The 57,671-nt window shown below is 35.1% G+C and carries 48 protein-coding genes, 2 pseudogenes and 1 riboswitch (2 of these 51 only partly in view); of the genes and pseudogenes, 43 read left to right on the top strand and 7 right to left on the bottom strand.

Annotation, left to right across the window (positions count from 1 at the left end; genetic code table 11):
- The 6 genes from C568_RS0110100 to C568_RS0110075 form a co-directional block, all read left to right on the top strand.
- Nucleotides 1-577 carry the 3' portion of an alpha/beta hydrolase gene (locus C568_RS0110100; RefSeq protein ID WP_018781420.1) on the top strand. It extends 347 nt beyond the left edge of the window, so 577 of the gene's 924 nt are visible here — the last part of the coding sequence; the start codon falls outside the window, past its left edge; it ends in the stop codon at nucleotides 575-577.
- 57 nt (nucleotides 578-634) lie between these two features.
- Nucleotides 635-1,240, top strand: a complete 606-nt coding sequence (locus tag C568_RS0110095) for a pentapeptide repeat-containing protein (protein WP_018781419.1) — start codon at nucleotides 635-637, stop codon at nucleotides 1,238-1,240.
- 78 nt (nucleotides 1,241-1,318) lie between these two features.
- Nucleotides 1,319-1,765 carry a GNAT family N-acetyltransferase gene (locus tag C568_RS0110090; RefSeq protein ID WP_006094493.1) on the top strand — a complete coding sequence of 149 codons (447 nt, stop codon included), beginning with the start codon at nucleotides 1,319-1,321 and terminating at the stop codon, nucleotides 1,763-1,765.
- A gap of 27 nt (nucleotides 1,766-1,792) precedes the next feature.
- Nucleotides 1,793-2,137 (top strand): YunG family protein, encoded by a 345-nt coding sequence (locus C568_RS0110085; RefSeq protein ID WP_018781418.1) that lies wholly within the window; start codon nucleotides 1,793-1,795, stop codon nucleotides 2,135-2,137.
- 111 nt (nucleotides 2,138-2,248) lie between these two features.
- Nucleotides 2,249-3,556 (top strand): bifunctional S-methyl-5'-thioadenosine deaminase/S-adenosylhomocysteine deaminase, encoded by a 1,308-nt coding sequence (locus C568_RS0110080; RefSeq protein WP_006094495.1) that lies wholly within the window; start codon nucleotides 2,249-2,251, stop codon nucleotides 3,554-3,556.
- A gap of 183 nt (nucleotides 3,557-3,739) precedes the next feature.
- Nucleotides 3,740-5,368 carry a peptide ABC transporter substrate-binding protein gene (locus C568_RS0110075; protein ID WP_018781417.1) on the top strand — a complete coding sequence of 543 codons (1,629 nt, stop codon included), beginning with the start codon at nucleotides 3,740-3,742 and terminating at the stop codon, nucleotides 5,366-5,368.
- 174 nt (nucleotides 5,369-5,542) lie between these two features.
- On the opposite strand, the gene C568_RS0110070 is transcribed toward C568_RS0110075, so the two are convergent.
- A complete protein-coding gene (locus tag C568_RS0110070; RefSeq protein WP_018781416.1) occupies nucleotides 5,543-6,073 on the bottom strand; it encodes a GNAT family N-acetyltransferase in 531 nt (176 codons plus the stop codon).
- Between the two features lie 200 nt (nucleotides 6,074-6,273).
- On the opposite strand from C568_RS0110070, the gene C568_RS0110065 reads away from it, so the two are divergent.
- The 3 genes from C568_RS0110065 (at nucleotide 6,274) to C568_RS0110055 (ending at nucleotide 9,015) form a co-directional block, all read left to right on the top strand.
- Complete coding sequence (locus C568_RS0110065; protein ID WP_018781415.1) at nucleotides 6,274-6,972, top strand: response regulator transcription factor; 699 nt, start codon at nucleotides 6,274-6,276, stop codon at nucleotides 6,970-6,972.
- Complete coding sequence (locus C568_RS0110060; RefSeq protein ID WP_179862713.1) at nucleotides 6,938-8,032, top strand: sensor histidine kinase; 1,095 nt, start codon at nucleotides 6,938-6,940, stop codon at nucleotides 8,030-8,032. The genes C568_RS0110065 and C568_RS0110060 overlap by 35 nt, the downstream gene beginning before the upstream one ends.
- A gap of 83 nt (nucleotides 8,033-8,115) precedes the next feature.
- Nucleotides 8,116-9,015 carry a M23 family metallopeptidase gene (locus C568_RS0110055; RefSeq protein WP_018781413.1) on the top strand — a complete coding sequence of 300 codons (900 nt, stop codon included), beginning with the start codon at nucleotides 8,116-8,118 and terminating at the stop codon, nucleotides 9,013-9,015.
- Nucleotides 9,016-9,090: 75 nt separating this feature from the next.
- Here the strand turns inward: C568_RS0110055 and C568_RS0110050 are convergent, their stop codons facing one another.
- Nucleotides 9,091-10,389, bottom strand: coding sequence for an Nramp family divalent metal transporter (locus tag C568_RS0110050; protein WP_006094501.1), 1,299 nt, complete (start codon nucleotides 10,387-10,389; stop codon nucleotides 9,091-9,093).
- Between the two features lie 527 nt (nucleotides 10,390-10,916).
- On the opposite strand from C568_RS0110050, the gene trhO reads away from it, so the two are divergent.
- The gene (gene trhO, locus C568_RS0110045) at nucleotides 10,917-11,891 is read left to right on the top strand and encodes an oxygen-dependent tRNA uridine(34) hydroxylase TrhO (RefSeq protein ID WP_018781412.1); all 975 of its coding nucleotides are present in this window, start codon (nucleotides 10,917-10,919) and stop codon (nucleotides 11,889-11,891) included.
- Nucleotides 11,892-12,010: 119 nt separating this feature from the next.
- Here trhO and C568_RS0110040 read toward each other — a convergent pair whose 3' ends face one another.
- Nucleotides 12,011-12,472 (bottom strand): YfbM family protein, encoded by a 462-nt coding sequence (locus C568_RS0110040; protein ID WP_018781411.1) that lies wholly within the window; start codon nucleotides 12,470-12,472, stop codon nucleotides 12,011-12,013.
- A 319-nt stretch (nucleotides 12,473-12,791) separates the two neighbouring features.
- Nucleotides 12,792-13,328, bottom strand: coding sequence for a GNAT family N-acetyltransferase (locus C568_RS0110035; RefSeq protein ID WP_018781410.1), 537 nt, complete (start codon nucleotides 13,326-13,328; stop codon nucleotides 12,792-12,794).
- Between the two features lie 171 nt (nucleotides 13,329-13,499).
- Between C568_RS0110035 and panE the strand changes: the two genes are divergently transcribed.
- The 3 genes and pseudogenes from panE to C568_RS32785 form a co-directional block, all read left to right on the top strand.
- Nucleotides 13,500-14,414: a 2-dehydropantoate 2-reductase gene (panE, locus tag C568_RS0110030; protein WP_029427113.1), complete on the top strand. Its 915-nt coding sequence runs from the start codon at nucleotides 13,500-13,502 to the stop codon at nucleotides 14,412-14,414.
- 150 nt (nucleotides 14,415-14,564) lie between these two features.
- Complete coding sequence (locus C568_RS0110025) at nucleotides 14,565-14,840, top strand: hypothetical protein (protein ID WP_018765378.1); 276 nt, start codon at nucleotides 14,565-14,567, stop codon at nucleotides 14,838-14,840.
- A 64-nt stretch (nucleotides 14,841-14,904) separates the two neighbouring features.
- Nucleotides 14,905-15,063 (top strand): annotated as a pseudogene (locus C568_RS32785) (phospholipase); the annotation flags it as partial.
- Nucleotides 15,064-15,528: 465 nt separating this feature from the next.
- Here the strand turns inward: C568_RS32785 and C568_RS0110015 are convergent.
- Nucleotides 15,529-17,970 (bottom strand): PAS domain S-box protein, encoded by a 2,442-nt coding sequence (locus tag C568_RS0110015; protein ID WP_018781408.1) that lies wholly within the window; start codon nucleotides 17,968-17,970, stop codon nucleotides 15,529-15,531.
- Nucleotides 17,971-18,348: 378 nt separating this feature from the next.
- Nucleotides 18,349-18,497, top strand: a riboswitch (cyclic di-AMP (ydaO/yuaA leader).
- Nucleotides 18,498-18,638: 141 nt separating this feature from the next.
- Here C568_RS0110015 and C568_RS0110010 point away from each other — a divergent pair.
- The 18 genes from C568_RS0110010 (at nucleotide 18,639) to C568_RS0109920 (ending at nucleotide 41,327) form a co-directional block, all read left to right on the top strand.
- Nucleotides 18,639-20,465, top strand: a complete 1,827-nt coding sequence (locus C568_RS0110010; RefSeq protein ID WP_003196822.1) for an APC family permease — start codon at nucleotides 18,639-18,641, stop codon at nucleotides 20,463-20,465.
- A 662-nt stretch (nucleotides 20,466-21,127) separates the two neighbouring features.
- On the top strand, nucleotides 21,128-22,651 hold the full coding sequence (locus tag C568_RS0110005; RefSeq protein WP_018781407.1) for a sensor histidine kinase: 1,524 nt from the start codon (nucleotides 21,128-21,130) through the stop codon (nucleotides 22,649-22,651).
- Nucleotides 22,614-23,288: a response regulator gene (locus C568_RS0110000; protein ID WP_018781406.1), complete on the top strand. Its 675-nt coding sequence runs from the start codon at nucleotides 22,614-22,616 to the stop codon at nucleotides 23,286-23,288. The genes C568_RS0110005 and C568_RS0110000 overlap by 38 nt, the downstream gene beginning before the upstream one ends.
- A 445-nt stretch (nucleotides 23,289-23,733) precedes the next feature.
- Nucleotides 23,734-24,618 carry a hypothetical protein gene (locus C568_RS0109990; RefSeq protein ID WP_018781404.1) on the top strand — a complete coding sequence of 295 codons (885 nt, stop codon included), beginning with the start codon at nucleotides 23,734-23,736 and terminating at the stop codon, nucleotides 24,616-24,618.
- A gap of 38 nt (nucleotides 24,619-24,656) precedes the next feature.
- On the top strand, nucleotides 24,657-25,757 hold the full coding sequence (locus tag C568_RS0109985) for a hypothetical protein (RefSeq protein WP_029427110.1): 1,101 nt from the start codon (nucleotides 24,657-24,659) through the stop codon (nucleotides 25,755-25,757).
- 961 nt (nucleotides 25,758-26,718) lie between these two features.
- Nucleotides 26,719-27,879 carry a non-hemolytic enterotoxin subunit A gene (gene nheA / locus C568_RS0109980; RefSeq protein ID WP_018781402.1) on the top strand — a complete coding sequence of 387 codons (1,161 nt, stop codon included), beginning with the start codon at nucleotides 26,719-26,721 and terminating at the stop codon, nucleotides 27,877-27,879.
- 53 nt (nucleotides 27,880-27,932) lie between these two features.
- A complete protein-coding gene (nheB, locus tag C568_RS0109975) occupies nucleotides 27,933-29,141 on the top strand; it encodes a non-hemolytic enterotoxin subunit B (protein ID WP_018781401.1) in 1,209 nt (402 codons plus the stop codon).
- Nucleotides 29,142-29,337: 196 nt separating this feature from the next.
- A complete protein-coding gene (gene nheC, locus C568_RS0109970; protein ID WP_029427109.1) occupies nucleotides 29,338-30,423 on the top strand; it encodes a non-hemolytic enterotoxin subunit C in 1,086 nt (361 codons plus the stop codon).
- Nucleotides 30,424-30,705: 282 nt separating this feature from the next.
- Nucleotides 30,706-31,644, top strand: coding sequence for a sugar-binding transcriptional regulator (locus C568_RS0109965; RefSeq protein WP_018781399.1), 939 nt, complete (start codon nucleotides 30,706-30,708; stop codon nucleotides 31,642-31,644).
- 404 nt (nucleotides 31,645-32,048) lie between these two features.
- Nucleotides 32,049-32,720: a deoxyribose-phosphate aldolase gene (gene deoC, locus C568_RS0109960; RefSeq protein WP_018765387.1), complete on the top strand. Its 672-nt coding sequence runs from the start codon at nucleotides 32,049-32,051 to the stop codon at nucleotides 32,718-32,720.
- Nucleotides 32,721-32,831: 111 nt separating this feature from the next.
- Entirely contained in the window at nucleotides 32,832-34,013 is a 1,182-nt protein-coding gene (locus C568_RS0109955; RefSeq protein WP_003196842.1) for a NupC/NupG family nucleoside CNT transporter, read from the top strand.
- Nucleotides 34,014-34,061: 48 nt separating this feature from the next.
- Nucleotides 34,062-35,363, top strand: coding sequence for a pyrimidine-nucleoside phosphorylase (locus C568_RS0109950; RefSeq protein WP_006094518.1), 1,302 nt, complete (start codon nucleotides 34,062-34,064; stop codon nucleotides 35,361-35,363).
- 38 nt (nucleotides 35,364-35,401) lie between these two features.
- Entirely contained in the window at nucleotides 35,402-35,797 is a 396-nt protein-coding gene (locus tag C568_RS0109945; RefSeq protein ID WP_003206815.1) for a cytidine deaminase, read from the top strand.
- A gap of 334 nt (nucleotides 35,798-36,131) precedes the next feature.
- Nucleotides 36,132-38,483 (top strand): xanthine dehydrogenase family protein molybdopterin-binding subunit, encoded by a 2,352-nt coding sequence (locus C568_RS0109940; RefSeq protein WP_018781398.1) that lies wholly within the window; start codon nucleotides 36,132-36,134, stop codon nucleotides 38,481-38,483.
- Complete coding sequence (locus C568_RS0109935; protein WP_018781397.1) at nucleotides 38,470-39,306, top strand: FAD binding domain-containing protein; 837 nt, start codon at nucleotides 38,470-38,472, stop codon at nucleotides 39,304-39,306. Before C568_RS0109940 ends, C568_RS0109935 begins: the two co-directional genes overlap by 14 nt.
- Complete coding sequence (locus C568_RS0109930; protein ID WP_018781396.1) at nucleotides 39,306-39,773, top strand: (2Fe-2S)-binding protein; 468 nt, start codon at nucleotides 39,306-39,308, stop codon at nucleotides 39,771-39,773. The genes C568_RS0109935 and C568_RS0109930 overlap by 1 nt, the downstream gene beginning before the upstream one ends.
- The gene (locus C568_RS0109925; protein WP_018781395.1) at nucleotides 39,773-40,723 is read left to right on the top strand and encodes an XdhC family protein; all 951 of its coding nucleotides are present in this window, start codon (nucleotides 39,773-39,775) and stop codon (nucleotides 40,721-40,723) included. The genes C568_RS0109930 and C568_RS0109925 overlap by 1 nt, the downstream gene beginning before the upstream one ends.
- 1 nt (nucleotide 40,724) lies before the next feature.
- Complete coding sequence (locus tag C568_RS0109920) at nucleotides 40,725-41,327, top strand: nucleotidyltransferase family protein (RefSeq protein WP_078211539.1); 603 nt, start codon at nucleotides 40,725-40,727, stop codon at nucleotides 41,325-41,327.
- A 133-nt stretch (nucleotides 41,328-41,460) separates the two neighbouring features.
- Here C568_RS0109920 and C568_RS34170 read toward each other — a convergent pair.
- Nucleotides 41,461-41,690: pseudogene (locus tag C568_RS34170) on the bottom strand (DUF896 domain-containing protein).
- 583 nt (nucleotides 41,691-42,273) lie between these two features.
- Here C568_RS34170 and C568_RS0109910 point away from each other — a divergent pair.
- Both C568_RS0109910 and C568_RS0109905 read left to right on the top strand, forming a co-directional pair.
- Nucleotides 42,274-43,170 carry a LysR family transcriptional regulator gene (locus C568_RS0109910; RefSeq protein ID WP_006094525.1) on the top strand — a complete coding sequence of 299 codons (897 nt, stop codon included), beginning with the start codon at nucleotides 42,274-42,276 and terminating at the stop codon, nucleotides 43,168-43,170.
- Nucleotides 43,171-43,218: 48 nt separating this feature from the next.
- Entirely contained in the window at nucleotides 43,219-44,067 is an 849-nt protein-coding gene (locus C568_RS0109905; RefSeq protein WP_003196864.1) for a YitT family protein, read from the top strand.
- Between the two features lie 174 nt (nucleotides 44,068-44,241).
- Here C568_RS0109905 and C568_RS0109900 read toward each other — a convergent pair whose 3' ends face one another.
- Complete coding sequence (locus C568_RS0109900) at nucleotides 44,242-45,474, bottom strand: ATP-grasp domain-containing protein (RefSeq protein ID WP_018781392.1); 1,233 nt, start codon at nucleotides 45,472-45,474, stop codon at nucleotides 44,242-44,244.
- Nucleotides 45,475-45,671: 197 nt separating this feature from the next.
- Here C568_RS0109900 and C568_RS0109895 point away from each other — a divergent pair, with 197 nt between their 5' ends.
- From C568_RS0109895 to C568_RS0109850, 10 genes are all read left to right on the top strand, one after another.
- Nucleotides 45,672-46,712 (top strand): YheC/YheD family endospore coat-associated protein, encoded by a 1,041-nt coding sequence (locus C568_RS0109895; protein ID WP_018781391.1) that lies wholly within the window; start codon nucleotides 45,672-45,674, stop codon nucleotides 46,710-46,712.
- 54 nt (nucleotides 46,713-46,766) lie between these two features.
- Nucleotides 46,767-46,925 (top strand): hypothetical protein, encoded by a 159-nt coding sequence (locus tag C568_RS35290; protein WP_231398694.1) that lies wholly within the window; start codon nucleotides 46,767-46,769, stop codon nucleotides 46,923-46,925.
- A gap of 426 nt (nucleotides 46,926-47,351) precedes the next feature.
- A complete protein-coding gene (gene topB, locus C568_RS0109890) occupies nucleotides 47,352-49,496 on the top strand; it encodes a DNA topoisomerase III (protein ID WP_006094529.1) in 2,145 nt (714 codons plus the stop codon).
- A gap of 968 nt (nucleotides 49,497-50,464) precedes the next feature.
- Nucleotides 50,465-53,404 carry a formate dehydrogenase subunit alpha gene (gene fdhF, locus C568_RS0109880; protein ID WP_018781390.1) on the top strand — a complete coding sequence of 980 codons (2,940 nt, stop codon included), beginning with the start codon at nucleotides 50,465-50,467 and terminating at the stop codon, nucleotides 53,402-53,404.
- A gap of 15 nt (nucleotides 53,405-53,419) precedes the next feature.
- Nucleotides 53,420-53,902 carry a DUF1641 domain-containing protein gene (locus tag C568_RS0109875; RefSeq protein ID WP_006094531.1) on the top strand — a complete coding sequence of 161 codons (483 nt, stop codon included), beginning with the start codon at nucleotides 53,420-53,422 and terminating at the stop codon, nucleotides 53,900-53,902.
- A gap of 179 nt (nucleotides 53,903-54,081) precedes the next feature.
- On the top strand, nucleotides 54,082-54,426 hold the full coding sequence (locus C568_RS0109870) for a DUF2294 domain-containing protein (protein ID WP_000041501.1): 345 nt from the start codon (nucleotides 54,082-54,084) through the stop codon (nucleotides 54,424-54,426).
- 16 nt (nucleotides 54,427-54,442) lie between these two features.
- Nucleotides 54,443-55,240, top strand: a complete 798-nt coding sequence (fdhD, locus tag C568_RS0109865) for a formate dehydrogenase accessory sulfurtransferase FdhD (RefSeq protein WP_018765399.1) — start codon at nucleotides 54,443-54,445, stop codon at nucleotides 55,238-55,240.
- Between the two features lie 44 nt (nucleotides 55,241-55,284).
- A complete protein-coding gene (moaA, locus tag C568_RS0109860; RefSeq protein WP_018781389.1) occupies nucleotides 55,285-56,301 on the top strand; it encodes a GTP 3',8-cyclase MoaA in 1,017 nt (338 codons plus the stop codon).
- A gap of 215 nt (nucleotides 56,302-56,516) precedes the next feature.
- Entirely contained in the window at nucleotides 56,517-57,311 is a 795-nt protein-coding gene (locus C568_RS0109855; protein ID WP_029427105.1) for a formate/nitrite transporter family protein, read from the top strand.
- 63 nt (nucleotides 57,312-57,374) lie between these two features.
- Nucleotides 57,375-57,671, top strand: partial view of a molybdopterin-synthase adenylyltransferase MoeB gene (locus C568_RS0109850; protein WP_018781388.1) — the beginning only. It continues 720 nt past the right edge of the window; the window shows 297 of its 1,017 coding nt (coding positions 1-297); its start codon is at nucleotides 57,375-57,377; its stop codon lies beyond the right edge, outside the window.

The following is a 57,671-nucleotide window of genomic DNA, read 5'->3' as shown; positions in this document are numbered from 1 at the left end:
TTTCTTATCTAGACGTGCTGTACAACTTCGTGGTGACCTATATGATGGATTCCTTATTTCTGGGACAGGTGGAAACCCTGGATTTTTAGGTGTACTAGGTTATAAAGTGGCAACGATTGAAATGAAGCTTCGCGGCACAAAAACGAAAAGTCCAATGTTGAACTTTTTGTCATTTGGAAACTTTAATTCCAATTTTAAACCGAATCGGACAAAGTTTGATTGGCTTTCTTCAGATACAAATCAAGTTGATAGATACATAGAAGATCCGTTATGTGGTTTTATTTGTTCAACGAGTTTTTACCGTGAATTATTTAGTGGTATGCTGGAAGTGAATAGACCAGAAGAATATAAAAAAACGCCGAAAGACCTTCCTATACATATTTTTTCCGGAGATCGTGATCCAGTGGGAGATATGGGGAAAGGCGTAAAAGAAGTATACGATATGTATAAAAATTGCGGTGTGAAAGATGTAACACTTCGCCTATATGAAAATGGAAGGCACGAAATGTTCCATGAAGTAAATAGGGATGAAGTATTTCAAGATTTGATTTCTTGGTTAGATGAACATATTATATAAAAAGAAACCTCACTTTTGTTGTAGTGAGGTTTCTTTTTGGGAATTTGGAGGGAAAGCATGAGTGAATTTGTAAATAACGAGTATATAGAAATAGATTTTCGTGATGTTGCTATAAAAGAAGAGGAATTAAAAAATTGTACATTTATAAAGTGTCGTTTTAGAGGTGTAGATGCATCAGAAATTGTAACGGAAAATTGTAATTTCATAGAATGTGACTTCACAGGCGCTCTTTTTAATGCTTCAATTCACCAGGGAAGTACGTTTGCAAATTGTAAATTTTCTGGAGCAAATTTATTTGTTTCTAAGTTTGAGGAATGTAAAATGACGGGTTCTGATTTTGAAGAGGCGAATTTAGATGGAATAACGATTGTATTTGGCGATTGGTCATATACAAATTTAAGATTTGCGAATTTAAGTAAACAAAAATTAAAGGGTATTCGCTTAGTTGAAGCGGATCTTTGTGAATGTAATTTAGAAAAAGCTGATTTACGTGATGTTGATTTAACAGGTGCACAATTAGGAAAAGCGAAGCTTATAGGTGCAGATTTAAGAGGAGCTGTAGTGGATAGAATTGACTTTAGAGCATTTGATTTACAGAATGTAAGATTGGATATAACGCAGGCGGTTGCTGTGGCGAGGTGTTATGGAGCGAAGGTAGATTAAAATGATGAGAGAACTCTTACTATGATAAAGTATCAGTAAGGGTTCTTTTTGTAATTTAAAGGAAAGGGAGAGGGGAAAATGGTAGTGAGGAAAGCATTATTAAACGAGGCAAATGAACTGAGTCATATAGCACTAGCATCAAAGGCAACTTGGGATTACAGCGAAGAATTTATACTAGCATGTAAGGAAGATTTAACGATTACGGAAGAGTATATTAAAAATCATTACGTATATATTTTAGAAAATAAAGGAGTGAAAATTGGTTTTTTTTCATTTCAACGAAAAGAAGAAGATGTTCTCGATTTTTTATATTTACATCCAAATTATAAGGGAAAGGGTTATGGTAACATTCTATGGCAAAGTGTCGTAGAAAAAGCAGTTGAATTAGGAATTAAGAGTTTTACAATTGATAGTGATCCAAATGCGAAAGGCTACTACATGAAAATGGGTGCAAAATTGATTGGAGAGACACCTTCAACAGTTTTTAAAGATCGTGTTCTGCCACTTTTGCAATATGATGTATAAAAATGAGTATACATGGGAGATGCTGAAATGGATGGTTTTGAAATCGCACAAATCTACAAGATTTTAATGAAATCTTGGTCACTTGAAACAAGTTCAAAGTGGACGATAGAAAATCCGGCAAAAGGGCAATGTGGTGTAACAGCACTTGTTATACATGATTTGTTTGGAGGGGAAATAAAAAAGACGCAAGTTGGCGAAGATTGGCACTTTTACAATGCTATAAATGGAAAGCGATATGATTTTACCGCAACACAATTTTTTGAAGAGATAGCTTATATGGATATTCCTTCTAATAGAGAAGAAGCATTTGCAGACACAAATGATAGGCAATATTATGCTTTAAAACAGAAAATGCATATCTTTATGCAATAGAATTTGTTTGAAGTGAAATATCTTTTGACTCTTAATGTCCAATGAGTTACTATAATGGTGGTAACTTTTTAAAGGGAAACATACTTTATAGAGTCGAGAGGGGAAATACTTTTGAAAACAGCTTATGTAAGCGCTACGATTGCAACGCTAAATGAACAGAATGAATTGTTTGAAAACGGATATATCATTGTAGAAGATGATAAGATTATAGAAGTACAAAATGGAGAATTTTCTAATCGAAATCAAGTGGATCAAGTGATAGATTTGAAGGGAAAGTGGCTATTTCCAGGTCTTGTGAATACGCATACACATGTTGTGATGAGTCTTTTACGTGGCATTGGTGATGATATGTTATTACAGCCGTGGCTTGAAACAAGAATTTGGCCTCTTGAAAGTCAATTTACGCCAGAGCTTGCTGTTGCTAGTACAGAACTTGGTTTATTAGAAATGGTAAAAAGCGGTACAACAACATTTTCTGATATGTTTAATCCAATTGGTGTAGATCAGGATGCGATTATGGAAACGGTTCGTAATAGTGGAATGCGAGCAGCGGTTTCAAGAACTTTATTTAGTTTTGGAACGAAAGAGGATGAAAAGAAAGCAATTCAAGATGCTGAAAAATATGTAAAACGATATTACAGTGAAAACGGAATGTTAACAACGATGGTTGCTCCTCATAGTCCATATGCATGCTCTACCGAAATGTTAGAAGAGTGTGCGAGAATCGCGGTGGAAAACCATACGATGGTTCACATCCATCTTTCAGAAACAGAGCGTGAAGTACGCGATATTGAAGCGCGATATGGCAAACGTCCTGTAGAATATGCAGCGAGCTGTGGTTTATTTAAGAGACCGACAGTTATTGCACATGGCGTTGTGTTAAATGAAGATGAGCGCGCATTCTTAGCGGAACATGACGTTCGTGTAGCACACAATCCAAATAGCAATTTAAAATTAGGGTCTGGTATAGCGAATGTTAAGGGAATGTTAGAAGCGGGAATAAAAGTTGGTATTGCAACAGATAGCGTTGCATCTAACAATAATTTAGATATGTTTGAGGAGCTTCGAGTTGCAACTTTATTGCAAAAGGGTATTCATAAAGATGCGACTGCATTACCAGTTGAAACAGCTCTTTCACTCGCAACAAAAGGAGCGGCAGAAGTCATTGGGATGAAACAAACAGGTTCCATTGAAGTAGGAAAGTGTGCTGACTTTATTACAATTGATCCATCCAATAAGCCGCATCTACAGCCAGCAGAAGAAGTGTTGTCACACCTTGTGTATGCAGCAAGTGGAAAAGATGTATCTGATGTTGTAATTAATGGGAAACATATTGTGTGGAATGGTGAATGTAAAACATTAGATGAAGAGCAAATTATTTTTGAGGCAAGTCGTTATAAACGAGGATTGGGGATGTAGTTGAAATAGAGGAATTGATAACGAACGCTTCCCTTTTTAATAAAATACAAGAGGGAAGCGTTTTTTTTGTGAATTTTATGTGAAACGAATAAATATTCAATAGAATATCACGACTTTATACTGGTCCTTCTGTTATAATGTATAACGTTTTATAATATTATTTGAATTTAAGGAGAAAAATTCATGAAGCAGAAAAAGAGCCGCTTACTAGTAATTACACTTGTCACATCTTTGATTTTATCGGCTTGTAGTAGTACAGCGAATAAAGTTAATAAAGAGGATCAAAAACAAGTGTTAAATGTAACAGTATCAGAAGAAATTCCTTCTCTTGATACAGCGAAAGTGATGGATGGTACATCATCACATGTGATGCAAAATATATTTGAAGGGTTGTATGTGCTAGATAATCAAGACAAGCCCGTACCTGGTGTGGCGAAGTCATTTGAGAAAAGTGAGGATGGGAAAAGATATACATTCCATTTGCGTAAAGATGCAAAATGGTCAAATGGGGAATCGGTAACAGCACATGATTTTACTTTTTCGTGGAAACGGACATTGAGTCCTGAAACAGCATCTCAATATGCATACATGCTATTTTATATAAAAAACGCACAAGAAATTAATAAAGGTACATTGGCTACTGATCGACTAGGAGTAAAGGCATTAGATAATTATACGCTAGAAGTACAGTTAGAGCAGCCTGTCCCTTATTTATTGCAATTATTAGCGTTGCCTATTTATTTACCACAGCATGAATCATTTGTGAAAGAACAAGGAGATCGTTATGGATTAGAACCAGATAATCTTATATATAATGGAGCGTTTGTGTTAGAAAAATGGAAGCATGAACAAGAATTTCAATTGAAGAAAAATGATACATATTGGGATAAGCGGAAAGTGAAGCTAGATGAAATAAACTTTCATATTATAAAAGATACAATGACAGCTGTAAATTTATATGAATCTGGTAGTCTTGATCGAGTACCTATTAATTCTACATTTGTAGACCAATATAAAAACAATAAGGAGCTACATGTGTCAAGTGATCCTGCTATAGCTATGCTTCGCTTTAATGAAGGGAATACTTCACTAGCAAATAAAAAACTTCGGCAATCAATTTCTTTAGCAGTAAATAAAGAAGAGCTTATAAATCACTTTATAAACAACGGTGCATCTCCTGCGCATGGCTTGATTCCAACAGGGTATAAGAATGAAGTAACCGGGAAAGATTTTCGAAAGGAAAATGGGAATATTGCTGATTACGATTTAGAAAAAGCAAAAGAACTTTGGGAAGACGCGAAAAAAGAGCTTGGCACGGAAAATGTTACAGTGGAGTTCTTGACATTTGAGCAAGATAATGCAAAACGTATAGCTGAATATATAAAAGGAGATTTAGAAAAGCATTTACAAGGTTTAACAGTGCAGATTAAACAGCAACCATTTAAGCAAAAATTACAACTAGAACAAACAGGGCAATATGATATATCTATGGTAGTATGGGGACCAGATTACAAAGATCCGATAAATTATTTAGAATTATTTACGACAAATAGCCCTAATAATAAGATGGATTACTCAAATTCTAATTATGATGATCTTATAAAGAAAGCAAAATATGATATTGTACTAGATCAACAAAAAAGATGGAAAGCCTTACAAGAGGCAGAACGAATAGTATTGGAAGATGCGGCAGTTGCTCCTCTTTATCATACTGGTTCAGCATATATACAGAAGGAGCGTATAAAGGGCATTGAGAAGCATCAATTTGGCGGTGTATACACGTATAAACATGCTTTTATAGCTGAAAAATAAAAATACTGAGGTGGAAAAGAGCTAATTGCTTGATACAGAAATATTAGCTCTTTTTTAATTGGTTTTTGAATCATTTTAAAACAAATTTAGAAAAAGCTTTTTCAAGGGAAATGTTGTATTTAAGTTTGAAAATTATATTTTAGTTAAAGTAAAGGGATTGTGTTATTCTTTTTATTAAACAGATTTTAGTAAAGAATAAACGTTTGTATCATATGGAATTCCATTTTGATACATATAATTTTGTAGAACTCCTTCTTTTTTAAACCCTAGTTTTGTTAACAATTTATTGGATGATTCATTTTCAAGAAAAACAATCGCTCCAATACGTGTTAAATGAAGTGTATGGAAACCATATGATATAACTTGAGAAACTGCTTCAGTAGCATAGCCATTTCCCCATTGCTCAGGGAAAAGTGCATAACTTATATTTGCTCTTTTATGTTCAGAAGACCAATCGTGAAAACCGATTGTTCCAATAATGCCTTTCGTCCCCTTTCGTTCAATTCCCCATTTTATACCATGTTTTTCATTGTAACTTTCTGCAAAATTTCTAATGATTTGTTTTACCTGATCTATACTTTTTAATGGATTTTGACCATAGTAACGTAATACATCTGTATTAGAAAAGCAATTTAATATACTTTGTGCATCAGATTCTGTAAGTTCTCTCAAAATGAGTCGTTCTGTTTCTAATATCGGAAACATTTTTTCACTCCTTTTTGTATAAAATTTATTTATTATTCTATATTAAAATCAGAAAAAAACAAACTTTTAAAATATTGATCGTGAAATAATTATAATGAGAACTTTAGAAACTGACTAAAAAGAAATGATAATTCTCTTTTGCTACATGTTAATATAATCTTATGGAATATATTTCAAATGATTATGGAAGAGGATGGGTTATGAAACAACAATCTATATTAATCGTAGATGATGACGCAGATATTGTTCAATTAATTGAAGTGCACTTGAAACAAGACGGTTTTAAAGTTTTTAGAGCTTATAATGGGATAGAGGCATTAGATATTTTAGATTCGAATGACATTCAGCTGACTATTCTTGATATTATGATGCCTGCCATGGATGGAATTGAGGTATGCCGAAGAATAAGAGAACGGCATACTATTCCTGTTATGTTCTTAAGTGCAAAAGCGACAGATATAGATAAGGTTATTGGACTAAGCACAGGCGCAGATGATTATATAACGAAACCATTTAGTATGATGGAGCTCGTAGCACGGGTGAAGGCACAATTAAGAAGATATACATATTTCAATCAAGTGCCAAGCGAAGTGCATAAAAACAAAATTAAAATCAGAGGTTTGGAGATAGATGAATTATCTAGAAAAGTGATGTTGTACGAGAAAGCTATTAATCTTACAAAAACGGAATACGATATATTACATCTTATGGCTAAAAATAGAAACCGGGTATTCACATTAGAAGAAATATATGAAAGTATTTGGAGAGAAAGAGCTCATGAAAGCAATAATACTGTCATGGTTCATCTTGCAAGGTTAAGAAATAAGATAGAAGAAAATCCAAAGAAGCCAACAGTTATACAAAATGTTTGGGGAGTCGGTTATAAAATTGAAGACTAAATTATTGCAAGGGATTAGGATGAAATTTTTTCTTGTTTTTATAAGTAGCATTTTATTCTCTACTATTTGCATTATAGTATTTCAAAGTTTGGCTGGAAGTATGCATGAGGATGTTATGAGATTAGAAGAAGAATATTCTTTTATTTACTTTGTTATTTTTCTCATTTTAACTTCGCTCTTTTTTCTACTATTATCAAAGAATATGATGAAAAGATTGGAGCAAATCAATCAGGGTGTGAAACAGATAAGTAAAGGTAATTTGGAAGTACGTATACCCGTTTTGAAAAGTGATGAGATTGGAAAGTTAGCGACCGATATTAATGGGATGGTAAAAAGTTTAAAGGAGTCGATTGAAAAAGAAAAACAATCACAAGAAATGAAAAATGAAATGATTCATAACATCTCTCATGACTTACGAACACCTGTAACATCTTTAATAGGTTATGTTGATTTAGTGGAAAGTAAGCTTTATTCCAATATAGAGGAATGTGATCAGTATGTAGCGGTATTAAAGCGAAAAAGTGATGAGTTAAAAAATCAAATAGATGATTTACTAGAATATTGTCATATAAACTATAAGGAACGTCAGTTACATAAAGAAATAATAGAGGCTAAACCATTAATAGAACAAATTATGATTGATTTTGTACCGCAATTAGATGAGGAAAAGATGCATTTTGACATTGAGTGTAAACAAACTGTACAAATTGAAGTAGATATAAAATTAATCATAAGGCTAATGCAAAATGTAATCAGTAATAGTATTTTATATGGGAAGTCTGGAAAGAAAATCGTTATTGAAGTGTTAGTTGAAAACGTGAATGCCCAAATAAAAATAAAGAATTATGGACCACGCATTTCAGACGAAGACATTCCGTATGTATTTGAAAAATTTTATCGTGGAGAAAAGTCAAGGAATGCTCATACTGGTGGAAAAGGAATGGGGCTTGCTATCGCTAAAAGTATTGCTCACATCCATGAAGGTGATCTAACAGTGGATAGTAATAAAGAAGAGACAACATTTACTATCATTTTACCAAGATATAAAAGGAAATCGTAAGAAAGTCGTAAGTATTTCTTTCATATGTCGTAAAGTCTGTTCTGTATCATAGCGAATGAAGATATGGAAACGGAGGATATAATATGTGGAAGAAAATTATACTTACTATTTTTGTTGCAATTTTGTTGATAGGTTGGAGCTTAATTTATGTAGCTAGGGGCATTGTATCTATCTTTGCTTGGTGGGGAATACAAGCTTTTAGTTTCTTTTCTATCGTAATTTTTATCATCACAATGACTACAATTATTTGGATTTTGTTTTCTAGAAGACGTATAGATAAAACAATTATTTTTATTTTGATTCTATCTGTAGCTGGAGCTTGGCCAGCAGGATGGTTTGTTGGAATAGGACAAATTGCTTATCCGGCAGATGTTCATTCTGCAACTCCAAAAGCAACGATTCGTCTTCCAATGAATCAAACTGCATTAGTAGGATGGGGAGGAAATCGACTTGAAACGAATTATCACGCCTGGGCACCAAATCAACGTTGGGCATATGATTTTCTCGTTCCACCAGCGGGAATAAAAAGCTCAAAATTAGAAGATTACGGTATATATGGGGCAGAGGTAGTAGCTCCGGCTTCTGGAACAGTTATATCGATTAATACTGATGAACCTGATTTGAAACCAGGAACTGATGATTTTGATTCTATGGCTGGTAATCACATATATTTTCGCTTAGATGAAACAGGAACATACCTTATCCTTGCTCATTTGAAGAGAGGATCGGTACTTGTGAAAGAAGGACAACACATAAACGAAGGAACAGTGGTTGCGAAAGTTGGAAACTCAGGAAATTCCAGTGAGCCACATTTACATATTCATCATCAACGGCAAGATCCATCCAAGACGAGCATGTTTCTTTCGGAAGGCTTACCGTTATATTTTCGGGATATTGATGGGCACGCTATGCCAGAAGGTGGTATTCGTGTGAAAAATGGAAATGCGGTACCAATAGGTGATGTGATTTCACCTTTAACCTAAAATAAATCCCCTTTGTTTAAGCAAAGGGGATTTATCATGGCATCTTATAAAATAAAAATCAAAAACATAATAGCTTTATTGTCCAGTAAATGTTTGATACAGTAAGAAAATATTTAAAGCGATAACTAGAGCCGCGATTAACCAGGCAATTGCGCTTGTAATACGATGATTAACTAGCACGCCCATAATTTTTTTGCTACTTGTAAACATAATAAGAGGTACTAATGCAAACGCGATTCCAAATGATAATACAACTTGACTCATAACAAGAGCGTAAGTTGGATTCACCCCTAAAGCAATAATAACAAGAGGCGGAATCATTGTAATAAAGCGTCTTACATATAAAGGAATATGCATGCGGATAAATCCTTGCATAATAATATCACCAGACATTGTACCGACGGAAGAACTAGATAAACCAGCAGCCAACAATCCAATTCCGAAAAGGCTGGCTGATACAGGTCCAACTAAATTGCTAAATTCATTAAAAGCAACGTCTAAATCTTTAACATGTAATCCGTTTTTGAAGAACAGGGCAGCTGCTACGATTAGCATACTTGCGTTAATTGCTCCAGCAATCACCATTGCAATAATGATATCAATGAATTCAAAGCGAAAAATCTTTTTGCGCTGTTCATCTGTTGTTCCAACTACGCGGCGCTGCGTTAAAGCAGAATGTAGATAAATTGCATGTGGCATTACTGTTGCACCTAAAATCCCAGCTGCAAGTAAAATACTATCTACACCCTGAAATTTAGGAATAAATAGTCCCGAAAGAAGGGGACTTAGCTCTGGTTTCGCATAAAACATTTGTACACCAAATGCAACAACAACAATAAAGACCATCCCTGTAATAACAGCTTCTAATGGGCGGAAGCCTCTGCGCTGAAATTCAAGAATAATGAATGATCCGATTGCTGTGATTAAAGCAGCAGGTAACATTGGAATGCCAAATAGCAAATATAATCCTAAAGCAGCACCGATAAACTCGGCTAAATCAGTAGCCATAATAACGAGTTCACCCTGTATCCATAAACCAATTGAAACGGGTTTTGGGAAATGTTCGCGAGCAACTTCTGGAAGGTTTTTACCAGTAGCAATCCCGAGTTTCGCTGATAGAGACTGAATTAAAACGGCCATTAAATTGGAAGCGAGAATTACCCAAAGTAGTAAATAACCATATTGTGATCCAGCTGCAATATTTGTAGCGAAGTTCCCTGGATCAATATAAGCAACAGATGCGATGAATGCAGGTCCTAGAAAAGGTAATAATTTTTTTAGTCCCTTAGTTTCACCACTTAAAGCTAGATGAGCAGATTGAACGGTTGTACTTTGAGAAGGGACGTGTTCATCTTTTGTTATATTTTTATTCATAGTAGTTTTCCCCTTTAGTTTCTTAGCATGATGCAATTATTGTATTTATTCTTACTATCTATTTCAATACATTTAGATGTTTTAGTTGATTTTTTTATTTGAACACAAATGTTTCCTTAATGCAAATTATATGACTGTGTACAATAAAAGGTGTACTTGAAATAACTATGTAATAAAAATAAATAAATAGCTAACATACAGTTATAACTTTTGGGATTGTAGGAAAATTAACCTATAATATGGAATGGAAAAGGCTGTTTTTTAATTGTAAAACAGGGATTACAGCATATTAATTGCTGGAAACCAATTTGTATGTTATATAATATATTGGGATTACATCACAACTCTATTGGATTGTGATGTAATCTCGTTTTTCATTTGCGTTAACTTATAGGAAAACATTGTAAATAGGAGAAAGTTATTTGAGCAATAGTTAACATATCTTTTCTTATTCTTATATGTTCCGATATGATCGTTAACTTATACATGATTTTAAAATATCGAATTAGATAGGTGGTAAAAATAAAATGTCAAATACAAAACCATACAGAGTGTTACTGTACTACATGTACACTACAATTGAGAATCCGGAAGAATTTGCTGCTCAGCATTTAGAATTTTGTAATTCACTTGAGTTAAAAGGAAGAATTCTTGTAGCAGAAGAGGGGATTAACGGAACTGCTTCAGGTACTGTTGAACAAACAGAGGAATATATGGAAGCAATGAAGAACGATTCACGTTTTGATGGAATCGTGTTTAAAGTGGATGAAGCTGATGAACATGCGTTCAAAAAAATGCATGTGCGCCCTCGTTCAGAGCTTGTTACACTTCGTTTAGAAGATGATATCAATCCGAAAGAAACAACAGGTAAGTATTTAGAACCAAAAGAGTTTTGTGAAGCAATGAAGGAAGAAAATACAGTTATCATAGATGCAAGAAATGATTATGAATATGAGCTAGGGCATTTTAGAGGCGCGATTAAACCTGATATTAAATCATTCCGCGAACTACCAGATTGGATTGATGAAAATAAGGAAATGTTCGAAGGTAAAAAGATTTTAACATATTGTACAGGTGGTATTCGCTGTGAGAAGTTTTCAGGCTGGTTAGTGCGTGAAGGCTTTGAGGATGTAAGTCAGCTTCACGGCGGAATTGTAACGTACGGAAAAGACCCTGAAGTGCAAGGTGAACTATGGGATGGACAATGTTACGTATTCGATGAGCGTATTGGTGTACCAGTAAACCAAAAAGAACATGTTATTGTTGGGAAAGACCACTTTACAAAAGAACCATGTGAGCGCTATGTAAATTGTGCAAATCCAGAATGTAACAAACAAATCTTATGCTCGGAAGAAAATGAAGAGAAATATTTACGTGCATGTTCACATGAATGCCGTGTACACCCGCGCAATCGTTATGTAAAAGAGCATGAATTAACAGAAGAGCAAGTGGCTATCGCATTAGAAAAAATTGAAGAAGAAAATAAAGTGAAATTAGGATAATCGTTCACTTTCATAAAAAACGGATCTTATCGTCAAAGAGAGGATCCGTTTTTTTATCGTTTTAACCGAGAAGCCCCTCTCCTCTAATAGAAGTGAAGGGGAGGGTAGTTCACTTCTATTTAGATAATGAAAAAAATTACACATTGCTTGTTTGCAGCAGCTTGCTTATATAAATCCTTAATTTCTAAAAAGTAACTATAGGTATATTCTAATATTTCATCCGGGTCATCATCTTCAACAAGTGGATAAAGCTGTTCATCCATTAATTCTTGAAAGTTGTACATGTTGTTGAAATCAGATTCGCTTAAATCTTTTATTGCAGAATAGACCTCTTCGACTTCACTAGTTGTAAGATAAAATGTACCGAGAGAATCGTTATCTATGATGGAATCATTAAGCGGTACGACATGTCCAAGCGGTGGTTCGCCTCCGCCAATCTCACCACATAAAGTAAAATGAAGTAACTGCCATGACTTATCGATATCTAAATCAGATTCTCTAAAATAAATGTCTAACTCGTTATTGTTGATTTTACTTAATTCCTCATCTGTAACTAATAGATACTGTCCAATCATCCCCATAATAGCCAGCTCCTCTAAAGATTTTGAATTTAGTATATCATATTTTATGTAGGTGTTTTTTTGGGATGGAAGAGGATTTTAACTTATTTATAAGATATGAGAAAATATAGATTACTTCTGGTGAATCAAAACAAGGGAAATGTTTAAATAAAAGAGTAGGCCATAAAAATTTGTGGCCTACTCTTTTTATAATCATTCATTTAGATGTTAAAACGTAATTGTTAAAAGGAGGTTTCTGCGTTTTTTCTTCTTGAAATTTTGATTTTTATGGTGGAAGTAAAGCTTTCGTATTATTGATATTCGCTAAAAAGAAGAGAAGCTACTTACTCTTGTTATAATCAGATCTTGTTAAACCATAAACAACAGTATTTTCATACACTCCCCAATACAAACAACTTTGTTTAAATGTTCCCTCATGTTTCAAGCCTAATTTTTGCATGACTTTAGAAGAAGCAGGATTTTTAGTAAAAGCATCAGCATAAATACGATTTAGCTGTAATTCTTCAAATGCATATGTAACGATGACCTGACCGACTTCTGTACAGCCCCAATAGGATTTACCCAGCCAGTATCCTAGTTCTCCTTTATTGTGTTTTTTGTTAATAAAAAGGTAAATACAACCGATGAGCATATTTTGCTCATTAACCATTGCAAAGTGAAAACTGTCTCCCTTATCCATAGCTGTATGAGTAGAGGTAATCCACTCTTCTGCCCAGCCATCTGGATAAGGGTGAGGAATAATTGTAGTAGTTTTCGCAACCTCTTTATCGCCTGCTAATTCTTGAACTCTCGGAGCATCATCTAATTCAAAGGGGCGTATTGTTAATCTTTTAGATAAGAACATTGGATATTGCATTTCTTCTCATCCTTTCTAACTATACAAGTCTTTACTAAGTCTATAATACATAATTTTAAAATAAAACCTTATTAAAAAGTTGAATCTTCTGTTTAATTAATGAGTCAGATGTATAATATAGTTATGTTACAAGGAAGTAAAATTTTCATGTTTGGAAAAGGGGAGTTCTATATGCGTATTTTAGTACTAGGAGCTGGAGGAGTCGGAGGGTATTTTGGAGGCCGTTTAGTAGAAAAAGGGGAAGACGTTACTTTTCTCGTTCGTAGTGGACGAAAACAACAGCTTGAGAAAAATGGTCTTGCTATTCGTAGCATAAATGGAGATTTCTCCTTTATACCACAATTAATCACAAAAACTGAATCCGCAGATCCATTCGATTTAATTTTATTTTCAACAAAAACTTATCATTTAGAAGAAGCAATAAACGATTTGAAGCCATTTGTTGGTGAGAACACAATTATTATACCACTACTAAATGGTATAGCTCATCTATCTGTATTACAACGGGTATTTGGTGAGGATAAAGTTATTGGAGGTTTGTGTTTTATTGAAACAACATTAAACGGTGAGGGAGATGTTGTTCAAACTAGCTCTGCTGACCGACTTGTATTTGGGGAAATTAAACATCTACATACAGAGCGAATATATGAGATTGCCGATGCATTAAAGGGTACAAAAGCAAGTTTTGTTTTGAGTAATCATATCGTGCAAGATATGTGGCATAAATATTTATTTATTACTGTTATGTCAGGTGTGACTACGCTAATGCGCGCACCAATAGGACCAATTCGTGAAAGTGATGGGGGACGGGACTTGATTCGGAATTTATTTGAAGAAGCAGCACAGATTATGAAAGCATCTGGAGCCCCAATTCAGGATAATATTGTTGACGAACATATGAAGACGATCGATAAGATTTCATATGATATGAAATCTTCTATGCAGCGGGATATGGAGAAAGATTCACCTATCGAGGGGGAGTACTTACAAGGATATTTGTTAAAATTAGCAAAACAATTTCATATAGATGCGCCATTGTTAAAAATTATTTATCAAAATTTAAAAGTTTATGAAGAGATGCTGTAAGCGAACATTCCAACAGTCTATAGAGAGATTCGTAGACCTGCTGGTGTGACGGGTTTTCGAGGAGACATTTCCAAGTGAGTTACTGTAAATGAGATATAATTGGCTTGTTGTCTCTTGAAACAAGCTACAGCATAAGGAGAGGTGATTACATTGATTAAATTTGTCCAAGTTATGTTCGGTAAACCTTGCAAAAAAGGTGATACGTTCCAAATTAAATTTGCACGTTTTGTTTATTGGAGTGCAATTGTAGGCTACTTTTTTGCGGTGATTCTTTTTGGGATAGCTTCACTTTTTAATAAAATATTCATTCCATCCCTTGTAGGCTCTTTGTTGTTTCCGTTTATATTTAGATTGGTTTATTATGTGAATTTAAAAATGAATGGTCTCGAAAAAGAAGGTGGATATAAAAAAGTACAAATCAGGTAATTGTATATGAACATTCAATATTTTATCCCGCTATTCGCCGATAGTAAGACTCTCACCTTAAAGTTCAACGAAAGGTTGGTTTATAAAAGCGGCTGTGTCACAAGACTCTGCTGATAAATGGCGTGCTGAGGTAACACCAGTAACAGGAAAACGCTTAATAGAAGCGCAACGTATTACAGCTGGATATATCCATTTATGGTTTGATACGTACGTGAATCAATAAGAATTGAACTACCCCCACCTTCACTTCGTTTAGAGGAGGGAGTCTTCTCGGTTAAAATGATAAACTTACACATGACACAACTTAATAGAAAGAGAGGAGCTCTTACCAGAAAGGCCCTCTCTTTCTATTAAGTTCATTCGATCAATTTGTGTATTACAATCATGTTTGGTATACCAATTGTCTGTACAACAAGGATGTCTTTATTAAGATACGGCAACGATTCTAGGAATAATCCACCATATCTAAGAATTTTCCCATTTATGTTTCGAATTTGCTGGTATTTTTACACTATCATCAGCTTCTAATAGATATTGTTCTTCATTTTTTTAAATTAAATTATCCATAATATTTAAAATGAAAAAATTTCTTCTTCTAAACTATAGAAAAGAAACTTTTTACTTTTGAGATGTTTTTATTTTTAAATTTCTGGTGATACGGTGGTACCTAAAAAGATAAATAAGAATATTAGTTTTCGAGAGTAGATATAGGAAGATTTACATTGATTGTCGTTCCTTTACCTACCTCACTTTCAATAAGTATCTTTCCTTGGTGCTTTTCGATCATTTTATAACAGATCATTAATCCTAAACCGATACCATCTTCTTTAATACTATAAAATGGCTCTCCTAGATAAGGTATACGATCTTTTTCAATTCCGCATCCGTAATCAGTAAATCGAATGTTTACCTGGTTTTTATCAGGTATATATTCGATTTGAATCAAGACTTCCCCTCCCATTGCTGTCGCTTCAATCGCATTTTTTAAGATATTTATAAAAACTTGCTTTAATTGATTTCCTTCACAAAGGATGAATGAAGTATCAGATGTAAACTCAGTTGTAATTTGTATGTTGTTCATCATTGCTTGAGGCTGAAGTATCATTACAACTTGTTTCATTAATACATTAAGATCATTTGTTTTAATTTCTAACGCCTGAGGCTTTGCTAGTGCCATAAATTCATTTGTAATACTTTCTATTCGCTCAATCTCTGATAACACGATATCTATATAATGTTCATTTTTCTTATTTTCCGATGATTTTAGTAAATGCATGAATCCTTTCATTGCTGTTAAAGGATTGTTAATTTCATGGGCAATTGCAGTGGCTAATTGACCAACTACAGCAAGTTTCTCTGATTTTCGTAATAATTCCTCTGTTTTTAACCGCTCAGTGATATCTCGAGAGATACTCAAGAAAACGTTTTTGCCATTCAAGTTAAAAACACGGACACCAAACTCAGTTGTTATTGTTTTTCCTGTTGGAAAAACAAATTCATCTTGCAAAGTGAAAGAAGTTTGCCCTTCTCTAATTTTTTTTATTACTCTTTTGACCATTGGAGAATCTGGCGGAACGGTACTAGGAAATGGCATTGAGAGAAGCTTCTCTCTACTATATCCAAATCTTTTACACCCAACAGGATTTACCTCTATAAATCCTGTTGGAAATTGATCCTCATTCAGCTCTACTACATATACTGCGTCAGTTGCTTGTTCGATTAGTGCACGGTATTTCATTTCACTGTCTTTTAATTGTTGATGTAATCGATGGAGTTCTCTTTCTGCTTGTTTCCTTTCAGAAATGTCTCTACAAATTCCTGATAAAGCAATTACATTGCCCCTTAAATCTAGAATGGGTGAAACCGTCAAGCTTACATCAATTAGAGTTTTATCTTTTCTTTGTCTAACTGTTTCTAACCTAGTAATAACAGGGTCTTGTATATTGGTATTTTTAATATTTTTTATAAATTCTAAAGTTTCATTCATTAAAAAATCAGGTATGCAAGGTAATTTTTTTCCCAAGATTTCTTTTTCTGACCATCCAAATATCTTTTCATAAGCTTTATTGGCTTGTATCATATGTCCATCTAAATCAAATATAGTGATAGCATCTACGTTATGATTAATAAATGATTCCAGCCGATCTTTCGTCACCTTTAGTTCATCTTCCGCATTTTTTCTTTTCGTTATATCAACAGTAGAACCAACTACCTCAATAACTGTTCCTTCTCGTTTAACAGGCCTAAGAGAGAAAAGTATAATAGTCTCATCATTGGGCCATGGCAGTTCGAAACTGACTTCTTCACCATCCCATGCCTGTTGATAATATTTTAGTAGTCGAGGAAGTAAATGAAATGAAATAATGGAAGAATCTATGGTAAGTAAACTTCTTCCTACCACTTGTTCTGAGTGAAACCCATGTTGATAAAATAACTGCCCATCACACATAGTATGAATAAAATTTCCATTTACTTTTTTAAATTTAAAAATACCTCCTTGCAATTCATGTACGGTATCCCTTAATTCTTGCTTGGATTCTAGTAATGTTTCATTCGCTTTAGTTAAATTTTGTGTTAAACAATATAATTTTTGATAGGACTCCATAAGAAAAATACAGATCAATAGTCCAGAAGATATAAATAATGTACCTTGAATGTCAAAAAGTATAAGAGGTATAGAAGGAAAAAAGAATCCGAATACCAAATGGATCATAGCTATATAAACAGCTAGATAGAGAAAGACTCTCTTAAAGGGATGAAGCTTCTTGAGATAAGTTTCAAAAATAGTATATATAGTAGCTATTCCTAAAGAAACAATCAAAGATGGTCCCCAATTACCACCAAGATAGAAAATGCGCATAATTATAATAAATGTTATTGTAATCCAACCGGCCGTACGACCAAAATAAATGTACGAAATTATAAGAGGAGCCATTCGGAGATCATAAAACAATCCCATGTGCTTAAAATTAAAGACCATCAGAATAGCAGCTATGATACCGGCAACTACTCCTCCGTATAGCCGGTTTAATTTAGAATTAATATTCAAAATCAACACTCGAATGAATATAGCTGAGCTAACTAGGAAAGCAAAAATAGATAGATTAATGAAGAATCCTTTGAAAATCATGTAATATTCCTCCTCCCATTGAATATATTCGACAAAAAGTAAGGAAATCCTACAAATAAAACGGGTTTTAGATTTAATATTTCGAACAATAAGGGTATTAATAGGGGAACTGATAGAAGTAATCGATGGGTCTAGATATATGTATACTGTAGTTGAAAAAGGGTGAAGTCTATTCATTAATAGATAGCGTATATATAAATAATTTGATTGTGGTGCAAAAACTTCAAAAGCTAATTTTATATGATGCATTATATTCATTCACGAAGTAATACCCTATATAATCATCACAATTTTTCTATTTCTAAAAATTTAAGCCATTGTTTAAAAATTTTTGTTTACTTTTTCTAAATAAGGGAGTATGATAATCGACAGTTTCGAATTTCTAAATCGCTGAAACCTGATGGTACGGGGGAACCGTTTTTATGGATTGATACATAATCCAAGGGGTGAATCCTTGCAAAAGAGGTAGGGCTACTCACAGGCCCGAATCCGACAGCTAACCTCGTAAGCGTTATATGAGAAGGAAGGTGGAGCTTGTGCGACAAAAAAATTAATGTCTACAAGTCTATTTGTTATGGCTTGTAGACATTTTTTGTTTTCTGAAAAATAGCGTATTAATTTGACTAAAAGAGAAATGTACGTACAAAGTTATTGGAGAGTGGACAGCAGTGGTTTCAACTATAAAGAGGTTTTTAATTGGAAGACCCTTAAAATCAACCGAATTAGGAGAGCAAAAGCTTAATAAAACGAAAGCGTTAGCGATTCTATCTTCTGACGCATTATCATCGGTTGCCTATGGTCCGGAGCAAATATTGATTGCTCTATCTACAGTGGGGGCGTTAGCATTTTGGTATTCTATTCCAATCGCAATAGGAGTCTTAGTTTTGCTAACAGCTCTAATTTTGTCTTATAGACAAATTATTTTTGCCTATCCTCATGGCGGGGGAGCATATGTAGTATCAAAAGAAAATTTAGGTGTTAATCCAGGATTAATAGCTGGAGGTTCCTTATTAGTAGACTACATTTTAACGGTGGCAGTAAGTGTATCTGCAGGTACAGATGCTATTACATCTGCTTTTCCTAGCTTACATGCTCATAATGTAATTATTGCTATTATCTTTGTATTATTTATTACAATTTTGAACTTAAGAGGAGTAACGGAATCAGCTTCTATTTTAGCTTATCCCGTTTATTTATTTGTTTTAGCGTTATTTATATTAATCGGTGTAGGTATATACAACATTGTAACAGGTGAAGTCTCACCTAATTTGCATACACCAATTGGTACACCAGTAGCAGGGGTTAGTTTGTTTTTACTTTTAAAAGCATTTGCATCAGGTAGTTCTGCTTTGACAGGTGTTGAAGCCATTTCCAATGCGATTCCAAACTTTAAAGATCCGGCTCCTAAAAATGCTGCTAAAACGTTACTTGCGATGGGCTCCTTACTTGCAGTGTTATTTTCAGGAATCGTATATTTAGCTTACTATTATGGTATTACTCCAAGTGGAGAGGTAACAGTTGTTTCACAAATTGCCGAAGAAACATTTGGACGGAACTTCATGTATTTCTTTATTCAAGGAACAACAGCGTTGATATTAATACTTGCTGCTAATACTGGTTATTCTGCTTTTCCTTTATTAGCAGTTAATCTTGCAAAAGATAAGTTTATACCTAGAATGTTTACAGTTAGAGGAGACCGATTAGGGTATTCAAATGGAATTATCATACTTGGAATTGCTTCAATTCTTTTAATTATTGCTTTCCAAGGGCAAACAGAACATCTCATTCCACTTTATGCAGTAGGCGTGTTTATTCCATTTACGTTGTCCCAGTCTGGAATGGTGGTAAAATGGATTCGTGAAAAGCCTCAAGGATGGATTTTAAAATTAACGATTAATTTAACGGGTGCTATTATTAGTTTTATAGTTATGAGTATGTTCTTTTTAACTAAGTTTTCACAAGTTTGGACAGTCTTAATTTTCTTACCTGTCATTATTATTGTTTTTCATCGAATTAGAAAGCATTATGAAGCGGTAGGTGATCAATTAAGTCTTAAAACTTGTGAACCAATTGTGCCGATTGAAGGGAATGTCATAATTGTTCCTGTTGCTGGGATGACTCATGTAGTAGAGAATTCATTAAATTATGCTAAATCCCTTTCACCAGATCAGGTCATAGCTGTTTACGTTTCTTTTGAAAGAGAAGATGAGAAGAAGTTTGAAGAAAAATGGAAGAAATGGCAGCCTGAGGTTAGACTGGTGACACTACACTCTCATTACAGAAGTATTATTCAGCCGCTAACCAAATTTATTGATACAGTTCAATATAAAGCGAGCGAATCAAATTATCGGGTTACTGTAGTAATACCGCAATTTATTCCTAAGAAAGGCTGGCACAATATTCTTCATAACCAGTCTAGCTTATTGATTCGTGCATTCTTGCTCTATAAGAGAAATGTAGTTATTACGACTGTACCGTATCATTTGAAAAAATAAAGATTATAGAACAAGCAATTTCTAAGGTAGCTTTACTTATGTAGAGCTACCTTTTTATACAAATAGGTTTTATATCTTATCTTTGTGTATCCAATCCTTATGTTAAATTTGGTATTTCGAAACTTTTTACCACTCCAAAAGTTATTCTTTCTAACCTTGTTAAAATTCCTATCCATTTACTTTCACCAATTATTTGAACGACCCTGGTTTTTAAAATGATTATCTACATTTTATGAATATATTTACTACTATTAAGGCAATAAAGATATATAGTTTTTGATTTTTTCTTTAAGAATATTATTACAAAAGTGCATGTTCCACATCCACATTCGTCATTAAGTAGAAGGGGGGAGTTTATATCTGTTTCTCCATACCAATCTATCTTTTTAAGAAGTTGTTAAAATAGAGTGAATGATAAGACGGAAAAGGATCTGATTTACAGAAGAGCAAGGAGAGGATATATTCGTGCATAAATAATTTTAAGGGTACGCTAGGAAATTTCTAATTTATCAAGAAAAATTAAATTTAGAATGAATGATATAAAGAAGCTTCTTGGGGGGAGGAATGTTAAATTTCAATACATATTTTATAGTAGGAAGTAGATTTTAGTGGGAATTGAACAATACGGTGGTCACTATACTTTCAATTAGGAAGGGAAAAACATGAAATTTTTGTCTCGTTTTGTCCGGCATTTCCGCCGCTTGCAGTGGAAACTGACTTTATTTTATGTATTAACAACCATTGGTGTTCTATTAACCCTTGAAGTGGTAGGCTTTCTTATTTCACTTAGTCTAGTGAAATATAATGCGGACCAAATGTTTGAACAACAGATAAGCATACAGGCCCAAAATATATCTTCTAACTTTAATGGACCATTGATTAATCAAAATCAACTGAAGAAGGCATTAGAAGATTGGCCCATAGAAGTAGGGACTGAATTCGATGGATTTTCTGTGGTGACTGATCCAAATGGGAAATTACTTGCAAGTGCTGGAGAGAATGTGCCTCAGTTTATTGATTTTAAAACAGAGTTCCCTGCGAAAGTTTATCGAAATATATATACAGCTCTGTCACTGAAACCATCCGAAGCACGTAAGTTAAAAACATATAGCTATCATAAAGGTGGGGTTTTATATATTGTTGCTCCGTTATCTAATGAGAAAGATGTTCTTGGGGTATTAGTAGTTAAAGCAGAAAACATACATTTTTCTTTGTTCGATTTTTGGAAGGCTACTTTTCAGTTTTTTGGATTTAGTATTTTGGCTTTCTTTATTGGTGCAGCAATTGTTGGTATTACTTTTGGAATTATCACCTCTCGAAGTCTCGTTCGTCGTATTCAAAAGATATTAAACTCTACAGATCAATGGAGTCAAGGAGATTTCACAACATTTGTACATGATCCTTCAAAGGATGAATTAGGGCAGTTGGCATATAAGTTGAATCAAATGGCGAAACAATTACGTACCTTACTTAGAGTGCGGCAAGATTTAGCGACACTTGAGGAACGCAATCGATTAGCTCGTGAGCTACATGATAGTATTAAGCAGCAACTGTTTGCTACATCTATCTGGCTGAATACTAGTAAATCCCTTATTGGAAAAGATGATGATATCGCTAAAGACCATTTACTAAAGGCAGAAAACTTGTTACATCAAACGCAGCGGGAGTTAAGTGCATTAATACGGGAATTACGTCCTGTCGCACTTGAGGGAAAGAATTTGGCACATGCATTAAAAGATTATGCGGGGATGTGGCAAGAACAAACGGGTATCATGGTTAATTTGGAGACAAGTGGACAGCAACAAGTATCCCCCATTATTGAAGAAACATTTTTTCGCATCACACAGGAGGCACTGAATAATGTTGCACGCCACAGTCAAGCAAATATGGTAATGATTCATCTAGAGTGCGAAGAAGTAGTAACTCTTTCTATTCATGATAATGGTTGTGGGTTTGATATGCAAAGGGGAGCTCGACAAGGAGTAGGTTTGTCCTCTATGCGTGAACGGATTCATGCGTTAAAAGGGAATATCGATATCCAAAGCGGGATAGAGAAAGGTGTGAAAATTACCGTTCAATGTAAACAAGCAGACATTTGGGAAGATAACAATCCGAATGCCAATGGTTATTTAGAAGAGGTGACAGAAAATGGAGAAGGAAGATCCGATTTCGATTTTAATTGTTGATGATCATGCAATTGTAAGACAAGGATTGAATACTCTGTTCACAATTCAACCTGACTTTCACGTGGTTGGAGAAGCAGAGAATGGTGAGAATGCTACGGACCTAGCTGCTGAGCTTGTGCCAGATATCGTACTCATGGATTTAGTGATGCCGGGTATCAATGGTGTAGAGGCGATACGAATGATTAAACAAGTTAGTCCTCGTTCTCAAGTGATTGTGTTGACTTCTTATCATGAGGACGAGTACATTTTTCCAGCGTTACGTGCAGGGGCGATATCATATGTGCTTAAAGACATTGAGCCTAATCAATTGGTTGAAACGGTAAGGAGAGGCGTACAAGGCGAATCCATTATGCATCCACGGGTGGCTGCACGGGTTGTTAATGAGATTCGTGCTACGAAACAGGCATCTCCTGATCCATTTTCCGAGCTAAGTGAACGAGAATTGGAAGTATTACGATTGATTGCTAGGGGACTCACGAATGCTGAAATTGCTGAAAGTCTTTTCATTAGTGGAAAGACAGTGAAAGGCCATGTTAGTAACATTTTAAGTAAGCTTCATATGCTTGATCGTACGAAAGCTGCTGTTTTTGCATGGGAACAAGGGTTTATGCGTCCGAATCAGGAAAGCGATTATTGATTTATATTTAGAAAGTTCTCAACCCAATTCCTTTACATGGAATTGGGTTTTTGTTTTCTAGCGACATTTACAAGAAGTGGGCCTAAAGCCTTAATCATGTAAACTCCTGTTTATAAACGGATCTTTAGACCTGTTTATAAACAGGTCCGTGGATTCGTTTCAAATTGTTTCTCCTATTATAGTATGAACTTACTCATCACTATCCACTAAGGAGTTGGAGACTATGGTTTTTAAATTAAATTATATACGACAGTCGACTGAGAATAACTCAGAATACACATTGAAAGATAGGAAGAGGAATCAAAATAAACTGCTGTCAGATTGGCATAGATGGGTTGCTTATATAGCTGCAATCTAGTCTTTCTTGTATGGGATTTTGGGGCTTTATTGGGCTTTAGGAGGCGCAGGATTTCCTTTTAGTGAAAATGATTCAAGAGGGGTTATGATGGGATCATTTTTAGCAAACATACAATCAGATGTGGGAGGAGTGACAATCGTTTGCATTGGAGGGATTGGAGCAATCGCTGCATTGGCTACAATCCGAATGTGGGGGGGAATGATTCCACGTGCAGTCCTGCTCATTTTCGCATGGATAATGTGTATGACTCTAGTGTTTGTGATTCCTGATGTCCGGGTATTACAGAATTTCGCTTATTCATTCATGCTACACTTTCAACTCATTGATTGGTCTGTAATAAATCAACTTCTATGTATGGTAGGAGGATTTTTGTGGGGAGCCACAGCCTTGGCTTATCAGCGGCGGAGCCGGGAAGCATGTGTGAATTGCGGGCGCCAAAAGGAGACTCAGGATAACTCAATTGCCGGAAACAGTTTGGGGAAATATGCAACCTACATTGCTATCGTTATGGCACTTCCTTATGGCATTGTCCGCTTAGCGTGGGCTGCAGAGATTCCATTGGGAGTGAGTGATGCAGCAGCAACATTAATTAGCAATCAATCATTTACGGAACGTTTGATAGAGGTCGTACTTGGGGGATTACCAATATGCGGTGCTATTCTTACATTGGGACTTATCCAAAAATGGGGAGGAAATTTTCCTCGTTGGTGCCTTTATTTGGCTGGAAGACGTGTTCCTATTTGGTTCGCGGTGATACCAGCGACATGTGCATCTGTTCTTATCACTCTTGCGGGATTAAAAATAAGTCCGATTATCATTTTGAAAATATTGGATGGTTCCATCAATACTGGAAATTGGGGAGAATTAGGGCCTTCACTATTTTGGCTTCCATGGGGAATAGCATTAGGAGTGGCAACTCTTGCTTATTATCAAAGAAGGAAAGGCCAGTGTGGATTTTGCGGAAAGTTTTAGCATTTGAACTTTCTAATAGAAAAGGGGTGGTTTTCGAGATGTTAAAGATAAAGAAAACAAGTGAAACCGGAATTCATATTGTTGAGCGGTTATCGCTATGGCCAAAATGGATTGGGTATGTTGCAGGTGCGTGGTCGTTTATGTATTTCATATTAGGTTTGTATTGGGCGTTGGGAGGAAAAGGTTTTCCACTTGGGATAGGGGATCCACATTCTGAATACTCAATGCTAGCTGGTTTGAGGCCTGAGATCGGTGCACCTATGATGGTTGGATTTGGATTAATGGGAGTCATTGTAGCTGTCCTGATGACTCTTGGCTGGGGCAAGGGACCTTTCCGAATGATGTTGCTCACGTTTGTGTATATGTTAGTAGCAATTCTATTATTTGCAGTTATCGATTACCGTATTTTGGCGACTGCGGCGTATGGAATTGTCTTTCTGGTTGGAGCGCCATTTGATTTTCCATCTGAAGCTAATTTTTTTGAACACATGATGTATGGGACGGTTGTAAATCAATATATTAGTATGCTCGGATCCTTTCTATGGATTGCTACTGCTTTAGCCTACCAACGCCAAATACGAAATGCTTGTCCGTATTGTGGCCGAAATAGTAATCCTTCTAAATGGACATCACAATCCTCAGCAGCATCTTGGGGGAAATGGTGCACTTACATTGCTATTATAATTCCCATCTGTTATTCCATAACAAGATGGTGTTGGGCGATAGGCATTCCACTAGGAACGACTAAAGAATTACTTGATTCTTTTGAACGTGATTCACCTGGAATTTGGTTAATGGGTGCGTCTTTGGCAACCGTAGCGCTTGGAGGGGCAATTCTTACGCTAGGGCTTATTCAGCGATGGGGAGAAATTTTTCCGCGTTGGTTTCCATTTGTTGCTGGTAAGCGTGTACCTCTTTCATTAGCGATTATCCCGGCTTCACTGGTTTCCATTATGGTTACTTCAGCTGGTTTGATGTACATCCGAGGTTTTATTAATAAAGGGGGCCTAGATCATAGGGGATGGGCATTGGAAGGTCCAGAGTTATTATGGCCAATTTGGGGAGTGGCTCTGTTTGGCGCTACGATAGCTTACTATTATCGGAGGCGTAATAAATGTAGACACTGTGGTAGTTTGTAGTATACTTTGCTAATCAAAAAATAGAAATAGAATAGGATTTCTCAGTAAACTTGACCATTTAATTGGTGCTAGTGAGCGCTCGCTTTTAGATAATGAATATAGGATATAGATGGGACTTACTACCTATGAATAAAAGAGCAGAAAGGGAATGTTTTTATCAGGAGGATGATTAATTCATTTTCTTTTTTATAAAAAGAGAAAATGAATTGTTTTCTGTAAGGGAGAAAAAGTTTTAAAGTAAGGAAATCTGCTTTGTGAAAAGAGTGTATGCATAATTGCATACACTCATAATAGTTATATCGAAATAATAATTGCTATGGCGATTCTTTTAGAGATAAAGGTGCTTTTCAATGAAAAATACTCTTATTAATATTTTATAAAGTTAATGTTACTTTATATTGAAATAAAGACAAAAAGCCTATGGAATAGCGGAAGAAAAAATACACCTTTACGATAAAAAATAGCTGTGTTTAAATGAGGCTACAGTATAAAACTTAAATTTAAACACAGCTATTTGTTTCATAACCTTATTAATGAATTGTGAAAAATGAATAATATTTTTGTGTAACATATGCAATCTTCTTTCTTAGTTTTATAGGGAATTGGAAGAAGATTCATGGTAGGAAATTCATTCAGTAAATAAAAGGTATGATGAATAGCTTATATGATTTAGTTTAAGTCCAAGTGGTGCTATATTTTAAATCTAATGAATCGAAAGAGGTGGATATAGTAAAATATGATTTTATTTTCTTATTAAGATAGTAGTTCTAATTTGAATCAAAAAAGTAAGGGATGAAATCGCTAATAAGGAAATATAAAAACTAATAGAGTTCATACCTATTCGAAAAAGATTGAATACGTATGGAAACGTTTCCTATATTTGTCTATTACAAAGAAATGAACAGTATTAAATCTATATAAAAAAATATAATTAGTTACTAATATATTAGGAGGAGTTAAAGTGAAAAAGACTTTACTTACAGGGCTATTGGTTACGGCAGTATCTACAAGTTGCTTAACACCTATAAGTGCTTTCGCAGAAAGTAATCAATCAGAATTTAAACAAACAAGTGTTCAAAATATTACGGCTAGAAATACATTGTCAAATTCGATAAGAACTTTAGGGGCAAACACTCCTTTAATACAAGCTTACGGATTAGTTATTTTACAACAGCCAGATATTAAAGTAAGTGCTATGAGTAGTTTGACAGATTTTCAAAAGATCGCAAAAACGAATGTCCGTGAATGGGTAGATGAGTATAATCCGAAGTTAATGGATCTAAATCAAGAAATGATGAGATATAGTACAAGATTTAATAGCTATTATAGTAAATTATATGATTTAGCTGGAAAAGTGAATGAAGATGAACAAGCAAAAAATGATTTTGTAAGCGCTTTCGGTAGACTCTATAGTCAATCACAAACAATTCAAGATGACATGGAACAAACTTTACTTGAGTTAAATCGTTTTAAAGCTTTATTGGATAAAGATAATGCAAGTCTATCTCAAAAGGCTGACACAGCAATTCAATCATTAAAGGGCTCAAATGGAGATATTGTACAAATAAGAGCGGATATTAAAAGAATTCAAGAAGAGATTCAAGCGGAACTTACAAAGATTTTAAATCGACCAAATGAAATTATTAAAGGCTCAATTAATATTGGGAAACAAGTTTTTACAATTACGAATCAAACAGCTCAGACAAAAACAGTAGATTTTGTATCGATTGGATCTCTTAGCGATGAAATCGTAAATGCTGCAGATAGTCAAACAAGAGAAGCTGCGAATAGAATTCAGCAGAAGCAAAAAGAATTACTACCACTTATTCAAAAGTTATCACAATCTGAAATTCAAGTAACTGAAATTACATTTATTGAAGATCAGGTAAAAAGTTTTACGGAGCTAATTAATAGACAAATTACAACTTTGGAGTATTTGGTGAATGATTGGAAGTCAGTGAATGAAACTATGCTTCAAATGAAAGAGAATCTTGCAACAGGTGTTTCTATTGATAGTAGTACATTCCAAAAACAATTTAGTCAACTTAAAAGATTAAATGATGAGATGGCTAAACAAACGAAGCAATTTGAAGATTACGTGACAAATGTAATGGTACATTAAATTTCTTGCAGACAATACATCACAATAATTAATGATATAGGGAGAGAAGAAAAATGACAAAAAAACCTTATAAAGTAATGGCTCTATCGGCAATCATGGCAGTAGTTGCAGCAGGTAATATCCTACCAGCACATACTTATGCAGCGGAAAGCACAACAAAACCAATTCCGATTCATGCTAGTGTAACAGATGCATCGGACAAGTACTCTGAATATTCATTAGGGCCAGACGGTCTAAGAGATGCGATGGCAAGAACAGGATCAAATGCTTTAGTAATGGATCTGTATGCCTTAACAATTATTAAACAAGCTAATGTTAATTTTAATGGTATAACGACTGTTGATGATTCTTTAAAAACAAAAGTCGTTCATCATCAAGATGTTGCTAGAGGAAATGCAAATCATTGGTTGGATACAATTAAACCGCAATTGATTTCCACGAACCAAAATATTATTAATTATAATACGAAATTCCAAAACTATTATGATACGTTAGTAACAGCGGTAGATAATAAAGACAAAGCAACACTAACAAAAGGACTTACAAGATTATCTGCTAGTATTACAGAGAACAAAGAAAAAGTAGATAAGTTAGTGGCAGACCTAAAACAATTCCGAAATAAAATGACAACAGATACGCAAAACTTTAAAGGTGATGCAAATCAATTAACGTCTATTTTAGCAAGTCAAGATGCTGGAATTCCACTTATGCAAAACCAAATCACAACGTATAATGAGGCGATTGGTAAATATAACGCAATTATTATTGGATCGTCAGTTGCAACAGCTTTAGGACCAATTGCGATTATAGGTGGTGCAGTTGTAATTGCTACTGGTGCAGGGACTCCATTAGGAATTGGACTTATTGCAGGTGGAGCAGCAGCGATAGGAGGGGGAACTGCTGGAATTGTTTTAGCGAAGAAAGAACTTGATAATGCACAGGCAGAAATCCAAAAGATAACAGGACAAATTTCGCAAGCTCAATTACAGGTAGCTGGCTTAACAAATATTAAAACTCAAACTGAATATTTAACAAATACAATCGATGTAGCCATTACTGCACTGCAAAATATTTCAAATCAATGGTATACAATGGGATCAAAATATAACTCTTTACTTCAAAACGTTGAATCTATTAGCCCTAACGATCTTGTTTTCATCAAAGAGGATCTAAATATTGCTAAAGATAGCTGGAAAAATATTAAAGATTATGCTGAAAAGATTTATGCTGAGGATATTAAAGTAGTGGATACAAAAGCGTAATAAATCACTAATGCTTTATATGGAGATACTTGATAATTTTTTCGGACATATAAAGTATGGGATGCAGGTCTCCTGTTCAATTTTGAGCAGGAGATTTTTAATCTCATTATTCGTGAACAGAGAGACACAGAGAATGATTGAGATAAAGGGAATCTCAGCTGATAGAAGTTGTACTTTATACAAAGTAGGTGGAGATATGAATAAGAGGCTTTATAAGAAAATCATGTTGTCAATAATGGTTCTTGGGGTTACGACAAGTAATATTGTACCACTGCATCCTCTTGCAGCAGAACAAAAGGGGCAAATACATTCATTGCAAGAAAGTAATAAAAACTATTCTCTTGGTCCTGCAGGATTCCAGGATGTAATGGCACAAACAACATCTAGTGTATTTGCAATGGATGCATATGCGAAAACAATTCGTGATCAACAAGAAACAGATTTGAGTAAAATAAGTGCAGTAAATAGTAGTTTACGAGAAAATATGATCAAGCACCAAAAAGAGGCCAAGTTGAATGCGATATACTGGTTAGATGAAATGAAACCTCAAATTTTGAAGACGGATCAAAATATTGTGGAATTTAATGATACATTCCAAGCATATTACAACAATTTATTAGCAGCTATGGACCAAAAAGACAGCGGGAAATTGAAATCTGATTTAGAAAAATTGTACAATGTCATTTTGAACAACCAGAGTGAAGTGGATAAGCTGTTAGGAAATCTAAAAACGTTTCGAAATAGAATGGCAGAAGATACAAAAAGCTTTAAAGATGATGCAAATCAATTAACCTCAATTTTAGCAAGTACGAATGCTGGAATTCCGCTGTTGCAACAGCAAATCAATACTTACAATGATTCAATTAAAAAAAGTAATGATATGGTTATTGCGGGAGCAGCACTTTGTGTGGCGTTAATCACTTGTCTCGCTGGTGGGCCGATGATTGCTGTCGCTAAGAAAGATATTGCAAATGCAGAACGAGAAATCGAAAACTTAAAGGCTAGAATTTCTGGGGCACAGGCGGAAGTAGCTATTTTGACTGATGTTAAAAATAAGACAATCAATATGACGGACACAATTGATGCAGCCATTACTTCTCTTCAAAATATATCGAATCAGTGGTATACAATTGGAGCGAAGTATAATAATTTGTTGCAAAATGTAAAAGGCATCAGTCCTGAGGAGTTTACTTTTATCAAAGAAGATCTGAATACAGCTAGAGATAGTTGGCAGGATGTCAAGAATTATACAGAAAAATTACATGAAGGTGTAGTAGAATAAAGTAAGACTCTAATCAGTGGGGGGGCCTCCGCTGATTTTTTTGTTTTGGTTGAAGTTTGAAACGAGGATAAATAGAGGTTTAAGGAACTTCATATGTGTTAATTCAAGGGATAGAAAAAAGAAACTTATTGATAGAAATTTTTTTCGCCAAATAAATAAATTTGATTGAAGTTACTCTGAAAATGTTGGCTATCAATTTAGATGGTCGAATTTCCTAGAATAAAGCGGTATAATGCTTGTAAATGATAGAAAAATGTAGGAAAGGATATATAAATAGCTACTATGGATAAAGATAAACAACAATTAAGTGTTGAAGTTGCAAGATTATACTACCAATCTGATTATAGCCAACAAGAAATTGCTAATAAACTGAATATTTCCAGACCGACCATCTCAAGGCTTTTAAAATATGCGAAAGAAAAAGGATTTGTTCAAATTAACATAGCAGATCCATTTGCTGATTTAGATAATGTAGGAAATCTACTTAGAAAAAAATATAATTTATTAGAAGCGCACGTCGTATTTTCTCCGGTACCAGAGTATGCGACTATTACGGAATATATTAGTAAATATGCTGCTGAGTATATGGAGAAGACTGTTACAAATGGTGATATCGTTGGTGTGAGCTGGGGAACCACTATGTATGAAATCGCAAGAAAAATTGTGCCGCAACATGTAAAAGGGGTAGAGGTTGTTCAATTAAAAGGGGGTATTAGTCACTCAAGTGTTAATACCTATGCGAATGAAACAATCGCTTTATTTGCAGATGCATTTCAAACGACACCACGAAATCTACCGCTTCCAGTTATATTTGATAACGCAGTTACAAAGGAATTAGTGGAACAGGATAGACATATTCACCATATTATTGAAATGGGAAAACAAGCAAATATTGCAATTTTTACGGTTGGAACTGTTAGAGACGAAGCTCTATTATTTCGATTAGGCTACTTAGATAAAGAAGAGATGAGTTTATTGAAAGAACAAGCTGTTGGTGATATTTGTTCACGTTTCTTTGATGGAGCTGGTAATATTTGCAGTGAGGAAATTAATCAGCGTACAATTGGTATTGATTTAGAGGAGTTGCGCTTAAAAAAACGCTCTGTTCTTGTTGCTGGAGGTTCTAGAAAAGTAAAAGCAATAGATGGTGCGTTAAGCGGAGGATATGCAAATGTGCTGATTATAGATCAGCATACCGCGAAAGAGCTTTTAAATTATTAAAAAGGTTAAAAAAGAAGGTTTCTCAAAAATATGAATTTGAGAAACCTTCTTTTAGTATGTGGTTGTGCAATATATGAGTTTTTCAGTAAAAAATTCATGATGAAATAATGGTTTGTATAAGAGATTTGTGAAAGGAATTTTTTAATCCCGTAAAAGTCGGATTGGTGAGGGCTGATAATCAGTGAGGGGTGAAGCCCCTTCACTGATTAAAGTTTCACTTTATAAATGAATAAATACTGTGTTTTATGAGGGAGCTGTTAATAGGGTATCCCCTTTTTTGTGTCAATTTTAAAAACTTAGTTCGCTATCTCAAAAAAATATTGAACATAATTTCAAAAGTGTGTTTACATTTGTTCAGAGTGGAGTTAGAATGAAGTTGTTAAAAGATATGAGGAGTGAAGAAAATGAACATTGCAAAGTTAATTGATCATACAGTTTTGAAACCGGATACTAAAAAAGAAGACGTTATGAAAGTTTTAGAAGAAGCAAAAAAATACAATTTCGCTTCTGTTTGTATTAATCCTACATGGGTGAAATTAGCAGCCGAAGAATTAGCAGGACATGATGTAGATGTTTGTACAGTTATTGGTTTCCCTTTAGGTGCGAATACAACTGAAACAAAAGTATTTGAAACAAAAGATGTAATTGCAAAAGGTGCAACTGAAGTTGACATGGTAATCAACGTTGGCGCTTTAAAAGATGGCGATAATGAATTCGTTGAAAAAGATATTTACGAAGTTGTACAAGCTGCAAAAGGAAAAGCACTTGTAAAAGTTATTATTGAAACATGCTTATTAACAGATGAAGAAAAAGTACGTGCTTGTGAATTATCTGTAAAAGCTGGAGCTGACTTTGTAAAAACTTCAACTGGATTCTCAACTGGTGGAGCGACTGCTGAAGATATCGCATTAATGCGTAAAACTGTTGGAGAAAATGTTGGTGTGAAAGCATCTGGTGGTGTTCGTACAAGAGAAGATGCAGAGAAAATGATTGAAGCGGGAGCTTCTAGAATCGGAGCAAGCGCTAGTGTTGCAATCGTATTAGATGACAAAAATGGTGCTTCAGATAACTACTAATTCATAAAACGTTGTAAGTAATAGATACACAAACTGCAAGGAGCATGGTGTATCTATTACTTTAACACTTGATAAATATGTAAGCGGATACGGAAAAGGAGGGGGAATTTTATGAAATATGTAATCGGTATCATAGGCTTGATCATTGTGTTAGGCATTGCATGGCTTGCTAGTAATAATAGAAGAAAAGTGAAATATCGCCCTATTATAACGATGATTGTGCTTCAGTTTATTTTAGGTTTCTTACTATTAAATACAAGCATCGGGAACGTGTTAATTGCTGGGATTGCAGATGGTTTTGGACAATTGTTAAAGTATGCTGGTGATGGTGTTAATTTTGTATTTGGTGGTTTAGCAAATCAAAAAGAATTTTCATTCTTTTTAGGGGTATTAATGCCAATTGTTTTCATATCAGCTTTAATTGGTATCCTGCAACACATTAAGGTATTGCCATTTATTGTGAAATACATTGGTTTAGCTTTAAGTAAAATAAATGGAATGGGGAAACTTGAATCGTATAACGCTGTAGCTTCAGCGATTCTAGGACAATCAGAAGTTTTTATTTCAGTTAAGAAGCAGCTAGGTCTACTATCAGAAAGAAGATTATATACATTGTGTGCATCTGCAATGTCAACAGTTTCTATGTCGATTGTTGGATCATACATGGTTTTATTAAAACCGCAGTATGTTGTAACCGCTTTAGTACTTAACTTGTTTGGTGGATTTATTATTGCTTCTATCATTAACCCTTACGAGGTTACTGAAGAAGAAGATATGTTAGAAGTACAAGAGGAAGAGAAAAAGACCTTTTTCGAAGTATTAGGGGAGTATATAATTGATGGCTTTAAAGTTGCTATTACAGTAGCGGCTATGTTAATTGGATTTGTTGCTTTAATTGCTTTTATTAATGCAATTTTTAAAGGGGTAATTGGTATCTCATTCCAAGAAATCCTTGGCTATGTATTTGCGCCATTTGCTTTTATTATAGGTGTCCCTTGGCATGAAGCTGTTAACGCAGGTAACATCATGGCAACGAAACTTGTATCAAATGAATTTGTAGCCATGACAAATTTAGCACAAGGGAACTTTAATTTTTCAGGCAGAACAACAGCAATCATATCAGTGTTCCTTGTTTCATTCGCAAACTTCTCTTCAATCGGAATTATCGCCGGTGCTGTTAAAAGTTTGAACGAAAAACAAGGGAATGTAGTAGCAAGATTTGGTTTGAAATTACTCTTTGGTGCAACTTTAGTAAGCTTTTTATCAGCAACAATAGTTGGTTTAATATATTAAGAATTTAAGAGCTAGACGAATAAAAAATAAAAAGGATTGGTGATTCAGATGAGAATGGTAGATATTATCGCGAAAAAACGTGATGGTAAAGAATTAACAACAGAGGAGATTCAATTCTTTATCAAAGGGTATACAGATGGATCAATACCTGATTACCAAGTAAGTGCACTGGCAATGGCTATCTTTTTCAAAGACATGTCTGACCGTGAACGTGCCGATTTAACGATGGCTATGGTGCATTCTGGAGAAACAATTGATTTATCTGAGATTGAAGGAGTTAAAGTAGATAAACATTCAACTGGTGGTGTTGGTGATACAACAACATTAGTGTTAGGACCATTAGTAGCTGCTTTAGATGTACCAGTTGCAAAAATGTCTGGTCGAGGTTTAGGTCATACGGGTGGTACAATTGATAAATTAGAAGCAGTAGAAGGCTTCCATGTTGAAATTACGAAAGAGCAATTCATCGAATTAGTGAACCGTGACAAGGTTGCAATTATTGGACAAACAGGAAATTTAACGCCTGCCGATAAAAAAATATATGCACTACGTGATGTTACTGGAACAGTGAATTCAATTCCGTTAATCGCAAGTTCGATTATGAGTAAAAAGATTGCGGCTGGTGCTGATGCGATTGTTCTTGATGTTAAGACAGGTGCTGGTGCATTCATGAAAACAGAAGAGGATGCGAAAGAATTAGCACACGCAATGGTACGAATCGGAAATAATGTTGGACGTCAAACAATGGCTGTTATTTCAGACATGTCACAACCTCTTGGCTTTGCAATTGGTAATGCTCTTGAAGTACAAGAAGCGATTGATACATTAAAAGGGGAAGGTCCAGAAGATTTAACGGAATTAGTACTTGTATTAGGTAGTCAAATGGTTGTACTTGGGAAAAAAGCGAATACGTTAGAAGAAGCACGTGAAATGCTAAAAGAAGTTATGAAAAATGGAAAAGCAATTGAGAAGTTCAAGGAGTTCTTGAGTAATCAAGGTGGAGATAGCTCAATTGTAGATCATCCAGAAAAGTTACCACAAGCTAAATATGTAATTGATGTACCTGCTAAAACTTCAGGTGTAGTCTCTAACATTGTGGCAGATGAAATAGGTATTGCTGCCATGCTTCTAGGGGCAGGTCGTGCAACAAAAGAAGATGAAATTGATTTAGCTGTTGGCTTAATGCTACGTAAAAAAGTTGGTGAAGCTGTAAAAGAAGGGGAACCACTTGTTACGATTTACGCGAATCGTGAAAACGTGGAAGATGTAAAAGCTAAAATTTATGAAAACATTTCTGTATCAGAAAAGGCTGAAACTCCTAACTTAATTCATACAATTATAACTGATTAATGGTTCATAGGATTAATTTACTCTGAGGAGGAAATAACATGGATAAAAAAAGATACATTGAAGAAGCAACAAAGATGTTAGAAAAAGCTTATATTCCATATTCTAAATTTCCTGTTGGTGCAGCGTTGGTTACGAAAGAAGGTAAGATCTATACAGGTTGTAATATAGAAAATGCTTCTTACGGTCTATGTAATTGTGCTGAAAGAACGGCTATATTTAAAGCAGTATCAGAAGGGGAACGTGATTTTAGTTATTTAGTAATTACAGGTAAAACAGATGGGCCTATTTCACCATGCGGAGCTTGTAGACAAGTCATTGCAGAGTTTTGCGATCCTAAAATGCCAGTGTTATTAACAAATCTAAAAGGCGATGAAAAAGAAGTAACGGTTGAACAATTGTTACCGGGTGCATTTTCGATTGAGGATTTAATCTAATTTCAAATGAATATAAGAAAGAAGCTGTCCTAAAATTTATATGTTGGGAGAGCTTCTTTTTTTGTGTGAAGAATATGTTTTTATTTATATAACCATTGAAATTCTGTTCATGAAAGACATTTTTCTATTTGAATGGGAATTTGCTGGGGATGGATCGACCGTTTTGCAGGATTACTCTTTCTGTCTGCTTCTTATCTATTTCAAACTCGTAAACTGTCCACAAGGTTAGGTGAAGTTCTCTCTAATGGTATTGTGCATCTATAAAGAGTTCCGTACTAAATCAGGGTGGCTACGAATAAGGTTGGTAGAAGAGTAAAAGGAAGGGAGGGCTAAAATGAAACCGTATCACATTATTGGAAAAAGTATTAAACGAAAAGAAGGTGCGGATAAAGTAACGGGTAGAGCAAAATATGTGGATGACGAGATTGAGATAGGTACTTTATACGCAAAACTCTTAACAAGTGTGTATGCGCATGCTTTTATTGAAAGTATTGATATAAGGAGAGCTGAGGAAATCCCTGGTGTTCATGCTGTAATAACAGGCGCAGATTATCCTATTCTGGTCGGTTCCAGTATTGTAGATCGTCCCCCGTTAGCCTACGAAAAAGTTCGGTATTTTGGTGAGCCTATTGCACTTGTCGTAGCGGATAGCGAAGCGATTGCTAAACATGCAACAGCACAAATACGTGTTATATATAAGAAACTGCCTGTAGTTCACGCCCCGCTGCAAGCCTATTTAGAAAGGGATATACTCGTACATGAAAATATAGAACAATATGAATTGGAAGAAGAAGTATATCCAGAAGCGCATACAAACATTGCAAATAGAACGAAAATTCGTAAGGGAGATATTCGAGAAGGGTTTGTAAATAGTGAAGTTGTTGTAGAGGAAACGTTTTCTTTTCGGCAATCTGATCATACGGCAATGGAGACTCGATGTGCGAAAGTAGAAATTAAGCCAAATGGAGAGGTTATTATTCATTCTACTTCGCAAGCCCCTTTTGAAATTAAAAGATTGCTTAGTAAGACGTTTCAAATTGATGAGGAAAAAATAATTGTACATGTGCCTTTAGTTGGAGGGGCGTATGGTGGAAAAACAACGGTACAACTTGAGTATTTAGTGTATCTTGCTTCTAAAGCAGTGGGTGGGAGGCGTGTTACCCTGCGGAATGGTAGAGAAGAAGATTTTGTAACATCGCCTGTTCATATTGGTTTACAAGCAAAAGTAAAGCTTGGATGTACAAAGAATGGGACATTGCAAGCTGCAGAGATTTTATATTTATTTGATGGCGGTGCGTATGCTGATCGGGCAGTGACCATGAGTAAAGCGGCCGGATTAGACTGTACAGGTCCATACTCAATTCAGCATGTATCGTGTGATTCGCTTTGTATGTACACGAATCATCCATATGCGACATCGTTTCGTGGATTTAGTCATGCCGAGTATACATTTGTAATTGAAAGAATGATAGATATATTGGCAAAGAAAGTAAATATATGTCCGCTTGAGTTTCGTATGAAAAATACAATTGAGCGAGGAGATACAACACCAACACAAGTATTAGTCACAAAAAGTAATACGGGGGATATTCGGGCGTGTTTACAAAAGTTAAAATCGCTTATTAGTTGGGAAGAAGGGAATCGTATTGTTTTACCAAATGGGAGGATACGGGCAAAAGGAATTAGTTGCTTTTGGAAAAATTCGACTACACCAAATAATGCTGGAGCGGGTGCGACTATAACCTTTAATGGTGATGGGAGTGTAAATGTCAATTGTGGTGCAGTGGAAATTGGACAAGGAACGAAAACAACTTTAACACAAATGGTTGCAGAAAAAATGAATATGAATGTTAAAGATGTATCTATTATGATGGAAGTCAATACACAAATAGCGCCAAAACATTGGAAAACAGCTGCCAGTCGAACGACACATCTCGTTGGAAATGCAGTTGTAAAAGCGACGGAAGATGTAATGAAGCAGTTACTAGATACGGCGGCTAATGTACTTGGAATACCAGCAGGTGAATTAACAATTGCAAATAAGACTGTATATGTAAAAACAAATCCAGATGTTTACGTACCATTTTCAAAAATTGTTTTTGGATATGTTGATTCGAGTGGGAATGTGGCAGGGGCGCAAATAATCGGAAGAGGTACATATATCTTTGAAGGAATAACAAAGATTGACTATGAAACAGGAAAAGGGCAACAAGGACCAGAGTGGGGAGTGGGAGCACAGGCAATAGAGGTTGAATTTGATCCACAATTATATACATATAAATTAATTAAAGCAGTAACGGTTGCAGATGCTGGAAGGATTTTAAATAGAAAAGGAGCAGAAACACAAATTATAGGGGCTATGAGTATGGGATTAAGTTTTGCGACGAGAGAAACATTTCACTATGACTTGTATGGGAGAGTTCTTAATAATCAGTTTCGTTCTTATAAAGTGATGCATTATGGACAACACCCAAAATACATTGCTGAATTTGTAGAAGTACCGCATGATCAAGCTGCATTTGGGTCTAGAGGGCTTGGTGAGCATGGAATTATCGGCATGCCAGCTGCTTTAGCGAATGCGTTATCTATTGCGGCTAGTATTTCACTTCGTCAATTACCTATTAATCCTGAATTGATTTGGAAAGTAAAACAAGCGGAGGAGAACGGTGTATATGATACCATTTGACTTTGAATATTATCGTCCGAATTGTATCGAAGAAGCAATCCGATTATTTCATCAGCTGGATAAAGAGGGAAAAAAGCCTATTTATTATGGAGGAGGCACTGAAATTATTACAATGGGGCGTTTGCAACAAATAATTGCGAAAGCGGTCATTGATTTGAAAGATATTCCCGAAGGTAATATTTGTGCATGGAATAACCAAAAGCTTATTCTTGGAGCTACATTAACATTAACACAAGTTCAAGAGGAAAAAGTATTCCCCCTTCTTGGAGAGACTGCCGGAAGAGCTGCAGATCACACAGCAAGAAATAAAATTACGCTTGGTGGCAATATTGCAGGGAAAATTATATATAGAGAAGCAGTACTCCCTTTTTTACTAGCTGATAGTACATTTGTTATTGCAGGAAAAGAAGGTGTAAAGTATATCAAGGCACAGCAAGCGTTTATTGAGAAGTTACAATTGCAAAAAGGTGAGTTTCTCATACAAATTATCACCGATCAAAAATATATAGAATCACCTTATTACAGTGTAAAAAAAAGGCAATTAGAGAAAATTGATTACCCACTTGTAACAGTTGCTGCGTTAAAAAGTGATGAAAACATTCGAATTGCATTTAGTGGATTGTGTGCCTTTCCATTTCGGTCGCTCGCAATGGAGGCAGTGTTAAACGATTGGGATATTCCAGTAAGGAAGAGAATTGAGCGCGCCCTTCTTCATATTCCCGCACCTATATTAGATGATATACGAGGTTCGCGTGCTTATCGTATGTTTATTTTGCAACATGTGCTTTATGATGTGCTGATGAAGCTTGAAGGGGTGAAATAATGGGGAATGGGCAATTTATTCTTCATGTGAATGGGGAAGATAGTGAAGTGATTGTCAGAATGGCAGATACGCTATTATATACATTACGACATAACCTCGGTCTAACTGGAGCTAAGCCGGGATGTGAAAACGGTGATTGTGGTGCTTGTACAGTTCTTGTTGAGGGGCTACCCATTAAGTCTTGTATTATGTTAGCTGTGGAAGCGATTGGTAAGCGGATTACAACGATTGAAGGCTTATGGGAAACGCCTATTCAGCGAGCTTTTGAAGACAAATGGGCTTTTCAATGTGGGTATTGTACGCCTGGGTTTATTATAAATTGCCATGCGCTCGTGACACAAAAAATAGATGTGGATGATACAGTTATTGAAGAATGGCTAAGTTCTAATATTTGCCGGTGTACAAGTTACCAAGAGATTGAAGAAGCTGTGAAATCTGTCTTACAAAAACAACGGGAGCATCAATGATGACTTCTGTTCATACTGTACTAGAAGCACTACTATCTTGTGAACAACGATGTGCTTTAGCGACGATTATTCACGTAGAAGGATCTGCATATTGTAAAGAAGGAACAATCATGCTTTTTGGTGAAGATGGAACGAAAGTCGGAATGTTAAGTGCAGGTTGTTTAGAAGAAGAGGTTTCTGTTTATGCAGCTGAAGTAATAGAGAATCAAACTTGGTCTATCCATCAGTTTAATACAAAAGCAGAAGATGATTTATCTTGGGGAATGGGATGTAACGGTATCATTCGTATATTAGTTGAGCATATAGATGAGGAGTACAAAGCTTTTTTGCAAACACTATATGAATATCTTAAGAAGGGTATTTCAGTTCGAATGATAAAGAACCTTTCTTCATTACAGACTTTGTTTGTAAGTGAGAATGGTGACACGTTTGGGAATGAAGAAGCTTTATTTTCAACTCATTCCTTACATGGTTTATACGGTAAATGGTTTTATCAACACTTTGTACCAAAGCCACGACTCTTTATTTTTGGAGCGGGGGAGGATGCGAAACCTCTTGTTCGGTTTGCAAAAGAAGTAAACTTTTTTGTAACAGTTTGTGATTGGCGTGAATCGTTATGTAATTCTTTACATTTTCCGAGTGCAGATGTTTGTATGAATGGGTTTCCGAAAGAGATTGTACCACGACTTCTATTAAGAGAAGAAGATTTTGTTGTGATTATGACTCACCATTTTCAACGCGATCAGCAATTGGTTGAACTTTTATTGAAACAATGTGTTCGCTATATTGGTATTTTAGGTCCACGTCACCGCACTGCTCGTCTATTAGAAGGAAAGGCGATACCAAAAAATATTCATTCTCCGGTAGGGCTTGCAATTGGTGGAAAAGGGCCAACTGAAATAGCGATTAGTATCATAGCTGAAATCATCCAAGAATTAAGGGGGAAGTAAAATAAAGATTGCAGGGATATATTTAGCTGCTGGAAACAGTCGAAGGATGGGGCCAGGAATAAATAAATTATACTTACCATTACAGGGGAAACCACTTGGAAACATAGCGTTACAAGCGGCATTTTCTTCAAGGCTCTCTCATATTATTGTTGTTACAAATGACCCCACGTGGATATTAAAGAGGATGTGCCGTGAAAATGTGTATATTCTTTCTTGTCCAAACGCTGATAAGGGACAGTCATATTCTCTTCAGTGTGGTGTTAAAATGGCGAAAAAAATAAATGTAGATGCAGTGGTTGTTCTTTTGGCGGATCAACCATTCGTTACAGCTGAATTTATTAATAAGATAATGGATTGCTATGAGCAAAATAAAAACATTCATTTTGTAGCAGCGAGTTATAGGGGAGTAAGGCAACCTCCTGTTTTATTTACAAAGAAAGTGTTTCCGTTTTTTAAAGCGTTGAAAGGGGATGAAGGAGCACGTGCAATTTTTATGAAGCCTACGATAAATGGAATTTCATTGTTGTCTCAAAATGACAAAATATTTTTTGATATCGATACATGGGAAAAATATCAACAGGTGAAACAAAAATATGCGGATTGATATGGTGTTTGAATTACAATGTAGTAGACATAGAACTATGTCAAAAAGAGCCGGAATTTCTCAATATAGAAATTTGGCTCTTTTTACGTTGATATTATTTTGTGAAATTGGTCGTTTGAATCGATTTTGGATCTCAATTTGTAAGGTTCATACGATTTTGTGCATGCTGTAAAGCAAGTGGAGTAACGTTCTCCCTGTTAGGATCTACAATCGTTGTATTTAATAAAATGGAATCTAAACTTCCGCGAAATTCTGTCATATAGTGTTGTCTTAACATTTGTTGTTCCTATTTTTCAGTTTTTTTAGTCCGGAAGCTTTTTCTTTTTTTGCTAATTCATTAATGCGAAATAATATATTTTTCATTTTGTTCACCTCTTTTAACTATAAATTAGTAACTCACTAATTTATAATGATTTTGATATTTCTTTTTGATTATGTCAATAGTTGTAAATGAAAAAGACACTCCTTTTTTAAAAAAGGTGTCTAACTAGATTACATTAGGTTTATCCATCATTTTTATAAATGATTTCTATTAAAATAATTCATTTTATTTATTTGCATTCTAAATATATAATAGCGATTAGGTGAGTGCACAGGAACAGCTATTTAATTGTCCTTCTTTTCGGAATGCTATTTGTGCATAAATCGTTCGATTTAATAAGTCGTTTAGATAGTTAATCAATGATTTTTTAGGGAATCGCTCAAGCTCGCAGAATAGAAAATATATGAGATTGTTACTAAAACCAACTAATTTCATGAGAATGATTATTTTTATTGGTGTCTCGGTGAACAATGGACTGCATTTCTGCGTAAGAGAAAACTATGTAACCTACATATTAACTTTTTCATTATTATGAAGATATGGTTATAACAAGAAAAACATCCGGAAATTATATTTTAGCTTTATATAAAACAAAAGAATGATCGTACAACAGGAGGAGTAAGTATGGAGCTGCGCCATTTGAAAACTTTTATTATTGTAGCGGAAAGCGGTGGCTTTACACGGGCTGGAGAACAACTTGGGTATACGCAATCGACAATTACTAATCATATTCGATCATTAGAAGAAGAGATTGGAAATCCATTATTTGATCGTCTTGGAAAAAAGGTAATTTTAACTGATGTAGGGGAGCATATGCTTTCTTATGCGCATAAAATATTGGAATTATCAAATGAAGCATTGGAATCATCTCAAATGAACGGGAAATTTTCAGGGACAATACGCATTGGAGCGAATGAGTCTTTAATGATTTATCGATTACCTGCTGTTTTATATGAATTTAAAAGGAAGTATCCCCAAGTACATATCATTTTACAACCATCAGAGAGTCAAGAATTGCACAATGAGCTAAAATCAGGAAAATTTGATTTCGCTTTATTTACACATCCGGAGCAACTAGGTACAGACATTGTTACTCATTCTCTTGTTCAAGAGAAGATTGTGCTTATTGCTCCGCCCAAACATCCACTAACAAAAAAGGTGAGCGTTAGTCCTGCTGATTTAGAAGGAGAAATGTTGTTGCTTACAGAGCCAGGGAGTTACCGAGATTTGTTAGAAAGACGGATTAAAGAAGATGGTATTAATTGTTCTCATATTCATTTTTGGAGTATTGAAGCGATTAAGCAAACCGTTATGTGTGGGCTAGGGATATCTTATTTACCGTTTATAACGGTAAAGGAAGAAATCGAGCAAGGCAAGCTAAGTGTACTACCATGGACGTATAGTAAAGATTTCGTTACAACGGAATTGGCATATCATAAAAGCAAATGGTTAACTCCTGCAATGAAGAAATTAATTGAAATGATAGAAAAGCATGCAGAGAAATGGAAAGAATTCGCTTGATTCTCTGATCTGAAAGTAGGCTGGAAACTATATATTGGGGGAAAAGTAATGAATGAAAGAGTAATAAATGAAAGAGTGAAAGAAGTAGCGCTTGTCGTAATAGGATCATTATTGTTTGCGATTGGGATTAACTTTTTTGCTATTCCAAATCGGTTATCTGAAGGTGGAGTTATTGGGCTTACAGTTATTACATATTATTTGTTTGAATGGTCACCAGGTACTGTAAACCTTTTAATAAATGCAGTATTACTTGCAATTGGGTATAAGTTTTTTGATAGAAAGACAATGGTGTATACAATACTTGGTATTGTCTCTTCATCTTTCTTTTTATATATCACAGAAGATATAGCCACTCCGGTAAATCATGATACATTGTTAGCAGCTCTATTTGCGGGTGTTTTCGTTGGTGTTGGTTTAGGATTTATGTTCCGTGCAGGTGGTACATCAGGTGGATCTGCAATCATAGCACAATTAGCAAATCAATATTTAGGTTGGAGTGTTGGAAAAGGTGTATTAATTATTGATATCGTCGTTATTGCAGGTTCAGTATTTATTATTGGGCAGGAAAAAGCGATGTATACGCTGGTAGCGGTATTTATCGGTGCAAAGGTTATTGATTTTATTGTAGAAGGATTGAATACAAAGACTGCTGTAACAATTATTTCAAACTATCCAGACATGATCAGAGAATCCATTATGAAGAGTATGACACGAGGTGTAACAGTACTAGATGGGAAAGGTGGTTACACAGGAAATAACAAAGAAGTATTATATGTTGTCATCAATAAACAAGAGCTCATTCAATTAAAGAAAGTCGTGAGCCAAAAAGATGAAAATGCATTCGTTGTCATTCACGATGTACGTGATGTATTAGGTGGTGGTTTTAAAGCGAGTTAAAAAAGCTGGTCTTCAAATTTTGAGGACCAGCTTTTTGTTTAAGGAGGTAAAAAAATAATCATTAGTTTATAGTTTTAAGAAACAACGTCATAACAAATACGATAAAAAAAACGAAACACTATAATATATAAGGGTTTCGTTTTTATTTTGAGTATCGTTTGAATGCAGCATAATCTATGCTGTTGTATTCATTGGTTCAATGTCAAAAGAAATTTCTTTAGCTGCTTCTAAAGCTATTCTTTTAGCTTCTTGTTTAGAAAATGATGCTGCTAAAACGTAGCCGCACCGATCCCCCATTGATTTAGGCGGTTTTAGGATACTTCCCCTTTTAGGTTTTATATATACTTCTTCTACACCAGGATATTTAGAGCTACGCTTTTTTCCTGTAACTTGAATTAATTTCCCTCTATAAGCGACTGTTAAGTAGTGCGTATACACATATTTATAATGTTTTTTATTCAGTGAAGGTTTATTCCCTAACATTAACTGAATCGTTTCCTGTACTAAGTTGATTCCATGTCCAACTTCAATCATACGATTCATAGCTCCGCCTGATATCCTTGGGTTTATTTCAATTAACTTCCAAATGCCATTTACTCTGCGGAGCTCCAGATGACAAGCACCATTTTTTATATCAAAAGCATGTACAACAGAATGAATAGCGTTAAGAAGACTGTAATGTAGTTTAGTGTCTAATTGTCCTAACAAAGAATAACCAGTGACGATAAAACGTTCGAAAAATGTAATTTCTTGTTCAATCACTGCAATAATATGAACCTTTTTATTGTGAACTAAAACTTCAACTAAGTACTGAGGTCCATCTACATATTCTTCAAGTAGAATTTCTTCATTAGGTCGTTTTTTTAAAAGGGTTTGCATAGATGAAATTAATTGATCTCTATCCTTTGCCAACAATACATCTTTTGATCCTGCTGATTCAGGGGATTTAACGACAAGAGGAAATTTCATCTCTACAGTTTTAAGAAAAGATGATAAGGATTCTGTTGGTTTGTAAATTAAATAATTGAGTGAAATCGGTAAATTCTTAAGCACGTTACGGGTCAATATTTTATTTTCCATATGATAAATTGCGTCAGTAGATACCATACTTTTACAGAACTTCTCAGACAAACATGCAGCGACATAAACAAAATAATCAATAAAACTAAAAATTCCTTTTATATTTTTCCCTGTTTTTTTTAGATTGTGGATTACTGTAATTAAATTATCATAATCATTTATATCGGTAAATATCATCTGATGTACATCCGGAAATTCACTTCGTTCTTCAAGAAATCTTTTTTGGTCCGTTAACAAAACCGTAAAGAAATTAAGTTTCTCAGCTGCTTTAATTGCTTCCCTACTCGATCCAGATTTATTTGTTTCAATAAAAACAATAGTATTCATAATCTTACCCCACCCTATCTTTACTTGTTTTTATAAAATAAGCTCTGTTATCTATATAAATAGAATATAAAAATGGGACAAAGGTTGTTCTTAATCTTTTGAAAATTGGTTAAATGTGGAAATAATATGAATATATATAAGTTGAATTTGATCTGTATGTTGAAAAAGAACTTTAGAAAGAGGGGAAGGGAACCAATATGACTATAATTGGTATGCTTCATCATCGAGAAGATCCAAGAAACGTAAGGAGAGCATATGCTTGTGCCGCTGTAGCAAAAGCTGAAGGTGTCAACTTCTTTTACTTTACCCCAGGGAAAGTAAAAATAGAAAATCAAACGATTTTAGGAAAAATCTATGAAAACGGCGAGTGGATTGAAAAAGAATTTTCTTTTCCCGATGTCATTTATAATGCAAGCGCTCCTGTTAGTGATAAAACTGAGAAAATCTTTGATTATCTATACGATAGGATTCCATTCACAAGTCATTCGATTGGAGATAAATTAAGTGTATATAACAGAATTAAAAAAGCAAAAGAGTTTGAACAATATCTTATTCCTTTTTATGAATTAACTGATGCTAGCAAGTTTTTTGACATGATTAAGCGCTATAAAAAAGTTATTATCAAACCGATGTCTGGGCATCAAGGTGGGGGCATCGTTTTTATTGAAAAATATGGGGTAGAGCATTACAAAATGAATGAGGCAGGGCAAGTCTCATCTATTAATGAAAAACAATTGTTAGACTTTATATCTCATAAAATACAAGAACAAGATTACCTAGTTCAACAATTTATTTCATGTCAAATGAAAACTGGTCATGTTTATGATTTCAGGCTGCATGTTCAAAGAAACGGAGAAGGAAAATGGGTCATTACTTCAATTTTTCCAAGGATAGGTCCATTGGGAAGCATTGTATCAAATATGGGTAGTGGTGGTTATAGCACGTATCTAGAAATTTTTTTAAAAACAGAGTTTGATGACAACTGGTACAATATTCAAAGGTATTTGGAGCGGTTTGCAGTAAGCTTTGTTAACCATTTTGATTCTTTATATGACAGTGTATCATTTGATGAATTAGGAATTGATGTTGGAATTGATGCGGACCAAAAATTGTGGCTGTTTGAAGTGAATTGGAGACCAGGTGCACCTAGTATATTTAATCTTGAATTAGATGTAGTTAGAAACACGATTCACTATGCTAGATATTTAGCCAATAAATACAAACAAAATAGAGGATAAAAACAAGGGAAACGGTAGGGTGATGCTTTTAAAAAAATCAATATTAGTGAAGAGATGATTGAGAATGTACTACATGGCAATCTATACAATGGGATTGCAACATATCCCAATCGTTTATTTGCTACTAGCTTTTTTGATAATATGGTATTGAACAGTATTGGAGTCTCTATTCAAAACAATGATCAACGATATACACTATTTTTTTGTTTTTAAGGAAAAATATATATAAATAGGGGGCATGCAAAAACAAATTTTAGTGTAGAGTTGAAATAAAGTTAATATGCTTAAAATAAAGCCCCGGTGTTTGTAAAAAAGTTGCATGGTTTCATCCCTTTAGGTTCGAATATCTAAAGGGATGTTCTTATATCTAAGGGAAAAGGAACGGGTTCTCCGCAAAAGATGGTTTATTTGCATGGTTTTTCTTTGGATCTCCCGCATCCTATATGAATTCCATATCTTTATTAAATCTATTGTTTATATAGTCTCCTATTGTGAAGGTGTGAAGGTTAAGCGTATAATATTATAGGTCTAAAAAATATAGGATAAATTGTGAATGATAAAAATGATAGATATTTTTCATCACTTATAAAACAGAGATAAAATGAAAGTAGCATTGGAATTTAGATAGGGAGTTATAAAATGAAATTAATCATAGCCGAGAAACCAGATCAAGGTTTGGCCCTTGTTTCTCAATTTAAATATCGCCGAAAAGACGGCTATTTAGAAGTAGAAGCAAATGAGTTATTTCCAAATGGAGCTTATTGTACATGGGCAATTGGTCATTTGACGCAGTTATGTAATCCGGAACATTATCACGCTGAGTGGAAAAAGTGGTCACTCGATACATTACCAATGATTCCGGAACGTTTTCAATTTGAAGTTACAAAATCAAAGTATAAGCAATTTAATGTTGTGAAACAGCTGTTACATAATCCGCAAGTGACGGGAATTATTCATGCAGGCGATGCGGGGCGTGAAGGGGAATTAATTGTACGAAATATTATCAATCTTTGTAACGTGCAAAAACCGATGAAACGTCTATGGATCTCCTCCTTAACGAAGCAAGCGATTTACCAAGGATTTAAAAATTTACTTGATGAAGCAGATACAATCAATACGTACTATGAAGCATACACACGATCATGTGCCGACTGGGTGGTTGGGATGAATGCATCGCGTGTCTTTAGTATTTTGCTAAAGAAAAAAGGAATGAATGATGTGTTTTCGGCTGGTCGTGTACAGACGCCGACATTAGCTTTAATTGTGAAACGTGAAAAAGAAATAGAAAACTTTAAATCAGAGCCGTTTTGGGAAGTGTTTGCAACTTTTAATATAGAAGGAAAGAAATATGAAGGGAAATGGGAGAAAGATAATGAGTCCCGTTTAAAAGACCCTGATATGGCAAATAAAATTGCAGCATTTTGCCAAAATAAACCGGCTGAAGTAAAAGAAATGAAAACGGAGCGGAAGGAGTTTCAACCACCGTTTTTATTTAACTTATCATCACTGCAAGCAACAGCGAATAAAGCATTTAAGTTTTCACCAAAAAAGACTCTTGATATTACACAAGCATTGTATCAAAAAGGTATTGTGTCTTACCCACGTTCGGATTCTAACTATGTAACACAAGGAGAAGCAGCAACGTTCCCTGACATCTTACAAAAATTAAGCCAGTTTGAGGAATATAAAGACTTATTACCAGCGCCGATTGAGTCCATTATGAATAATAAGCGATATGTGAATGAGAAAAAGGTTACAGATCACTATGCAATTATTCCAACAGAACAAGCGACAAATCCAAATAAACTATCTGGCGATGAAAAGAAAATTTACGATATGATTGTAAGGCGTCTCATTGCGGCTCATTATGAAGTTGCGATCTTTGACTATACAACAATTACAACACTTGTTGATAGCCGTGCTGAATTTATTTCAAAAGGGAAACAGCAAATTCAAGAAGGATGGCGCAAAGTTATTTTCCAAGATGATAAAGAAGATGAAACCATTCTTCCAATCGTAGTAGAAGGCGAACAAGGGAAAGTTGTAACGGTGAAAGTGAAAGAAGGAAAAACACAGCCACCAAAGCGTTATACAGAAGGGCAGCTTATTACGCTAATGAAGACAGCTGGGAAATATTTAGAAAATGAAGAGCTAGAGAAAGTATTAAAAAAGACAGAAGGGTTAGGGACAGAGGCAACCCGTGCAGGCATCATTACAATGCTGAAAGATCGTAAGTATATTGATGTGAAGAAAAATCAAGTGTATGCAACAGATAAAGGAAAAGTATTAATTACCGCAATTGGTGATAAAATTTTAGCTTCTCCAGAAATGACTGCGAAGTGGGAGCAGCGTCTTGCTGAAATTGGGGAAGGCATAGCTTCTCCAGCAACCTTTATGGAACAAACGAAAAAGCTATCAGCGAAAATTATTGAAGATGCGATTGAAATGTCTGAGAAGTGGGACTTTACTGGATTACATGTTGAATCGATTGAACGTAAAGAATCGAAGTTTACAACAGGTAAAAAAGTAGGGAAATGTAAAAAATGTGATGGTGATATAATCGATAAATCAACTTTTTATGGGTGCTCGAACTATAATACAACACAATGTGATTTCACGATTTCAAAAAAAATATTAGGGAAAACAATATCACAAAAGAATATGACTAAGTTATTAAAAGGTGAACAAACAGATTTAATTAAAGGTTTTAAGAAGAATGATAAAACTTTTGATGCGAAATTAGAGTGGAAAGAGAATAAAATCAATTTTGTGTTTGAGAAGTGAGAGTTGTCAGCTAATAAAAAGTTCTTTACTAGGTAAAAAGGTTCTGTAGCAAGATGGAGTGCTTTTTTTCGTATATCTTGCGTCAAGACAATATAAGCCATTCAGAATAAGAATAACTATACAAAGGTTTTATTTGGGGAATTAATGTTCACGAATTAAAAAGGTATTTAACAAATAATAAAGCCATTTAAAAAATAATAAAATAGCATTGCACGTTGATTCTAATATAAAACAACGTGTGATATGAAGTATAACTTTGCATAAAATACAGATGTATGCTTTCTTTTTGTTGTACAAAGATATGTTTCATCAAAGTTTGCTAATTCAAATTATGATTATAAAAAAGCTGGAGGATTTTTTATAAGAAATCCTTTAGCTTAATAAATAACCGTGTATTTAAAATTAAGTTACATTTATTTTTTTATGTGAGCTAATACTTATTATTAAGTGAACTTTTATTGCGAGAATAACAAAAATAAATAATTAGTCCTACAGCTATCAAAGAACTGAGTTTGACTCATCTGTAATATCTTGTTCCTCTGGTACTTTGGGAAAGCAAACAAAGCACGGTGAAGGCTGGATACAGGAACACTTATCCCTATGTTGAAACGGATGGAGACTGCAAAGTTAATTCACCGAAAGCTCAGTAGCATGCGTTGAATTATGCTTGTCAATGCATGGCTTCGTGATTAAACGAATATATCCAAACAAGTCAGAGCATTGAGTGCCGTGACTTTTTTATCATTATTATATTGTGTATTTTTGGATTAAACGCTATAATTATAGTGTTAAAGATGGAATCGTGATATGACCTGTTATGAATCTATCATTTTACTTATGAATAAATGGATTGGTATTTTAGCAAGATGTGCTAATAAACTACTCCACCATGATGATAGCGTACCTATTAATTCGGTGCGTATATTTTCGTGGTGGAGTTTTTTTATTCTCAAAAAGGGGGAAAGACCATGAATGACAGCATGGTTCATATTACAATTGACGGCAAAGAATATAGTGCTAAGCCCGGTTCAACTATATTAGGCATCATTAATGAGAACGGGATTGAACATCCACAAATCTGTTATGTGCCTGAAGTGGATCCTATTCAAACATGTGATACTTGTATTGTAGAAGTTGATGGGAAACTTGTGCGATCCTGCTCGGCAGTAGCAACGGACGGTATGAATATTGAGTTGTCCTCTATTAGTGCAAAGGCAGCACAAACGGAGGCGATGGATCGCTTATTAGAAAATCATTTACTTTATTGTACGGTCTGTGACAACAATAACGGGAACTGCAAATTGCATAATACGGCAGAATTAATGGAAATTGAGCATCAAAAATATCCTTACGAGCCAAAAGTAGATACAAGTGAGGTTGATATGTCTCATCCATTTTATCGCTATGATCCTAATCAGTGTATTGCGTGCGGTCAATGTGTAGAGGTGTGTCAAAACTTACAAGTAAATGAAACGTTATCTATTGATTGGGAAGCGGAACGTCCTCGTGTTATTTGGGATGATGGAGTGGATATTAACGATTCTTCATGTGTTAGCTGCGGTCAATGTGTAACTATTTGCCCTTGTAATGCTTTGATGGAAAAATCGATGCTTGGTGAAGCTGGATTTATGACTGGGCTGAAGCCGGACATACTTGAGCCTATGGTTGATCTTATAAAAGAAGTGGAACCTGGATACAGTGGTATTTTCGCTATATCAGAAGTAGAAGCTGCGATGCGTGAAACTCGTACGAAGAAAACGAAAACAGTATGTACGTTTTGTGGTGTAGGGTGCTCATTCGAAGTGTGGACGAAGGGACGTAAAATTCTTAAAGTCCAACCAACTTCTGAAGCGCCGGTTAATGCAATTTCTACTTGCGTAAAAGGAAAATTTGGTTGGGATTTTGTAAATTCTGAAGAACGACTCACTAAGCCTTTAATTCGTAAAAATGGAACATTTGTTGAATCAACTTGGGAAGAAGCACTTGAATTAGTGGCAAATAAATTAGGATCTATTAAACAAGAGTACGGCAGTGGTTCTGTAGGTTTTATTTCTTCTTCTAAAATTACGAATGAAGACAACTATGTTATTCAAAAATTAGCTCGACAAGTATTCGAAACGAACAACATTGATAACTGCTCTCGTTATTGTCAATCACCAGCAACAGATGGGTTATTCCGTACGATTGGTATGGGCGGAGATGCCGGAACGATTAAAGATATTGCACAATCAGGTCTTGTTATTATCGTTGGTTCAAATCCAACAGAAGGCCACCCAGTTTTAGCTACTCGTGTGAAAAGTGCGCATAAACTTCACGGTCAAAAACTAATTGTTGCAGATCTTCGTAAAACCGAAATGGCAGAGCGTTCAGATATCTTTATTAGTCCAAAGCAAGGAACAGATCAAGTATGGTTAATGGCTGTTACGAAATATATGATTGATCAAGGTTGGCATGATCAACAGTTCATCGACGAGAATGTAAACTTCTTTGAAGACTTCAAAGATAGTCTTGCAGAATATACGCTTGAATATGCAGAAGAGATTACAGGCATTTCAAAAGAAACTCTCGTTAGAATGGCAGAAATGATTCGTGACGCAGATGGTACTTGTATTCTTTGGGGAATGGGTGTAACGCAAAATACGGGTGGTTCAGATACTTCCGCTGCGATTTCAAATTTACTTCTTGCAACAGGAAATTATCGTCGCCCAGGTGCTGGTGCATATCCGCTACGAGGTCATAACAACGTACAAGGTGCTTGTGATATGGGAACTCTCCCAGGCTGGCTTCCAGGATATCAGCACGTTACTGACGATGTAGAACGTGCGAAATTTGAAATAGCTTACGGGGTGAAAATTGATAACACACCAGGTCTTAATAACATTGAAATGCTTCACGCAATTGAAGAAGAGAAAATGAAAGCAATGTATCTAGTTGGGGAGGATATGGCCCTTGTAGACTCTAACGCAAATCATGTACATGAAGTTTTATCAAGTCTTGAATTCTTTGTCGTTCAAGATGTTTTCCTTTCTAAAACTGCTCAATACGCCGATGTAGTGTTACCAGCAGCACCATCTCTTGAAAAAGAAGGTACTTTCACAAATACAGAGCGTCGTGTACAAAGATTATATCAAGTTCTTCCAACGCTAGGTGATGCGAAACCAGATTGGTGGATCGTACAAGCGATTGCAAATAAATTAGGCGCAAATTGGAACTATAGTCATCCAAGTGAAATCTTTGCTGAAATGGCAAGCTTATCGCCACTTTTCGCACAAGCAAACTATGAAGTACTTGAAGGCTGGAATAGTTTCCATTGGGGAAGCTTTGAAGGAACGAATACGCCGCTTCTTTTCCAAGATGGATTTAACTTCCCAGACAAAAAAGCTCGTTTTGCGCTAGCTGATTGGGTACGTCCTGCTGAATTCCCAGCGGAATATGATCTTCACATTAATAATGGTCGTATGCTTGAACATTTCCATGAAGGTAATATGACAAATAAATCAACTGGTATTCAAACGAAAGTGCCTGGTGTATTCGTTGAAGTTTCTCCAGAACTTGCAAAAGAACGTGGAGTTAAAACTGGTTCGTTAGTGCGCCTTGTTTCTCCTTTTGGAGCACTTAAATTACGTGCACTTGTAACGGATCGCGTAAAAGAAAATGAGCTTTATTTACCGATGAACTCAACTGATAAAGAATCGGCGATTAATTTCTTAACTGGTCCGGCGGTCGATCAACGTACGAATACACCTGCATATAAACAAACGAAGGTTCGTATGGAAGTGTTACAAGTAGAAGGTGAAAATCCGATGCCAAAAGCGAATCCACGTAACAAAAAGCGTCATCCTCAAAATGGGATTGAGGTAAATCGTAAGTGGGCTCGTCCAGGATACGTACATTTAACGGATAACTAGGGAGGAGAAAAGAATATGGCAGCACCTATTAAGGCGATCCAGAAGCAGGGGCTAACTGAGGAAGAACAAAAGCAACAAAAGCTAGAAGGTTTAAAAGAACTTCTAGCTAATAATGAAGAAGCTTTAAATCAAATGTTTAATATTGTAGGTGAACTGAATGATATTGGGATGCTGGAAGCTGCAAATTCTATGCTTAAAGCGAAAGAACCAATTGCAAAAATTGTTTTAGGACAAGTCACTCGTGAACCAGTTACAAATTTAATTAATAATATGCTGGGCGCTGCAGGAGCTTTAACAGAGCTTAATCCGGAACTTACTAAAAAGCTTGTAGGTAGTGTATTAACAGGCATGGATGAAGGTAATCAGCATCTGCAAAGTAATAAAAAAGTAGGAATACTGGACCTTATGAAGGTACTTAAGGATCCGGATATTAACCGTGCTATCGGATTCGGTCTTCATTTCTTAAAAGGTATGGGTAAAGGGTTAAAAGACGAATAGGTAAGCAACAATAATATTATTTCATATGTTGTATGCATGTTTGAAATAATGCCAAAAGATGAGCCTTTTCGTTTAATTATTTGAGTGAATAATTTAGACGAAAAGGTCATTTTGTTACAATGTTTATGATGAAGTAGTATTCGGGAAATTAATATTGATTAACTGGGAGGAATGAGAGTATGTCAAAAATGGTGCATGAATTTAATGATATGATACGAAAGCTTCGAAAAGATTTGTTCGGAAAGGGACCAGAACGAATTCATACTGTATTTGCTGAGAATATGGCTATTGCCACACTTTATGGAAATTTGACACCTACTGAGAAATTCATTTCGGGAACTATGGATGGTGCGGAAATGGTTCATATGGCTCGAACGAAAATGATTCAGGAGGTTTATGCTGTCAATTCTCGTGAACATTTGGAGGAACTTGTTGGGGCAAAATTAGTTCATCTGTTTTCGGATATGAAAGTGGAAGAAGATATTGCAGTTTCAGTCTTTGTCTTTGATAAAAATATAACGTGAGAGAAGGATACTGATCGTGAAATCGATACAGGTGGAACGGGGGATTTTCCGTTATGAACAAGGGGAATTTAAACAAATAGAGGACAGCATTGTAACAGAGTTTCCAGTGACGGTTAAAATTAACGGACAGGAATTTGTTACAATGGTTAGTACTCCAGAGTATATTGAAGATATGGTAATAGGCTTTTTAGCCTCTGAAGGTATAATCCGAAAGTATGAAGATATTGATGAAATATGGGTACAGGAGAAAGAAGGATATGTACATGTAAAAACGACAAAAATAAATCCTTATTATCGTGATATCCAAAATAAGCGTTATATTACTTCATGCTGTGGAATGAGTAGGCAAGGATTTGTTTTCGCAAACGATGCGCTGACTGCGAAGAAGATGAATGATATTCGCGTAAAGATCACTACTCAGGATTGTTTTCGATTAATGAATGATATGCAGCAATCTGCGGCTACTTTTCAACATACAGGCGGCGTTCATAATGCAGCTTTATGCGATGTGAATGGGATTATTTTAAGCCGAATGGATATAGGAAGACATAATGCTTTAGATAAAATTTACGGCTATTGTTTAAAAAATAACATTTCTATTGGTGATAAAATTATTGTTTTTAGTGGCCGTATATCTTCAGAGATTCTATTGAAAGTTGCGAAAATTGGCTGTGAAATAATATTGTCAAAATCCGCTCCAACTGAGTTAGCATTGCAGCTAGCAGAAGAATTGGGGATTACTACAATAGGTTTCATTCGGAATCAATCTTTAAATGTATATACTCATCCAGAGCGGGTTGTAAATATTAAATAAAACTTGTACGGAATTATAAAATATGTAGAAGCGAGGCAATAAACATGAAATCCGTCACATTAGACAAATTGCACCGTCCTTTAAAGGATTTACGTATTTCTGTTACCGATCGCTGTAATTTTCGCTGTCGATATTGTATGCCAGAGGAAATATTTGGTCGTGATTATTCTTTTTTGTCTAATGATAAAATTTTATCTTTTGATGAAATTGAAAGGATAGCGCGTATTTTCGTTTCTTTAGGTGTAAGAAAGTTGCGTATTACTGGGGGAGAGCCTTTACTTCGGAAAAACCTTCCTGAATTAATCGAGCGACTTAACAAGATTGATGGAGTAGAGGATATTGGTTTAACTACAAATGGATCACTACTTAAGAAGTTTGCTCCGGATTTATATAAGGCGGGTTTATCGCGTGTGACAGTTAGTTTAGATTCTTTAGACGAAGAGCGTTTCTCTTATTTAAATGGGAATAGAAGTAAAGTAAAAACGGTTCTTGCAGGAATACAGGTTGCAGCGGAAGTCGGGATGAAAATTAAAATGAACATGGTTGTTCAAAAAGGAAAAAATGAACAAGACATCGTTCAGATGGCGCAATACTTTAAAGAGAATAAGCATATTCTTCGGTTTATTGAATATATGGATGTCGGAAATTTTAACGGCTGGGAATTAGGCGAGGTAGTCTCTAAACAAGAAATATTAGAGATGATTCATAAAGTTATGCCGCTTGAACGAATTGAAGCGAACTATCCTGGTGAAGTTGCTACTCGCTATCGTTATATCGGTAGCGATGAGGAAATAGGAATTATTTCATCTGTAACAGATTCTTTTTGTTCATCATGTACAAGAGCTCGTATTTCTGCAGAAGGAAAATTATATACTTGTTTGTTTGCTTCTAAAGGAAATGATCTTAGAGAATTACTTCGCTCTGGATATACCGATGAGGAGATTACTGATGTTATTCGTGACATTTGGAATAATCGTTCAGATCGCTATTCAGATGAACGGTTAAGTAATACAAATAAAAAAGCATTACCGAAAATTGAAATGTCGCATATTGGTGGTTGAGAAATCACTATGAAAGAAGGCTGTTCGTAGCTTCTTTTTGTTAAAGTAAGTAGTGGAAAGTGTGCAAGTTTTGCAGATTTTCTATTGTATAGTAAAAGTGATGATTGATATCTCTGTAAGAGAAATGCAGGGAGATTAAGCAGCATTCAAAAACCCTTATTATGTTAAGGGTTTTTGAAGCTGCTTTTTTAATTGGAAAAATGGAGGAATTGGTTATGTCATTTCATAAACCGGAACAAATCGCTGAGCTTGTGATTGAATCCGGTGTTCAAAAGGTAAGGCAATCGCTATCCGCAATGCTTATTCTTGGATTTTTAGGAGGAGCATTCATTTCGTTAGGATTTTTGCTTAATATTCGCGTTCTAGGCAATGTACCTCAGCAATGGGGAAGTTTAGTAAATTTTATAGGAGGAGCGGTTTTTCCTATAGGTCTTATGCTCGTAGTCTTAGCAGGAGGAGAATTAATTACGGGAAACATGATGTCACTGTCCATGGCACTTTATGCACGAAAAATTTCATTGAAAAATGTGTTGAATAACTGGGTTTGGATAACTTTAACTAACTTTGTCGGTGCACTTTTCGTAGCTTATTGTTTCGGCCACCTTGGCGGGCTAACAGAGGGGGCGTATTTAAATAAAACGATCGCGATAGCTCAAGATAAGTTACATGAATCGTTTGGGAGAACGTTAATTTTAGCAATTGGTTGTAACTGGCTCGTTTGCCTTGCGATTTGGTTAGCTTATGGAACGAACGATTTGATTGGAAAGATTGTTGGAATTTGGATTCCGATTATGGCCTTTGTAGTAATTGGATTTCAGCAAGTAGTAGCAAATATGTTTGTTATTTCAGCAGTTATTTTTGCTGGTCATCTTACGTGGATGGATCTTGCTAAAAACTTTGTTCCTGTCTTTATCGGAAATGTAATTGGTGGAGCTGGATTTGTTGGGTTTGCTTATTTTTCTTGTTATCAGAAACAAAGTGCTACAGAGAAAGATGTATTGAGAAAATGATCGAATATGAAGCATGTTTTTTTAATTAAATGATGAGTATGTACATGAAAGGAAGGCTATCTAATGATAGAGCGGTATTCACGTCAACAGTTGTTCACTCCTATTGGAAGTAAAGGACAAGAGAAGATTAGAAATAAGCATGTGTTGATTGTGGGGGCAGGTGCATTAGGAAGTGCAAGTGCAGAGGCATTTGTACGTGCAGGTATTGGAAAATTAACGATTATTGATCGTGATTATGTAGAATGGAGTAATTTACAGCGGCAACAGCTTTATGTTGAACAAGATGCGATAGAAAAATTACCAAAAGCAATTGCAGCTCAAAATCGGTTGAAACAAATCAATTCAGAGGTACAGATTAAT

The sequence above is a fragment of the Bacillus sp. 95MFCvi2.1 genome (assembly GCF_000374965.1).
Lineage (GTDB): Bacteria > Bacillota > Bacilli > Bacillales > Bacillaceae_G > Bacillus_A > Bacillus_A pseudomycoides.
The sequence above is the reverse complement of the archived record's forward strand: the minus strand, read 5'-3'. Positions and strand labels throughout refer to the sequence as shown.

Coding starts and splice junctions, on each gene's coding strand:
- C568_RS0110095 (WP_018781419.1), top strand. CDS start 635: ATGAGTGAATTTGTAAATAACGAGTATATAGAAATAGATTTTCGTGAT.
- C568_RS0110090 (WP_006094493.1), top strand. CDS start 1,319: ATGGTAGTGAGGAAAGCATTATTAAACGAGGCAAATGAACTGAGTCAT.
- C568_RS0110085 (WP_018781418.1), top strand. CDS start 1,793: ATGGATGGTTTTGAAATCGCACAAATCTACAAGATTTTAATGAAATCT.
- C568_RS0110075 (WP_018781417.1), top strand. CDS start 3,740: ATGAAGCAGAAAAAGAGCCGCTTACTAGTAATTACACTTGTCACATCT.
- C568_RS0110070 (WP_018781416.1), bottom strand. CDS start 6,073: ATGTTTCCGATATTAGAAACAGAACGACTCATTTTGAGAGAACTTACA.
- C568_RS0110065 (WP_018781415.1), top strand. CDS start 6,274: ATGAAACAACAATCTATATTAATCGTAGATGATGACGCAGATATTGTT.
- C568_RS0110060 (WP_179862713.1), top strand. CDS start 6,938: ATGTTTGGGGAGTCGGTTATAAAATTGAAGACTAAATTATTGCAAGGG.
- C568_RS0110055 (WP_018781413.1), top strand. CDS start 8,116: ATGTGGAAGAAAATTATACTTACTATTTTTGTTGCAATTTTGTTGATA.
- C568_RS0110050 (WP_006094501.1), bottom strand. CDS start 10,389: ATGAATAAAAATATAACAAAAGATGAACACGTCCCTTCTCAAAGTACA.
- trhO (WP_018781412.1), top strand. CDS start 10,917: ATGTCAAATACAAAACCATACAGAGTGTTACTGTACTACATGTACACT.
- C568_RS0110040 (WP_018781411.1), bottom strand. CDS start 12,472: ATGGGGATGATTGGACAGTATCTATTAGTTACAGATGAGGAATTAAGT.
- C568_RS0110035 (WP_018781410.1), bottom strand. CDS start 13,328: ATGCAATATCCAATGTTCTTATCTAAAAGATTAACAATACGCCCCTTT.
- panE (WP_029427113.1), top strand. CDS start 13,500: ATGCGTATTTTAGTACTAGGAGCTGGAGGAGTCGGAGGGTATTTTGGA.
- C568_RS0110015 (WP_018781408.1), bottom strand. CDS start 17,970: ATGATTTTCAAAGGATTCTTCATTAATCTATCTATTTTTGCTTTCCTA.
- C568_RS0110005 (WP_018781407.1), top strand. CDS start 21,128: ATGAAATTTTTGTCTCGTTTTGTCCGGCATTTCCGCCGCTTGCAGTGG.
- C568_RS0110000 (WP_018781406.1), top strand. CDS start 22,614: ATGGAGAAGGAAGATCCGATTTCGATTTTAATTGTTGATGATCATGCA.
- C568_RS0109990 (WP_018781404.1), top strand. CDS start 23,734: ATGGGATCATTTTTAGCAAACATACAATCAGATGTGGGAGGAGTGACA.
- C568_RS0109985 (WP_029427110.1), top strand. CDS start 24,657: ATGTTAAAGATAAAGAAAACAAGTGAAACCGGAATTCATATTGTTGAG.
- nheB (WP_018781401.1), top strand. CDS start 27,933: ATGACAAAAAAACCTTATAAAGTAATGGCTCTATCGGCAATCATGGCA.
- nheC (WP_029427109.1), top strand. CDS start 29,338: ATGAATAAGAGGCTTTATAAGAAAATCATGTTGTCAATAATGGTTCTT.
- C568_RS0109965 (WP_018781399.1), top strand. CDS start 30,706: ATGGATAAAGATAAACAACAATTAAGTGTTGAAGTTGCAAGATTATAC.
- deoC (WP_018765387.1), top strand. CDS start 32,049: ATGAACATTGCAAAGTTAATTGATCATACAGTTTTGAAACCGGATACT.
- C568_RS0109955 (WP_003196842.1), top strand. CDS start 32,832: ATGAAATATGTAATCGGTATCATAGGCTTGATCATTGTGTTAGGCATT.
- C568_RS0109950 (WP_006094518.1), top strand. CDS start 34,062: ATGAGAATGGTAGATATTATCGCGAAAAAACGTGATGGTAAAGAATTA.
- C568_RS0109945 (WP_003206815.1), top strand. CDS start 35,402: ATGGATAAAAAAAGATACATTGAAGAAGCAACAAAGATGTTAGAAAAA.
- C568_RS0109940 (WP_018781398.1), top strand. CDS start 36,132: ATGAAACCGTATCACATTATTGGAAAAAGTATTAAACGAAAAGAAGGT.
- C568_RS0109935 (WP_018781397.1), top strand. CDS start 38,470: ATGATACCATTTGACTTTGAATATTATCGTCCGAATTGTATCGAAGAA.
- C568_RS0109930 (WP_018781396.1), top strand. CDS start 39,306: ATGGGGAATGGGCAATTTATTCTTCATGTGAATGGGGAAGATAGTGAA.
- C568_RS0109925 (WP_018781395.1), top strand. CDS start 39,773: ATGACTTCTGTTCATACTGTACTAGAAGCACTACTATCTTGTGAACAA.
- C568_RS0109910 (WP_006094525.1), top strand. CDS start 42,274: ATGGAGCTGCGCCATTTGAAAACTTTTATTATTGTAGCGGAAAGCGGT.
- C568_RS0109905 (WP_003196864.1), top strand. CDS start 43,219: ATGAATGAAAGAGTAATAAATGAAAGAGTGAAAGAAGTAGCGCTTGTC.
- C568_RS0109900 (WP_018781392.1), bottom strand. CDS start 45,474: ATGAATACTATTGTTTTTATTGAAACAAATAAATCTGGATCGAGTAGG.
- C568_RS0109895 (WP_018781391.1), top strand. CDS start 45,672: ATGACTATAATTGGTATGCTTCATCATCGAGAAGATCCAAGAAACGTA.
- C568_RS35290 (WP_231398694.1), top strand. CDS start 46,767: ATGATTGAGAATGTACTACATGGCAATCTATACAATGGGATTGCAACA.
- topB (WP_006094529.1), top strand. CDS start 47,352: ATGAAATTAATCATAGCCGAGAAACCAGATCAAGGTTTGGCCCTTGTT.
- fdhF (WP_018781390.1), top strand. CDS start 50,465: ATGAATGACAGCATGGTTCATATTACAATTGACGGCAAAGAATATAGT.
- C568_RS0109875 (WP_006094531.1), top strand. CDS start 53,420: ATGGCAGCACCTATTAAGGCGATCCAGAAGCAGGGGCTAACTGAGGAA.
- C568_RS0109870 (WP_000041501.1), top strand. CDS start 54,082: ATGTCAAAAATGGTGCATGAATTTAATGATATGATACGAAAGCTTCGA.
- moaA (WP_018781389.1), top strand. CDS start 55,285: ATGAAATCCGTCACATTAGACAAATTGCACCGTCCTTTAAAGGATTTA.
- C568_RS0109855 (WP_029427105.1), top strand. CDS start 56,517: ATGTCATTTCATAAACCGGAACAAATCGCTGAGCTTGTGATTGAATCC.